This window comes from Holdemania filiformis (genome assembly GCF_003459085.1).
Taxonomy (GTDB): domain Bacteria; phylum Bacillota_I; class Bacilli_A; order Erysipelotrichales; family Erysipelotrichaceae; genus Holdemania; species Holdemania filiformis.
On sequence record NZ_QRUP01000001.1, the window covers coordinates 1 to 57671 of the forward strand.

Annotated in this window: 50 protein-coding genes (1 of these 50 running past the window's edge); 8 read left to right on the forward strand and 42 right to left on the reverse strand. The window is 45.5% G+C overall.

From position 1 onward, the window contains the following. The 20 genes from DWY25_RS00005 to gmk form a co-directional block, all read right to left on the reverse strand. Positions 1–4718 (reverse strand): leucine-rich repeat protein (locus DWY25_RS00005; protein WP_147336636.1); only part of this gene is annotated, 4718 nt, incomplete at its 3' end. Between the two features lie 46 nt (positions 4719–4764). Continuing rightward, positions 4765–5682 (reverse strand): glycosyltransferase, encoded by a 918-nt coding sequence (locus tag DWY25_RS00010; RefSeq protein WP_117892133.1) that lies wholly within the window; start codon positions 5680–5682, stop codon positions 4765–4767. Continuing rightward, positions 5670–7100, reverse strand: coding sequence for a lipopolysaccharide biosynthesis protein (locus tag DWY25_RS00015; RefSeq protein WP_181981616.1), 1431 nt, complete (start codon positions 7098–7100; stop codon positions 5670–5672). Before DWY25_RS00015 ends, DWY25_RS00010 begins: the two co-directional genes overlap by 13 nt. Next, positions 7072–8331 (reverse strand): O-antigen ligase family protein, encoded by a 1260-nt coding sequence (locus DWY25_RS00020; RefSeq protein WP_181981617.1) that lies wholly within the window; start codon positions 8329–8331, stop codon positions 7072–7074. The genes DWY25_RS00015 and DWY25_RS00020 overlap by 29 nt, the downstream gene beginning before the upstream one ends. Then, positions 8312–9439, reverse strand: a complete 1128-nt coding sequence (locus DWY25_RS00025) for a glycosyltransferase (RefSeq protein ID WP_117892139.1) — start codon at positions 9437–9439, stop codon at positions 8312–8314. Before DWY25_RS00025 ends, DWY25_RS00020 begins: the two co-directional genes overlap by 20 nt. 16 nt (positions 9440–9455) lie before the next feature. Next, the gene (locus tag DWY25_RS00030; RefSeq protein ID WP_117892141.1) at positions 9456–10277 is read right to left on the reverse strand and encodes a glycosyltransferase; all 822 of its coding nucleotides are present in this window, start codon (positions 10275–10277) and stop codon (positions 9456–9458) included. A 14-nt stretch (positions 10278–10291) separates the two neighbouring features. Further along, positions 10292–11524, reverse strand: coding sequence for a nucleotide sugar dehydrogenase (locus DWY25_RS00035; protein WP_117892143.1), 1233 nt, complete (start codon positions 11522–11524; stop codon positions 10292–10294). Positions 11525–11565: 41 nt separating this feature from the next. Continuing rightward, positions 11566–12633 carry an NAD-dependent epimerase/dehydratase family protein gene (locus tag DWY25_RS00040; protein ID WP_117892145.1) on the reverse strand — a complete coding sequence of 356 codons (1068 nt, stop codon included), beginning with the start codon at positions 12631–12633 and terminating at the stop codon, positions 11566–11568. Positions 12634–12650: 17 nt separating this feature from the next. Continuing rightward, on the reverse strand, positions 12651–13400 hold the full coding sequence (locus tag DWY25_RS00045; RefSeq protein WP_147336637.1) for a tyrosine-protein phosphatase: 750 nt from the start codon (positions 13398–13400) through the stop codon (positions 12651–12653). Continuing rightward, a complete protein-coding gene (locus tag DWY25_RS00050; protein WP_117892150.1) occupies positions 13397–14152 on the reverse strand; it encodes a CpsD/CapB family tyrosine-protein kinase in 756 nt (251 codons plus the stop codon). The genes DWY25_RS00045 and DWY25_RS00050 overlap by 4 nt, the downstream gene beginning before the upstream one ends. After that, positions 14152–14865: a YveK family protein gene (locus tag DWY25_RS00055; protein WP_117892152.1), complete on the reverse strand. Its 714-nt coding sequence runs from the start codon at positions 14863–14865 to the stop codon at positions 14152–14154. Before DWY25_RS00055 ends, DWY25_RS00050 begins: the two co-directional genes overlap by 1 nt. A 38-nt stretch (positions 14866–14903) precedes the next feature. After that, positions 14904–15962 (reverse strand): LCP family protein, encoded by a 1059-nt coding sequence (locus DWY25_RS00060; protein ID WP_117892154.1) that lies wholly within the window; start codon positions 15960–15962, stop codon positions 14904–14906. 112 nt (positions 15963–16074) lie between these two features. Then, positions 16075–16587, reverse strand: coding sequence for a transcription termination/antitermination NusG family protein (locus DWY25_RS00065; protein ID WP_117892156.1), 513 nt, complete (start codon positions 16585–16587; stop codon positions 16075–16077). Further along, entirely contained in the window at positions 16587–17273 is a 687-nt protein-coding gene (locus DWY25_RS00070) for a sugar transferase (RefSeq protein ID WP_117892158.1), read from the reverse strand. The genes DWY25_RS00065 and DWY25_RS00070 overlap by 1 nt, the downstream gene beginning before the upstream one ends. A 366-nt stretch (positions 17274–17639) precedes the next feature. Then, positions 17640–18362: a sugar isomerase domain-containing protein gene (locus DWY25_RS00075; RefSeq protein WP_117892160.1), complete on the reverse strand. Its 723-nt coding sequence runs from the start codon at positions 18360–18362 to the stop codon at positions 17640–17642. 24 nt (positions 18363–18386) lie between these two features. Next, positions 18387–19136, reverse strand: a complete 750-nt coding sequence (locus DWY25_RS00080) for a sugar isomerase domain-containing protein (protein ID WP_117892162.1) — start codon at positions 19134–19136, stop codon at positions 18387–18389. An 11-nt stretch (positions 19137–19147) separates the two neighbouring features. Then, entirely contained in the window at positions 19148–19891 is a 744-nt protein-coding gene (locus tag DWY25_RS00085; protein ID WP_117892164.1) for a sugar isomerase domain-containing protein, read from the reverse strand. A gap of 225 nt (positions 19892–20116) precedes the next feature. After that, a complete protein-coding gene (locus DWY25_RS17820; RefSeq protein ID WP_117892167.1) occupies positions 20117–20311 on the reverse strand; it encodes a hypothetical protein in 195 nt (64 codons plus the stop codon). Between the two features lie 89 nt (positions 20312–20400). Then, positions 20401–20991, reverse strand: a complete 591-nt coding sequence (locus DWY25_RS00095; protein WP_117892170.1) for a hypothetical protein — start codon at positions 20989–20991, stop codon at positions 20401–20403. Positions 20992–21578: 587 nt separating this feature from the next. After that, positions 21579–22142 (reverse strand): guanylate kinase, encoded by a 564-nt coding sequence (gene gmk / locus DWY25_RS00100; RefSeq protein WP_117892172.1) that lies wholly within the window; start codon positions 22140–22142, stop codon positions 21579–21581. Between the two features lie 137 nt (positions 22143–22279). Between gmk and DWY25_RS00105 the strand changes: the two genes are divergently transcribed. Then, positions 22280–23935, forward strand: coding sequence for an Rqc2 family fibronectin-binding protein (locus DWY25_RS00105; protein WP_117892174.1), 1656 nt, complete (start codon positions 22280–22282; stop codon positions 23933–23935). Further along, a complete protein-coding gene (locus DWY25_RS00110; protein ID WP_117892176.1) occupies positions 23932–24231 on the forward strand; it encodes a hypothetical protein in 300 nt (99 codons plus the stop codon). Before DWY25_RS00105 ends, DWY25_RS00110 begins: the two co-directional genes overlap by 4 nt. Positions 24232–24450: 219 nt before the next feature. Here DWY25_RS00110 and DWY25_RS00115 read toward each other — a convergent pair whose 3' ends face one another. The 12 genes from DWY25_RS00115 to DWY25_RS00170 all read right to left on the reverse strand — a co-directional run bounded on the left by DWY25_RS00115 (position 24451) and on the right by DWY25_RS00170 (position 37329). Continuing rightward, entirely contained in the window at positions 24451–26130 is a 1680-nt protein-coding gene (locus DWY25_RS00115; RefSeq protein WP_117892178.1) for an FAD-dependent oxidoreductase, read from the reverse strand. 93 nt (positions 26131–26223) lie between these two features. Further along, positions 26224–27108 carry a LysR family transcriptional regulator gene (locus DWY25_RS00120; RefSeq protein WP_181981618.1) on the reverse strand — a complete coding sequence of 295 codons (885 nt, stop codon included), beginning with the start codon at positions 27106–27108 and terminating at the stop codon, positions 26224–26226. A gap of 247 nt (positions 27109–27355) precedes the next feature. Further along, positions 27356–28036, reverse strand: coding sequence for a YjjG family noncanonical pyrimidine nucleotidase (locus DWY25_RS00125; RefSeq protein ID WP_117892182.1), 681 nt, complete (start codon positions 28034–28036; stop codon positions 27356–27358). Next, positions 28036–28770 carry a pseudouridine synthase gene (locus DWY25_RS00130; RefSeq protein WP_072683363.1) on the reverse strand — a complete coding sequence of 245 codons (735 nt, stop codon included), beginning with the start codon at positions 28768–28770 and terminating at the stop codon, positions 28036–28038. Before DWY25_RS00130 ends, DWY25_RS00125 begins: the two co-directional genes overlap by 1 nt. Positions 28771–28837: 67 nt before the next feature. Next, positions 28838–29350, reverse strand: a complete 513-nt coding sequence (locus DWY25_RS00135) for a nucleoside recognition domain-containing protein (protein ID WP_006060388.1) — start codon at positions 29348–29350, stop codon at positions 28838–28840. Next, positions 29340–29915, reverse strand: a complete 576-nt coding sequence (locus DWY25_RS00140; protein WP_006060387.1) for a nucleoside recognition domain-containing protein — start codon at positions 29913–29915, stop codon at positions 29340–29342. The genes DWY25_RS00135 and DWY25_RS00140 overlap by 11 nt, the downstream gene beginning before the upstream one ends. After that, complete coding sequence (locus DWY25_RS00145) at positions 29912–30919, reverse strand: D-alanyl-D-alanine carboxypeptidase family protein (RefSeq protein WP_117892184.1); 1008 nt, start codon at positions 30917–30919, stop codon at positions 29912–29914. The genes DWY25_RS00140 and DWY25_RS00145 overlap by 4 nt, the downstream gene beginning before the upstream one ends. A gap of 249 nt (positions 30920–31168) precedes the next feature. Further along, positions 31169–31645, reverse strand: coding sequence for an SAM-dependent methyltransferase (locus DWY25_RS00150; RefSeq protein ID WP_117892186.1), 477 nt, complete (start codon positions 31643–31645; stop codon positions 31169–31171). An 81-nt stretch (positions 31646–31726) separates the two neighbouring features. Further along, entirely contained in the window at positions 31727–32551 is an 825-nt protein-coding gene (locus DWY25_RS00155; RefSeq protein ID WP_117892188.1) for a MerR family transcriptional regulator, read from the reverse strand. A 3-nt stretch (positions 32552–32554) separates the two neighbouring features. Beyond that, positions 32555–33484 carry a DUF5131 family protein gene (locus tag DWY25_RS00160; RefSeq protein WP_117892190.1) on the reverse strand — a complete coding sequence of 310 codons (930 nt, stop codon included), beginning with the start codon at positions 33482–33484 and terminating at the stop codon, positions 32555–32557. Between the two features lie 428 nt (positions 33485–33912). Further along, the gene (locus tag DWY25_RS00165) at positions 33913–35244 is read right to left on the reverse strand and encodes an MATE family efflux transporter (protein ID WP_117892192.1); all 1332 of its coding nucleotides are present in this window, start codon (positions 35242–35244) and stop codon (positions 33913–33915) included. A gap of 162 nt (positions 35245–35406) precedes the next feature. After that, positions 35407–37329 carry an aconitate hydratase gene (locus tag DWY25_RS00170; RefSeq protein WP_117892194.1) on the reverse strand — a complete coding sequence of 641 codons (1923 nt, stop codon included), beginning with the start codon at positions 37327–37329 and terminating at the stop codon, positions 35407–35409. Positions 37330–37467: 138 nt separating this feature from the next. Here DWY25_RS00170 and DWY25_RS00175 point away from each other — a divergent pair, with 138 nt between their 5' ends. The 4 genes from DWY25_RS00175 (at position 37468) to DWY25_RS00190 (ending at position 41214) form a co-directional block, all read left to right on the forward strand. Next, entirely contained in the window at positions 37468–38811 is a 1344-nt protein-coding gene (locus DWY25_RS00175) for a citrate synthase (protein ID WP_117892196.1), read from the forward strand. A 129-nt stretch (positions 38812–38940) separates the two neighbouring features. After that, complete coding sequence (locus DWY25_RS00180) at positions 38941–39714, forward strand: sulfite exporter TauE/SafE family protein (protein ID WP_006060361.1); 774 nt, start codon at positions 38941–38943, stop codon at positions 39712–39714. Between the two features lie 196 nt (positions 39715–39910). Beyond that, the gene (locus tag DWY25_RS00185; protein ID WP_117892198.1) at positions 39911–40474 is read left to right on the forward strand and encodes a TetR/AcrR family transcriptional regulator; all 564 of its coding nucleotides are present in this window, start codon (positions 39911–39913) and stop codon (positions 40472–40474) included. After that, positions 40474–41214: a CPBP family intramembrane glutamic endopeptidase gene (locus DWY25_RS00190; protein WP_117892200.1), complete on the forward strand. Its 741-nt coding sequence runs from the start codon at positions 40474–40476 to the stop codon at positions 41212–41214. The genes DWY25_RS00185 and DWY25_RS00190 overlap by 1 nt, the downstream gene beginning before the upstream one ends. 147 nt (positions 41215–41361) lie before the next feature. Here DWY25_RS00190 and DWY25_RS00195 read toward each other — a convergent pair whose 3' ends face one another. From DWY25_RS00195 to DWY25_RS00210, 4 genes are read right to left on the reverse strand one after another with little or no spacing between them, the layout of a single operon-like run. Then, a complete protein-coding gene (locus DWY25_RS00195; RefSeq protein ID WP_117892202.1) occupies positions 41362–42690 on the reverse strand; it encodes a transporter permease in 1329 nt (442 codons plus the stop codon). A gap of 59 nt (positions 42691–42749) precedes the next feature. Next, entirely contained in the window at positions 42750–44084 is a 1335-nt protein-coding gene (locus DWY25_RS00200) for a hypothetical protein (RefSeq protein WP_117892204.1), read from the reverse strand. Beyond that, the gene (locus DWY25_RS00205; RefSeq protein ID WP_117892206.1) at positions 44065–44961 is read right to left on the reverse strand and encodes an ATP-binding cassette domain-containing protein; all 897 of its coding nucleotides are present in this window, start codon (positions 44959–44961) and stop codon (positions 44065–44067) included. The genes DWY25_RS00200 and DWY25_RS00205 overlap by 20 nt, the downstream gene beginning before the upstream one ends. Beyond that, positions 44948–45316: a GntR family transcriptional regulator gene (locus tag DWY25_RS00210; RefSeq protein ID WP_072683373.1), complete on the reverse strand. Its 369-nt coding sequence runs from the start codon at positions 45314–45316 to the stop codon at positions 44948–44950. Before DWY25_RS00210 ends, DWY25_RS00205 begins: the two co-directional genes overlap by 14 nt. Positions 45317–45470: 154 nt before the next feature. On the opposite strand from DWY25_RS00210, the gene DWY25_RS00215 reads away from it, so the two are divergent. After that, entirely contained in the window at positions 45471–46274 is an 804-nt protein-coding gene (locus DWY25_RS00215) for an amidohydrolase family protein (RefSeq protein WP_117892209.1), read from the forward strand. A gap of 117 nt (positions 46275–46391) precedes the next feature. On the opposite strand, the gene DWY25_RS00220 is transcribed toward DWY25_RS00215, so the two are convergent. After that, positions 46392–48281: an alkyl/aryl-sulfatase gene (locus tag DWY25_RS00220; protein ID WP_117892211.1), complete on the reverse strand. Its 1890-nt coding sequence runs from the start codon at positions 48279–48281 to the stop codon at positions 46392–46394. 158 nt (positions 48282–48439) lie between these two features. Between DWY25_RS00220 and DWY25_RS00225 the strand changes: the two genes are divergently transcribed. Then, positions 48440–48985, forward strand: a complete 546-nt coding sequence (locus DWY25_RS00225; protein ID WP_181981619.1) for a TetR/AcrR family transcriptional regulator — start codon at positions 48440–48442, stop codon at positions 48983–48985. 51 nt (positions 48986–49036) lie between these two features. On the opposite strand, the gene DWY25_RS00230 is transcribed toward DWY25_RS00225, so the two are convergent. The 5 genes from DWY25_RS00230 to dnaE form a co-directional block, all read right to left on the reverse strand. Then, positions 49037–51796: a glucosaminidase domain-containing protein gene (locus DWY25_RS00230; protein ID WP_181981620.1), complete on the reverse strand. Its 2760-nt coding sequence runs from the start codon at positions 51794–51796 to the stop codon at positions 49037–49039. Positions 51797–52194: 398 nt separating this feature from the next. Beyond that, positions 52195–52896, reverse strand: a complete 702-nt coding sequence (locus DWY25_RS00240) for a tRNA1(Val) (adenine(37)-N6)-methyltransferase (RefSeq protein ID WP_117892218.1) — start codon at positions 52894–52896, stop codon at positions 52195–52197. Further along, positions 52878–54347 (reverse strand): sensor histidine kinase, encoded by a 1470-nt coding sequence (locus tag DWY25_RS00245; RefSeq protein ID WP_117892221.1) that lies wholly within the window; start codon positions 54345–54347, stop codon positions 52878–52880. Before DWY25_RS00245 ends, DWY25_RS00240 begins: the two co-directional genes overlap by 19 nt. Then, a complete protein-coding gene (locus DWY25_RS00250; RefSeq protein WP_039865057.1) occupies positions 54337–54999 on the reverse strand; it encodes a response regulator transcription factor in 663 nt (220 codons plus the stop codon). The genes DWY25_RS00245 and DWY25_RS00250 overlap by 11 nt, the downstream gene beginning before the upstream one ends. A 37-nt stretch (positions 55000–55036) precedes the next feature. Then, on the reverse strand, positions 55037–57671 hold the 3' portion of the coding sequence (gene dnaE, locus DWY25_RS00255) for a DNA polymerase III subunit alpha (protein WP_117892223.1). It continues 449 nt past the right edge of the window; 2635 of the gene's 3084 nt are visible here — the last part of the coding sequence; its start codon lies beyond the right edge, outside the window; its stop codon occupies positions 55037–55039.

Below are 57671 nucleotides of genomic sequence, written 5' to 3' on the forward strand. Positions count from 1 at the left end.
TCATTAGAACCTGTAACGGTTAAGCTTGGAATTCCTATTCCTTTGCTTCCTGAGACTACTTCACTGAACTCTCCATTAACTTGAACGCCATCTGTTTTTGTGTACGCTCTTACTTTGTAATAGTACGTTGTTCCTTCCGTTACCTTCGTATCCGTATACGACGTTGATACGGTTGACGTCAGGTAAGTGAAGCCACTGTCTGATTTTGTGGATCGGTAAATCGTGTAGCCGGTTGTCCCTGTTACTCCATTCCACTTCAGTAATAAGCCTTCATTAGAACCTGTAACGGTTAAGCTTGGAATTCCTATTCCTTTGCTTCCTGAGACTACTTCACTGAACTCTCCATTAACTTGAACGCCATCTGTTTTTGTGTACGCTCTTACTTTGTAATAGTACGTTGTTCCTTCCGTTACCTTCGTATCCGTATACGACGTTGAAACGGTTGACGTCAGGTAAGTGAAGCCACTGTCTGATTTTGTGGATCGGTAGATCGTATAGCCGGTTGCCCCTGTTACTCCATTCCACTTCAGTAACATCCCCTCATTAGAACCTGTAACGGTTAAGCTTGGAATTCCTATTCCTTTGCTTCCTGAGACTACTTCACTGAACTCTCCATTAACTTGAACGCCATCTGTTTTTGTGTACGCTCTTACTTTGTAATAGTACGTTGTTCCTTCCGTTACCTTCGTATCTGTATACGACGTTGAAACGGTTGATGCCAGGTAAGTGAAGCCACTGTCTGATTTTGTGGATCGGTAGATCGTATAGCCAGTTGCCCCTACTACTTCATTCCAAGTTAGGTTTAGACCACTATTAACTATTTGTAATTTTAATTCAGGTATTTTTTTATCCGCGATTATCTGAGCTACCTTAAATCCCCATGCATTTCCCGAAGCATCACTAATCAATTGAATTTTAACTGTATTTCCTATTATTTCAATAGTTTTTCCAGCAAGTTGAGTTCCAGTATATATTCCAATTTCTTTTCCATTAGCATCATACAAGTATATGAAATCAAAATCTTCTTCTACAATAGTTTTCTCATCAAAAGTAACAAATAGTTTTTCTGCGTTCAAGATACTATAGACCCAATAATCTGTGCAATTATTTTCATAATTATGTGGAGATTCTAATTCCTTAATGCCTGAAATGATATGTGCAGTATTATTTACAGTAATATTTACTTTTTTCTCTATTTCACTGCCATCTTTTGTTTTAACTGTTATAATAGCATTTCCTTTTTTATGAGCTGTCACCATCCCCTCATTAGAAACACTAGCAATTTCTGGATTTAAAGAACTCCACTCAATTTCTTTATTAAATGCATTATTGGGATAAACAGTAGCAATCAATTGATAAGTCTCTAACGCATCTAAAACTAAAGATGTTTTATTTAGAGATATAGAAGTAACTGGTTGAATAACTTTAACTTTGCAAGTCGCGCTTACATTGCCTACTGTAACTTTAATTGTTGCATCACCTACATTTTTTGCAGTAATCTTTCCTATGTTATCTACAGTAACTACATTATTATCTGTAGACTTCCAAACTATCTCATCTGTAAAGTCAATTGGTGTGATTGTAGCATTTAATGTTAATGATTTTCCTTTGTATAAAGTTATCAAAGATTCATCGAAAATTATTGATTTTGCTGAAACTGGCTTATTAATAAATTTTATGTTATTTTCATTTGCAAATGTTTCTGCAAATGTACCGAAAACACCAAAGATAGTTAATCTTTCAGGATAACTAAACGCTGTATTAGATATCGAAGTTGTTGTACGAGGAATTTTAATTGATGTTAATTTTGTACAATTTCCAAAAGCATAATTATCTACTTTGATAACCCCATAAGGTAGTGAAATTTCAGTCAGATTAGGACATTCGTAGAGCAAATAAGAAGAAATTTCCGTTAATTTCGAACTTAATTTCACTTTATTAAGTTTTTCAGATTCTGCAAAAGCATAATTTCCTATTTCAGAAACACTATCTGGTATAATTAATTCCTCTAAAGAATCACAGTTCCTGAACGCTGAGTTCTCTATTTTAATGATTGAATTACCTAAAACTAATTTATTTATTAACACACAGTTCTCAAAAGCTCCTGAAGAAATATATTTAATAGAATTTGGAATATAGAGTTCTCGAATTCCACAATTAGAAAAAGTACGTGGATTTATAGAAATAAGAGCTTCGCTTATTGAAACTTTATTCAAATTTCTACAATTATAAAAAGCATAATTATCTATTTTCGTCACACTATTGGGTATTTTAATTTCTGCTAAATTAACACAATCGCGAAATGCTTCATATCCAATTGTTGTTAATCCATTACCCAAGTTCACTTCTTTCAATGACGGAGTATTAAGAAAAGCCTCTTTCCCTATTTCTGTCACATTGTCTGGAACACTTATACTTTCTAAGGCACTATGACTAAAAGCGCCCTCTTCAATTCTAATTATTGTTTCTGGTATTGTTATCCGCTTTAATCCTGTACAATTTGCAAATAGATATGGCGCAATAACCTGTGTTCCTTCCTCAAATGTTACTTTTGATAAAGAGCTGCATTTTGAAAATGGTCCTGTCGCATAATAACTTTCATTTGATTGATATACAAGTGTACCTTGACTGTCAGTCAGACTTTTTGGTATTTCTATATTCTCTAATGAAACACATTCTTCAAATGCATATTTTCCTAACGTAACTAATTCTTTTGATAAAACAACATTTGATAGATTCGTACATTTATTGAATGCATAATTGTCTATTCTTGTAATACTATTAGGAAGCATTATTGCATATAATTGTTTATTAGACTCAAATGCTCCATATCCTATAGAAGTTACTTTATTTCCATCTATTGTTTCAGGAATAACCAGCGCAGATACATTTCCTTCATAGCCAGTAATTGAAGCGTTAAGGTCTTCATCCAACTTATAAGTAAAAATTGTATATGGTTCTCCCGAAGCATTAATACCTGTACTACTTCCATATCTCATGCCACTACTTCCATATCTAGAATTTGAGCTAGTAAAGAAGCTTCCTGAATATCCTCCATTCTGACCATTTCGAGCACATTCATATACTTGTTTTCCATCTTCATAATGTAAAACTACTCTTACAGGGCTATTATTTACATCATAAATTGCATATTCATAACTATTATTATATTTTTTTATGATAAAATCAAGTGAAGCTGTGTAACCAACAGAAGCATACATCCATGCTGAAATATGTGTACAATTATTCGGAATTATCCCATCATTAAATGTATGTGAATTCAGATCAGCAGTCATCCCCACTTTAGCATATACATTCGCCTTTACAACAGGCATAGTAGTTAGCCCTAAGGTTGCCGTTATGCCAACTGATGCTTCTGCCTCTGCAGCAACTGAAAAATTATTTTTTGTAAAATTTTTAACCGATCTAAACCCCGAGTTTAAATCAAATTCAATACCTGTTTTAAAATTTTCACTATAACTTAATGTAATTTGTCCATTTAAAGCAAGATTAGCAAAAACCTCAATTTCTCCCATTCCTAATACAGGAAGACTCCCTAGTTTTACCTTGCTAGGAATCCCTAACTCAGAAAGAGCATCAAAGCTCCCATTTACAGAGACGGTTGCTGTTCCATTTAAAATGGCTGAAGCTTCCATTTTAAATGTATTAATCTTCCAATCAACACTTAAATTTGATACAGTTCCCTTAATATAAATTTTTGTACCATCTGAAACTATAATATCATGGTCTAATTTTATTGCTGTGAAATTAATAGTCCCACCCGTTCTTGGGCTAGAATAAAATTCACCATCTTCATAGTTTGACTCGGGTGATCCGCCTGAAATATAAGTAATTGTTGTGTTTTCAGCAGGAATTACATCTCTTAAGTCAGGTTCCAATTTTCCTTGAGCATCCACCGAAACAAGAATCGAGTTTATATCAATTTCAGATGTTTTAATATTTGTTACAGTACCGCGGTTATCGATATTCTCAGCAACAAACGCTAAAGGTAATCCATTACTATAAACTACAAAAACATCACCTTTATTAATTGTTTTTGATAAATTCTTAAATGAGATTATAGAATTTTCAATATTATATTCAGTTATTGAAGGTACAACTATAACATTTTCTTGATACACGAAAGAGTTATTATAGCCAGTATCAATAATCGCTTCTGATAATACTCTTTTAGCGTCCTCTTTCATTAATTCAACTTCATATATATCTAATTTTTGCTGAGGTAAGGCATTGTTATCGCTTAGCTTTATCCAACCTCTGTTAATTGCAATTTGTATGTCATTAGGATATTCACTTAAATCATAGTCGTTAAAAGTATAACTATTCTCAGTATAACTAAAGCCCAAACAAAAATTTAAAGTGTGTGCCGCAAAATCTCGTGTTGCTGGTTCATTAGGATGAAATTCCTTACCAGTTTCTAATTCGATTAATCCATTTTCAACAGCGACCATAATTTCATGATAATAAATATGATCAGGTGTTAAGTCCGGAAAATAATTATCTGGTAAAAGATCATCACTTACATTCATCTCGAATAATTCTACTAATTCATAAATCCATTCACCGCGTGTTATGCTATTTCCAGTTTCATTTAACTTGTTGGATTCACCATTAATTGTTAAATAAAATAATGAATTGCTACATAAACAAATTAAGCTAATTAACAAACAACTTAAAGTTTTTTTTAAAGTTTTCATATTTATCCTCTATTATTTTTCCCCAAATTATTTACCCAATTTCTTATTAAATTTCTGTAAAAAAATATTGTATTTGTTCTTTAACTAAGATTCTTATCATCGGATTTAGCATTAATTTTAAAATACAAAGTATATTATTAATACTAATTTTGTCTCTCAGTTTATTTCGCACTGTAATATAATTATCGATCGAGCTTTTATCAGACTCTTGAACGTAATCAATTCTTTTTTTTAACTCAACGTTAGAAAAACTATCGTTGCCTTCATCATTATTCTCTCTGACTTTATATAACTCCTTTGCGTAATGATCACAAACAAATTGTTTAGCACGGTTTTTTGAAGAAATTGAATCTGAATATCGTCTAAAATACATTAGGTATTCATTGCTTATTAATATCAACTTCTTTTTTGTCAACATCCTTAACCATAAATCATAGTCCTGACAAACAGGAAATTCTCGATACAAGCCAACTTCTATAACTGCTTCTTTTTTCATCATAACCCCAGGATGCAGAATAACATTTTTAATAGGCAATTTTTTATTAATGTTATTTTTTCGTATCGGCTTCATTTTCCCTATGATGTTACCATGATCATCAATAAATATAGCTCTACAACTTACAACATCTGCGTCTGTATTCTTTAATAGCTTTATTTGTTTTTCAAAGCGATCTTTTTTTGCTATGTCATCAGCATCCATTCTAGCAATATAAATTCCTTTAGCATGATCTAGAGCGATATTCAAACTTTTCGCAAGTCCCAAATTCTTTTTGTTTTTTAACAAAATTAGTCTACTATCATGAAAATTCATAATTAATTTTTCGACATCATTTCTTTCTGGACAATCTAAAATGATAATAAATTCAAAATTAATTTCGCTTTGTTCCAAAATAGAGACAATCGCTAGCCTAATATAATCAAGATTTTCTTTATATACGCTCATTATTACACTTAATTCCGGCATAGTTTTCCTCCAAAATGCTTAAAAACATTTAAAATAATTCTCTGGTTTATGAAAACAAAAAGAGTTAACGAGAAAATAAAGACAATTATATTTATTATAGGATGATTTATATAAACAAATAGTATAACTAAAAACATTATAATAAACAAAACATACACACGTCGATTAATTTTTAATTTTATTTGCGATTTTAGATCTATATACCGACATACAAAAGCAAATAAATAAGAAAGTAACGTCGATAAAGTAGCCGCATATAAACCAATTGAAGAAACTAATAATAAGTGAATAATTATATTAGTAATTGCAGATAACAAAGTAGTGACTGCATTTCTTACAGTTTCTTTAAACGCATTATAGATACTCCCAAGAAAATGAGCTAAAGAGGAAAGTATTAGTGCAACGATAAGGATTGGACATTGATAGTATGCAGCATAATAATTTTTATCAAAAATATAGTTAAAAATAATAAAGTTACAGCTAATTAATAAAATCCCAATGGATATTAATAATATAGCTATTTGATTCAATGTTTTATTATAATATCTATCTCGATCCTTATCATAAACTGATTCAGAGGCACTCTCTTGCCAAGACAGATTAAAAACGCTGAATATCATTTGACAAATCGAAGGTATTTTATGAGCTACGGCTAAAATACCATTGCTGAATGATCCTAAAACTATTGTTACTATTGTTCTATCAGATGCATCCATAATCCACCACGCCAGAGAAGTTGGAATTAAGGGAACCGAATACATTAAAATAGAATGAATGCGTCTAAATTTAAAATACTTTAAATTAAGCATTCGAACAATACGAAATCTTATAGAAATTAATAGAGATACTGAAGTAAATGAAATTATATAAGATAGCATTAAACCTGATATACCTAATTTTAAATAATATACGAAGAAAATTGAATTTATAGTCATAATGATGACATTTAATATATTACAAAATGCATACCACTTTAGTTCTTTTATTCCTCTAAGATAAAACATTAATAAGTTAAAAAATACCTCAGATATTAAATAGAAAAGAATATAACCATACAAACTCGAATAACTTATCAAGAGTTTTTTGAGGAATATTTTCCAAAAAGCAAGAAAAAAGATCACTCCAGAACAGCATAGAATCAATACATTAGAGAAAATCTCTCTTTTTTCATGAGTCGTTTTAGCATCAACTAATTGTCTAAACAAAGCTTCTCCTGAATTCAAAGGGATTACAGGGACTAACAAAGTAATATAAGTTACTAATAAATCATAAATTCCATATCCTTCCGGCGTTAACCAACGTGTGTAAAGAGGAAGCATTATAAACAGAAGTCCTTTTGAAAACAAAGAACCTATACTTAATATAGCAGTATTCTTGAACAATTTTTGGCTACGGTTCATATGTAATTCCTCTTTCATTCTCAACCCTGCTATTTTGATTTTTTCCATAGGCATACAGTGCGATTAAGTTATAAGTAAGAATAAATTGTTCGCGACTATACGAAACTGTCCAAATATCTAAAAAAAGTTCTAAAATTAAAAAGGATAAAAAACCAACAGCTACTTTCTCACCTTTTTTTAACTTAACAATCAATTTATACATTACTAGAAAGTACCAAATATAATAAACTAGAAGTGATAAAATTCCTTGATTAACACCTATTTCTAAATAATTATTATGACTATACAATTGCATATTATTATATAATTCATTCATCTCTATATAACAATTAGCCCCTATACCTAAAATCGGATGCTGTGTAAATAAATTCCATCCTAAATTCATCATTTGATTTCTTTTATATGTTGATATATCGATATCTTCTTTCTGGACATACGAAAAAAGTGATTCTATTCTTCTACCAATAGTTTGATATAAAGAAGAAACGTTAAAAGTTATCAATAATCCTATGATGGATAAAATCAATACATAAGTAGTATATTTAATTAATTTTTTTAATTGCTTTCTATATTCTATAAAGTATAAAAATGCTGTGTAAATAAAAATACCTGCAAATAATTTCCTTGTACCATTAGCGAATGTTGCGATTAAAAGTATACTAATAAATAATAGCGTAGATAAACGTTCATTCTTGTTCATTTCTTTATGCTGAAGCACAAGTTTATATAGCAAAATACAATCACAGATTAAAAGATGATATGAATAAAATATATAAGTTCCATAACTTTCATTAAAAAGCAGTTCGCCAAATCTCTGGTTTGGCCGATATTTTCCAAATTCGAAGATAAAAGCATAAATTGTAACGACAATTGTTGCTAATAAATAAGTTCTAGTAATAAAACTTATCGTTTTAGAAATATTTTTACCTGTATAGTAATATGTTAAATGAATGACAGCAAATGAAAATAAAAATATTCTTAAAATTAAAGTGAAAAGCGATTTACTCCTATCTAAATTTATAGAGTATGTAAATGAGAAGATTAAAAGCATAATAAAAACAATCATCATTTTTTCTAAACTTGTTAGTTTGTCTTTATTCAGGATAAATACTAAACTTGCAATTACAACAGAAATTAAATTAAAGATGTAATAAACATTTCTTGTAAAAATCGGCATCATAGGTAAAGATATAATTGAAAATATACAAATTAACCTTATTATTGGGTTATTAGTTATTTGAATTTTCATACTTATACCTTTCATATCTTTCCATATAAAATAGTTGCATTTTTTTTGCTACTTGCTTAATATCAAAACTATTCCTCAACTCACTTAGATCAATTTTTTCTCTATTATAAGATTGATCAAAATTACTAATAGCGGAAATCCATTTTTCCACACCTTCAGTTAATGATATTTTCTCAATACGGCTAGTTACACTAACTGCATCTGGTACATTGTATTTGCTTGTCAAACAAAAAAGGCCACTACTCTGCGCTTCAATTAATACTATCCCTAAACCTTCGAAAAGCGAGGGAAAGACAAAGAGATCCATAGCTTGATATAACTGTTCAATATTTTTAGTGGGAGGAATTATTAATGTATCTTTGATATTATCCTCATTAATTCTCTCCTCAATTTTACCTCTAAGCGGTCCATCTCCAATCATAACTAAAGCAAATTGGGAATTTTTTTGTTTTAATCGCTTATAAATATCCAAGAGAAAATCATGATTCTTTGATTGAACAAATCTCCCAACGTGACCAATTATAATTTTGTTTTCTAACTCCCACTCTTTTCGTATTTTCTGTCTTATGTTCTGATTATAAAGGAACCGATCTACATCTATTCCATTATTAATAATCCGGAATTTCTTACGCTTGAATAAAAATTCTCCTGCTTCCTTAGAACATGCAAAATAATGAGTTGCAAAATACGGAGACAACTTAATTAGAAACCCTTTAAATCTTCCCTTCAATGTTTTTTCACACTGATTGTTATGACTATGGAGTATTCTAGTATTTACATGTTTAAACTTAGCAACCATCAAATGTATCCAAGCTAAACTTGGCATATGAGAATGAATTATTTGATATTCAGGATGGGAAGTAAATAAATTATTTAAATAAAAAATATATTTAACTATATTACCGCTTTCTCTAACATTACTTCTATATATCTTTCCTCCAAGACTAATAATTTCTTTATCATAGTTATATTCTCCAGTATAATGTACTAAAAAATCAAACTGAACTTTACTTCTATCAATATTCCTATAAATATTCATTATCATCGTTTCTAATCCACCGAATTGCATATTAGGAACTATATGTAATACTCTTATCGGATTCTCCATTAAGTCTCTCTCCCTACTAACTTTTTCTTAAGAATTTCATATAAAAAAAAGCTCTTATACTATTAGGCATCATGCATATTATGCAATTCCCCAAAGTACTTATGATATAGTCTGGCAAATCGTAAAAACCTGATCGATAAAATTTTGTCTTTAATCGTATAATTAACTTCAGTTGTTGCCAGCCACCTCTGCGTTTATAAAACTCTTCAGAGATTCTCATATAAGTAAGATATTCCTGGATATTGTACATTTTCGCTCCACTTAAGAGCATTCGTACAATAAGCTCATAGTCTTGAGCATGTTTGAAATCATCATAGTTACCAGCTTTTAACACCATACTTTTTCTATACATCAAAGCAGGATGACGAATTGGACACCTTTTCTTTGCAAATTTGACTATATCCTTATGATTTTCTGGCAAGTTCACTTTTGATACTATGTTTTCAATATTTCCTGTGAACTCAAATACATTGCTGCCTACTAAATCCAAATCAGGCTGAGTCGCAAATCTATTAAGTTGTTTTTTACATCGATCAGCATTGGCATAATCATCAGCGTCCATTCGAGCAATTAATTCGTTAGTGCAGATTGTAATTCCTTTTTGGAGTGCAAGTCCTAAGCCTACATTTTTATCAAACTGATAAAATTTGAATATTCCTGGATTATTCTCCGCCATAGTTTCTAATATTCTGTTTAATTCTTCATTTAGTTTACCATCTTTTATTACAACAATCTCTGCTGGTTTAACATCTTGATTTATGATACTATCTAAGCTTACTTTTAACCATTCTGGATTATCTTTATTATAAACAGACATTAGTACGCTATAATTTTCCATAATAAAATCCTCATTTAATCTCTGCTGAAAATATCTCTTGTATAGACTTTTTCCTTTACTGACTCAAGTTCAGTATTATACCGATTAGCGATGATCGCTAGACTCTGTTTCTTAAATTCTTCCAGATCATTTACAATTTCTGAGCCAAAGAACCGATCTCCATTTTTCAATGTCGGCTCATAAATAATGACTTTAGCCCCTTTCGCCTTGATCCGCTTCATAACTCCTTGGATTGAACTTTGTCGGAAATTATCACTGTTGGATTTCATTGTTAATCGATAAACGCCAACAACGATTTCTTTTTCCTTTTCTTTATCCCATTGAGCACTGCTTTCATAATATCCTGCCAGCTTCAGAACCCGATCCGCAATAAAGTCTTTTCGTGTCCGATTACTTTCCACTATTGCCTCAATCAGATTTTCTGGTACATCCTGATAGTTCGCAAGCAATTGTTTTGTATCCTTTGGCAAGCAATATCCGCCATAACCAAACGACGGATTATTATAATGAGTCCCTATCCGTGGATCCAAGCAGACCCCATCAATGATCTGTTTTGGATTCAATTCTTTCATCTCAGCATAAGTATCCAACTCATTAAAAAATGACACCCGGAGTGCCAAATAGGTGTTCGCAAATAATTTTACAGCCTCTGCCTCTGTGAAGCCCATAAATAAGGTATCAATATTCTCCTTAATTGCCCCTTCTTGTAATAAACAGGCAAAGGTATGTGCTGCTTTAGTCAGTCTATCATCATTCAAATCTGTTCCAACAATAATCCGGCTTGGATATAAATTATCATACAAAGCTTTGGATTCACGTAGGAATTCAGGACTGAATAGAATATTCTTGCTTCCTTTTATCTCTCGGATATGTTTTGTGTAACCCACAGGAACGGTTGATTTGATGATCATAATGGCTTCTGGGTTTACTTCCATTACTAAATCAATTACAGATTCTACGGCTGAAGTATCAAAGAAATTCTTTTGGCTATCATAGTTTGTTGGCGCTGCTATAACAACATAGTCTGCATCCTTATACGCTTCTTCGGCATTCAAAGTCGCCATTAAGTTTAATTCTTTTTCTCTAAGATACTTTTCAATGTATTCATCTTGAATCGGCGACTTTCTTTGATTAATTAATTCGACTTTCTCTGGCAGAATATCCACTGCCCATACTTCATGATGCTGAGCTAATAATGTAGCAATGGATAATCCCACATACCCTGTTCCGGCAACTGCGATTTTCATTTTCTTCTCCTCGATTCCATAAAAAAAAGAAGTTCTGCTTCTCACTTTAGATAATACTCTTTATACCATTCCGCAAACTTTCTTAAGCCTTCTCTTAAGCTTGTACTTGGCTTAAACCCAAAATCTCGTTCCAGTGCGCTTGTGTCCGCATAAGTTACCGGGACATCACCTGGCTGCATAGGCACTAATTTCTTATGACTTTCAAAATCATAATCTATAGGCAACACTCCCGCTCTAACAAGTTCCTCCTGTAGGATCGTAACGAAATCTAAAAGGTTCTCTGGATGATTATTTCCTATGTTATAAATTGCATATGGTGGAAGCGGAAGACCATCTTCTCCAGCCTGCTTTTGCGGTGGTTTCTGCATTACTTTAATAATCCCTTCCACAATATCATCGATATACGTGAAATCCCGCTTACAATTACCATAATTAAAGATTTCAATCGTTTCCCCTTTGATCAGCTTATTTGTGAATCCGAAATAAGCCATGTCTGGACGGCCGGCTGGACCATAAACAGTAAAAAAGCGGAGCCCTGTAGAAGCGATGTTATATAACTTACTGTAAGCATGAGCCATGAGTTCATTGGACTTTTTGGTGGCTGCATATAAAGAAACTGGATTATCCACTTTATCCTCAGTAGAATAAGGAACTTTTTTATTAGAACCGTATACTGAAGATGAGGAAGCATACACTAAATGTTCAACCCCTTTTTGACCATTGTCATAAGAATGACGGCAAGCTTCCAGAATGTTATAAAAGCCAATGAGGTTGGATTCTATGTAGGCATCTGGATTCGTGATAGAATAGCGTACACCTGCTTGGGCTGCAAGGTTTATGACAATATCCGGAGTATATTTTTTAAAAATCAAATTAATAAGTTCTTTATTGGCTAAATCACCTTTAATAAACTTTAAATTAGAATAATATAAGAGCAAATTTAGTCTAGCTTCTTTTAAAGACGGGGAATAATAATCATTGAGATTGTCTATTCCAATAATCTCAATATTATCTAAAGTATCAAGGAGTTTTCTCGCTAAATTTGATCCAATAAAACCTGCAATACCTGTAATAAAAAAAATTCTTTTTTTTGAACTATTTCTCTCCATTATTCTCTTTCCCCTCTTTATTTCCAAAACATAAACCGTGTTTTTTTTTCTTTGATCTTTTTAAATTCTGATATAATTTCCCCATTATTAAGAATCGTTTTTGGATTTTCGTATATTAATTTATATGCCTTCTTTTCTCCAAACTCTTTAGTTAATTTTCGGAAAGCATTTTGCAATTTTAAGGGACGGCTTGGGTTATGGGCGTCGCTCGCAATAAAGCTGACAAAATCATAATTGATTAATTGTCTAAGGATCTTATCCGTGTGTTTTTGAAACAAACTGCTTTGATTGGATTGAAGATAATAACCTTCATCTAACCACTTCAAGCAGTACTGAATATTTTTTTGTACATATTTATAGCGTTCTGGATGAGCAATTATAATTTTATATTTTAAAGATAATTCATATAATATTTCATCATATTCTTCTTCATAGTTTACAAATGGAAATTCTACCAAAATATAATCTGTTTCTGATAAGGATAGTACCTCATTACGCTCTAATAACTCAGGCAAGTCAGGATGAATATACAATTCATTTCCTAAATTTAATTTTATTGATCCTTGATAAGTATTTTTTAGAATATTGAATTTTTCAATAAGTTCTGGTGCTTTAATCCGAAATTCCCCATTTTTCATGAAATGAGGAGTTAGGATTATTTCCGTTATTCCATCTTTTTCAGCATCGTTTAAAAGAGAAAGTGTTTCTGTCATACTTTTACTTCCATCATCAACGTTTGGAAGTAAATGACTATGAATATCAATCATTTTTTCTTATCACTTTTTTTCGTCATGGATGATAATAAGGAATTCTTTTTTTTCTTAGATACTATTTTTTTCTGGTTATCACTATAACGATATCCGTAACTGTTATAATACTTTCTCTGAACCGGCATCATCGTCATGACAATTCCGATGACATTTACTTGAGTTTGTTCTAATTGATCCTTAACTCGCAGCAATTCTTTGCGGTCATTGCGATTGGAAGCACAGATGAGAATGGTTCCATCACAGTATGATGCAGCAACTATTCCATCCGTTACTAATCCGACAGGTGGACAATCTAATAAAATTAAATCATAATCTTTCTTTTTCTCTTCTAGAAATTCCTTTAGTGCATTGGATTGTATGAACTCTGAAGCAAAAGGGATCTTGGTGCCTGCTGTAATAACATCAATCTTTTCATAAGGTTGTAATACAACATCCTCAAAATCAGCTTGATGTCCAATAATATCGGAAATTCCCTTCTTATTCTTCAATTTTAATTTTTTATGAATTGTGGGCATTCGCAAATCTAAATCAATAACCAATACTCTTTTTTGAAGCTGAGCATAGACCATCGCAAGGTTCAGAACACATGTACTTTTTCCTTCTTGCGCCGTAGTTGAAATGATGTTAATTATTTTCATTTCTTTATCAAAGTTTCGCATTATGATATTCGTTCTCAATGTTCGATAAGCTTCTGAAGCAGGTGCATCTGGATCAGTTAAAGTAATTAATTCATCCCCTACTCTTAGCATTATTCTGTACCTCCTGTTCCATGAGACATATCCGGAATCAATCCAATGATTGGATAATTAAAAATTTTCTTCAATTCTTCTTCAGTTCTAATATTTCTGTCATTCAATAAAAAATAAATTACAAAGCAGCCATCAATAATACAGCCAAGCAAGAATCCGATTAGAATATTCTTGAAATTTGATGGACTTGATTTTTGTTCAGGTACTTTCGCGGAGTTTAATACCGTAACATTCTCGATGTTCATAATTGTAGCAATTTTCTTTTGAAACACCAAAACAATTTCGTTTGCAATTTCAGCAGAGAGTTTAGGTTCTTGAGTCTCTACAGAAATTTTTATGACTTCTGTATCTTTTATAGAACTAATGTTTACCATTTTTAAATAAGATGAATGGTCTATATTTTTAACATCAAGCTCTAAATTCTTAATTACTTCATCGCTCACTGCCTCACTCTTCAATATCTCGCTATAAGTATTCACAAGTTTTTGTGATGTTTGTATATCGTTATAACTAATTTGTTGACTATCTGGATTAGATTTTTGGACAATAATCAGCTTCGCTTCAGCAGTATATTTCTTTGGTATTAAAAACATAGTAATTAAGGCGGCAATAATTGATGCTATTAGAATAATAATAACGAATAAATTAAAATGTTTTTTGATAATATCAATTACTCGCGACAGATCAATTTCAATTTCTTCTTTTTCATTCATATTTCTTTTCTCCCCTAACTTTTCTTATTTAAAAGAACCTATTCAGTTTTCCCAAATTTTTCGTAGATTGATTTTTCAATTTTAATCATTTTTGAACTAGGCTGATATCCCTCGTCTTCATAAATGAACTGGTGAATATCTTTTACTAGCTTTTGATAATTTTTCATTACATATAAAGGATTAAATCCATTGTACTCTACAGTTTTCAAAATAGAATCCATTCCTTCTTTTGGTATCTGGTTCTGATCTATATGTCTCAAATCAAAAGTAATCAAGCTCATAATATAATTTTTTATTTGTTCATTTGTAAGATTAGTTTCTACATATTGAAGTATCTCATTCACTATATTTAATAACTTCATGGGATTTTCATTTCGCAGTTCACTAATTATAGCCATAATTACATTATTTTGCCGTTGCATCCGATAATAATCATCATCAATCATCCGAATTCGACAATACATCAAAGCTTGATGCCCATTTAAGTGGTATGTACCCGCATCCCCTTGTACCTCTAAATTTTTATCTTTTTGATTAATTTCTTGCGCAGTTAAATATAGATCTATCCCACCTACAAGATCAACTAATTTTTCAAGAGCTGTGAAGCTGAATCCAACATATTGTGTAATATCCATATCAAAATTCAAATTGATCGTCTGAATCGCTAATTCTGGGCCTCCGCGCCAATGGGCATGATTTAATTTATCATAATCATTGTAGGGTTCAGGAAGATAGACTAGAGTATCTCGCTGCAATGAAGTAATTTTGATTTTCTTCGCGTTAAAATCTAAAGAGATAATCTTTGTCGCATCGGACCGCTGCATTTCAGTGTCAGTCCACTCGTTCCAATCCTGATTGTCGGAACCGAATAAAGCAATATTTACAATTTTGTGGTCCTGCACTTGGTCTTTAACTTCCTGATTTACCAAAGCTTCTTCATCTGTCAGTTTCTTTGAACGGTTTGTTTTGTTTAATAAAGAATCTACATACAAATTCCCGCCGATGCCAATCACAGCAATTAAACCTATTAACGTACCCACCACAATCAACAAAATCTTTGTTTTGTTTCTTTTCTGTTTTTTCTTCAATTTTGTCACATCCTTGTCGATTAATAAAAAAAGGTAGGCTTCGCCACCTCAAGCTTCCGATGAGTTTGTTATTTATGTTCCTTAAACTCACTTGAAGTGCCTAGACAACTATCAGGTTAGTTTAATTCTTTTCTGTTACTTCTAATCCTAAAATTATAGGTATAGACTGGCCACAGCATTGCATTGGAAGTGTCGCTAACCTCTGATGCCGTTTAATCTTTTGAATCTCTTTTTCATGTCCTTTCAATGGACCTTGATTGACTGTAAGAATGTAATTCTGAATTACACCTTTGGAAAATGAGATAATATACTCGTCATTCATTAAGTTCTCTAATTTGTTTTGCTCCAGCGCACTTAGATGAAAGTAACTATTAGATTCTTTACAGATACTCTCAGCACTTTGTTCATAGAGAGATATCCATGAATTTATTGCCTCTGTAAATTGTATTGCCGATAACTCGCTGCTCACCATCACAGTTCCTGGAAATAATAATTTTTGAGTTAAGAACATAAGATCATTCTTTTTAAAATACATTTCTTTCTTAGGAATAAATGCTCTGAAACCAGATTGATTGAGCAAATTTTTAAAGATTTCTTCGTGATAACGTTCTACCTCAAGAAAATACCAAGTCATCAAATCGCCCCTTTCCTCAACAAGACAATTTGAATGGTTTTCAACAAAATTTTAAAATCCCATATAATATTCCAATTTCTGGTATATTCCACATCTAATAAACAGCGATCCACAAAACTTAAATCACTTCGGCCACGCACTTGCCACAAACCGCCTAATCCAGGTTTCATTTGAATAATCTGTTCATAATATTCACCCATGTCTTCTTTTTCCCGTGGCAGATAAGGGCGAGGACCAATTAAAGTCATTTCACCTTTCAATACATTAATGAACTGAGGAAATTCATCCAATGAGGTTCTCCGCAGAAATTCACCAGCTTTCGTAATACGCGGGTCATTCTTTAATTTCTTATTGGTCTCATATTCTTTTTTAATTTCAGAATTTTCTTCCATCAATTGTTCTAATTTTTCCTCAGCATCGGGAACCATTGAGCGAAATTTAATCATTTCAAATAATGTGCCATTTTTCCCAATGCGCTTCTGTCTGAAAAATATAGGATCAAAATCCCCTTCCTGATGATTTTTATGACGAACATAGAAATAAAGAGGAACTAGCAGCAGGCATCCAGCAAAACCAGCTAGAATATCAATAATACGTTTGATGATATAACTAATTCCTTTTACCTGAATTGATAGTGACGGTTTTGTATATGTTTCTGTTTGAGCAATCCCCTGACTCTTACTCATAAATTCCACCTGCTTCCCTCATAAAAAAAGAACTGTCGCTCTCGCCCACGCGAAGTTGTCAACAAGTCTGTAATTAAAAGTAGACTTTTATTGACATACTAATTAAGGAACTATATAATGAGTTACAGACCAAGAAAGCGTTGTTTTTACAACTTTTTCCAGTTTTATTTAGAAGTCACAAAAAGTCTGCTTTTTTTTACATAATTAACATCTGAAATGTCATCAACAACACGTTTTATGTCCTGAATGGTTATGTATTTTTCCATTGATAACCTATTAAAATATAAAAAAAACTCTGAGTTTCCTCAGAGATCACTGAAACTAACCAAAAAGAAAGGAACTCCGCGGAGTTCCTTAACTTATTGCTTAGAAATGTTTTACGCGGTCTTCGTACTTCGCGTAGATCGCATCGTTGTTGAAACCGTCGACGTTCTGACTCTGGAAAACAGGCAGTTCGCAGCCTTCTGCCGCCAGGATCTTTAACGCTTCGTTTACGATTGTATCCAGAACGAAGATGCTGGAAATCGTGCTGCCCGGGCCCGTCGCTACGCCGCCGACATTCATCAGCGCGTCGCCGTCAGGTACGCAGTTGTCCAGAATGCAGTCAACGCATTCGAACAGACGCTTGCCGCTTGGATGACGGCTGGTCGTGTTCTGTGACTGATGCAGGTTTGTCAGCGCGATCGTGTAGACGCCTTCCTTCTGGCAGCGCATGGCCATTTCAACCGGAACCGCGTTACGACCGGAGTTAGAAATGATGATCATGATGTCGTCCTTGTCAATCTTGTACTGATCGAAGATAACGTCTGCCAGGCCGGAAACCTTTTCCATTGCACCGCTGCGGCGAGCGCCAAAGTTCGTCAGTGCATCCGGATCCAGAATGGCGTTGACGTTGCCCAGTCCGCCGGCACGGCAGAACAGCTCGATGCCGATCATGTGCGAATGACCTGTGCCAAAGACATGGATGATGTGATTGTTCTTGATGTTGTCGGCGAACTTGAGAGCCAATTCCTGAATTTTTTCCTTGTTGGCGTCATCCACTTTGTGCAGCAGTTCTTCGACCTTGTTCATGTATTCAAAATTGTACATTTTTAGTACCTCCCTTTTCCTTTATTAAATACGACCTGCGTATTTCTGCCTTAATTCTGCGTTATGCTTGCGGTTTTCTTCGCTGTCTTCGCTCAGCAGCAGCGGCAGCTCCACGCCTCTCTCGCTTAACAGACGGCAGGTTTCAGTCGTGATCGACTGGGCGATAAACGCACCGGTGATTGAGGAAATCGAACAGATCTTTTCGATTTTACCCGTTTCAATCAACGCGTCGCCCTGCGGCCCGCAGTTGTCGATGACCACGTCGCCCATCTCGTAAAGCTTCTTGCCGCTTGGATGACGACTGGCTTCCGCGCTGGTATGCTGCCAGCTGGTCACGACGATGACCTTATGACCTTCCTGCTTTGCCTTGATCGCAAAGTCGATGACAACGCCGTTAATCCCGGAGTTGGATATAATGATAAAGCTGTCCTGCGGGCGAATGTCGTATAAATCGTACAGCCGGTCCGCAATATCCGCACGACGTTCAAAAATGTTGTCCGGATCCTTGAATTCCGCTAACGAAACCTTACCATGCAGAACGAAATCGCTGGTGACGATCGTATGGAACGGCACTAACGATCCCGGCCGGCCGGCTAATTCCATCCCGAAGCCCACGGAATGACCAGAACCGAAGACATGCACGACGCCGCCTTGAGCGATCGTTTCAGCGCAAACCTCGGAAGCCTTGCGGATGTTGTCCATTTCCTTGCCTTCCAGAACATCGACAACCTTCATCATTTCTTCATAGAATAAATCCATATTAATTTCTCTCATGAGCGCACCTCCTAGGAATTCCAGCGTCCCAGATACACGTCTGAGATTTCGCGGTTATGGACATCGGCACCCTTGACATTGGCGCTCAGCAGAACCGGGCAGTCATGCCCCAGTCCAGTCAGATAACGATACGTTTCAGCACACAGCATCTGCGCGATCACGTTGCCGGTGACCGTCGACACCTGGTTGATCTTCTGGCCGTTTTCCAGCGTGACCACCATATCCGGGCTCGGCGCGCAGTTATCCAGAATCAGATCAGCATAATCTGTCAGCTTTTTGCCGGACGAATGACGTGAAACCGAAGCTTCCGCTTCCGCTTTCGAAGTCACCACGATCAGCTTGCGGCCCTTTTCCTTGATTTTCTTGGCGAATTCAACAATCACGCCGTTGTTCGCCGGATTGGAAATCAGGATGAACATGTCATGATCGTCAATGTTATACATGTTCCATAATTTATCCGCTAAATCCGTGCGGTCGTTGAAATCAGGCTGGTTCGCTTCTTCCGGAGAAACGACGCCGCGCAGCAGCAAATCCTCCATTTTGATCTGGTGGAACGGCATCAATCCGCCGGCACGATACCCCAGTTCCATGGAAAACGCCAATCCGTGTCCTAAACCGAACAGCTGGACAAGACCGTTTTCCAGCATGCAGTCGCCCATCATTTTCGCCGCTTCGTAAACCGCCTCTCTCTGAGTGTTTTTAACCTCTTCCAGAGCGTGCTTAGCGGCTGAGAAAAACTCTTTTGCTTCAGCCATACTGAAACCTCCCTTTCACGCAGAATCACTCCCGCGAATGACCCTTTACGCTGACTTTATGATAGCTATTTTCGCTTTCAGTGTCAACCGCTTTCACGATGTTTTTGGATAATTTAATCAAATTGTCAGATTACTTATAGAATAAATAATTTGCATGGACCGGCGGTCAAAATAAAAGAAGAACCTTGATTCCGATTCTTCTTGCACCGCTGATGAAAGAAACGCTTATTCTTCCAACAATCGCTTTATTTTATCTGCTTTTTCGATCAGATTCATCAATTGGCTTCTTAGCAATTCAAGCTCCTGATCGCTTATTTTGACCAGGATCTTCATGTCAATGCTGCTGACCAACGTTGTTGCTTTCTCCGCTAACTGAAGTGGCCGTGCCTTCGTTTTAGCTCGTTTTATCTGATTCAGCATCTTCTCCAAAGACAAGATTTGAAATATAACATAATTTCATCTTTTCTCGTTCTTTTTCATTTATACTTTGCAGCAACCTCGGAATTCCGCTATTCATTTTTTATAGAGTAATAAAATTCACAAGCAGGATAATTTTGATAATTTGAGAAATCTTCGGAATCTCCTAAGTAGTACAATGTATTTTCTTCAATCACAAAATAACCTGAGAACGCTTCCCCTTCAGTAACAAAGTCATTGTAGGATTCAGGACCATCATATCCATAACTCTTAGGGCTAGCATATTTCACAGAGAATTTATAAATATGATCACCTAATGACTGATATTTTCCATCCAGCCATTCAGAATATTCTGTTTCTATACGACTTGTAATGTGAATTCTCGCGTAATCATTGTTTAAAGGAAACAAGTTAAAAACGAGGCTGTCTCTTAAAAAAGCAGATTCTCCTTCCGGCAAATTAAAGCGATTATCAATTTCTTTTTCTTTCCACTGATGACACACATAAGCAAAAACTGTGTCCGGATAATCTAAAAAAGATGGTTCCTTTTGATCCACGCTCGGGATGGGGGTACTGCTAATTGTTGGCTCTGGGTCAGAGGAAGAAGACGCTAATTCTTCTCGATTGACTGAACATCCGACTAACAACAAAATTAATAAGAATAAAAATAGATTTTTTTTCATTTTTCCCTTTCCGCCCCTAGTCGAGCCTTTCTTTATATTTGATTCGCCGCTGAATCGTGCCGGCATGCAAAGCCCGCGCTGCAGCTGCAGTCTGTTGTACCGCTGCCAAAGCAGAGGTTATATCAGATAATCCATCATTTAACATTTGGATTTGCTTGTCTTTAGTGTTTAACGACTCCTTAAACGTGGAAATCGGTTCTGTCATGTGCAAAGTAAATCAGAAACATCAACATGTTTGATTTTCGATTTGTTTCTGTGCCGCAGTTTTAGAACCTCCGCTTTCATCCCCACGCGATTTGATCCATTTCATAAATCTATTCGTACAGAAACAAGCATCTAAGGAACATCATGGCGCATTCCCTGATAGTCAATTCCAGTAATTGCGTCACTGTCTCAATTCCCGCTTTTTTCAAGTCATAAAATGAACAATCTGACAGAGGTAGAAATTACATATTTATATCTAATTGGAATGGATACATCAAAATCACTCACCCGCAATTGTATCGCTTACAATAGTATTTTAACATTCCTTCCTCAGCGCGGCAATCCACGAAAAAAGTGCGAATTTCAATACTCCGCACTCTCCTCTATTCCATATGTCGTTTTATAATTAAAGAAATGATCGACGCCGCCAGCTTCGGATCTTCGTTGCAGACGATGAACTTGTACTGATCGACCAGTTCCATCTCCCGGTTCGCCTTGCTCAAGCGTTGCTGCACGATCTCCTCCGGCTCGGTTCCCCGCCCGCGGATCCGCTTTTCCAACTCTTCCATGCTCGGCGGGATAATGAAAATCGTCAGCGCATCCGGACATTTCTCCATGACCTGCTGGCAGCCCTGCACTTCGATTTCCAGCAGCACGTTCTTCCCCTCGGCACGCAGCTTTTCGACGTTTTTCAGCGGCGTGCCATAATAATTTCCGACAAATTCCGCATATTCCAGCAGTTCGCCGTCGCGGATCGCCTGTTCAAAGGCCGGCCGGTCGACAAAGTTATAATTTACGCCTTCAACTTCCCCCGGACGCATTTTGCGGGTCGTCATGGAAACCGAATACGCCAGGTTTAATTCCGGATCATTCACGAACTCCTTCAGAATCGTCCCCTTTCCGACTCCGCTCGGTCCGCTCAGCACGATCAGCAACCCCTTTTTCATGCTTCCTTCCTCCTTTTGTCCTGGTTTAATAATACAAAGCTTCCCGGCGATTGTCAACGAATTCCACGGCCGGTCCGGTTTGGGGTTTTATCAGAATCATGGTATAATAGGAACACATTTTGGAAAGGTTGATCACCATGGCTTTAGACGGACTCCTGCTGCACGCACTGTGCCGGCAGTTTCAGGAAATACTTCCCTGCAAAATCAATAAAATCCATCAGATCTCCAATACGGAGCTGTTGTTTCACCTGCGCACCCAGCGCGAGAAAAAGAATTTACTGATTTCCTGTCATTCACAATACAACCGCATCAATCTCACCGACCGCAGTTATCCGACCCCGGAGGAGCCGTCGCATTTCGTCATGCTTCTGCGCAAGCATCTGGAGGGTGGCTTAATTTTGTCCGTCCAACAAGGCGGACTGGATCGCTGGCTGGTGATGGAGGTTTCGCTGCGTAATGAAATCGGCGATAAGGTCTTCCGCAAGCTCTACGTTGAATTGATGGGCAAATATGCCAACGTCATCCTCGTCGATGAAGACAACCGGATTCTCGACGCGCTCAAGCGGATTCCGCCGTTTGAAAACACCAAGCGCACGATCCAGCCGGGCGCGCAGTTCACGCTGCCGGAACAAGCGGTGAAGCAAGATCCGTTCACAGCGCAGACCGTCGATCCGCAACAGCCGCTGCACCAGCAGTTTGACGGCTTCTCTCCGCTGCTTGGACGGGAGGTCGAAGCACGGATGCGCCGGGGCGAAACCTTCCCGGAGATCATGGCTCAGATCGAAAGCAGCGACACGCTGTTTATCACCAACACGCCCAAGGAAACGCAGTTTCATCTGATTCCGCTGACCCAGTATGAACAGCCGGCCAAGGCATACCCGCTGATGGAGGGCATGGACGTCCTGTATTATCATAAGGAAGAAAAAGACCGCATCCGGCAGATGACCGGCGATCTGTTCAAGTTTGTCCGCAAGCAGCTCAAGCATTACCGCCAGAAGCTGCCGAAGCTGCTCGACGCGATGCAGGAAGCGCTGGATTGTGAAAAGTGGCGGGAATACGGCGATCTGTTATATGCGTATGGGCAAAATATTCCCAAGGGCACGCCGGCGGCAACCTTGACCACCTTCGATCAGAGCAGGCAGGTCACAATCGATCTGGATGTCCGCTTCGACGGACGCGGCAATGCAAAGAAGTGTTTTCAGAAATACAACAAAGGAAAAAAGGGTCAGGAGCATCTGTTGGAACAAATCGACCTGTGCGAGAAAGAGATCGAATATTTCGAGGGCCTTGAGCAGCAGCTGGAGCTGGCCAACTTTGAAGACGCCCGCGAAATCCACGAGGAGCTGGCGGCGTTAGGCTACATGAAGCCGATCCAGTCAAAAATCCGCCGCAACCGCAAAAAGGCGAAGGCCCTGCCGGCGATCACGGCGATCCGCCTGGCGAACGGCGTCACGTTATATTTCGGTAAGAATAACCTTCAGAACGAGGCGCTGACGTTCAAGCTGGCGCGCAAAAACGACCTGTGGTTCCACGCTAAGGATTTCCACGGCTCGCATGTCGTCCTGGATTGCGAACAGCCTGACGAAGAAACGCTGCGGCTGGCCGCAATGGTCGCTGCCTATTACTCCAAAGGCCGCTATTCCAGCAGCGTCCCGGTCAACTATTGCCCGATCCGCAATCTCAAGCGGGTCCCCGGCGCAAAACCGGGCTTCGTCTCGCTGACCAGTTACAAAACGATCTATATCGATCCGGAAGAAGCCGTGATCGACGATCTGTTGAAAGAAAACGCATGAAAACGACGCGCTACTGCTTAACCCTGCCCTATCTGGAGATCGTTAAGAAATTGAAATATGAGCTGCGCTGGGGCTGCATCCGCGGCACGCTGTTAAGTCAGGCTGAGGTCAGTCCCCAGGTGACGGTGCTGCTTTTACAGGTTGAAAATCAACCGGAAAATACCGTGCTGATCGTCGATCATCTGCGTTCTGAAACGGAGCTGCGGATCATCGAACCGGAGAATCAGGGATGGGATCAGATCCTGGGCAAGCTGTTTCTGTCCTTCCGGCTCCCGCCTAAAAAGGACATACTGTAGCTTGACTGGGGGATTTCAATGTTCTGCCGGGATCTCGCTGATCAAAAAGAAGACTTCTCAGAGGTTTCGCTCTCTGCCAAAGTCTTCTTTTTTTGTTCTGTTTATGCAATCTGTCTTTAATTAAGCTTTCAGATCCCTGGTCCTTCTTTCAGAATCGGGATTCTTCATTTTCAGGAGTTTCCCGCTCTCAACGCTGCTTCTCGGCAAACCGAAAATCGATTACTTTCCCGCCAAATGTTTCGCCGCTACATAGGCCATGACGCAGCCCTGCGAAATGCAGGCACCCCCAGCCCAATAGCCGGCTACACCGGTCGAACAGGTGCCTGCGGCATATAAGCCTTCGATTACATTGTTATCCTGATCCAGCACCTGCGCGTTGCCGTCCGTCAATAAACCGCCGCGCGTTCCGCAGGTTCCCGGCACATACCGGCAGCAGTAGAACGGCGCCTTTTCAATTTTACCCAGGGTTGCCGTTAAGGTCGTAAACTGGGAGAAATCCGCTTCCGGCAGCGCTACATAAGTATTCGACTGCAGCGTTCGCAGCGCGTTTTCACTTTCGCCGCGATGCCATTGCGGATCAACGCCCGCGTCCACATACCCGTTAAACGCTTCAACTTGTTTTAACAGGCCTTCCTTGTCAATGCCCATTCCTTCAGCCAGTGCTTCCAGCGTATCATAGCGTGTGATATAATCCGGCAGCGCGTCAACCGTCGCTCCGCCTGGCAATTTAAACTGCGACGTATAATCCGCATCGCAAATGAAATAACCCGGAATATTCGCAAAGTTCAGCGTTCCGGTGTCATAGGCGCTGAAAGCCCGGCTGAACACATCATATTCACGGCTTTCATCCGCAAAGCGTTCTCCCTTGGCATTGACGCAGATGGCATGCGGAAATTTCAGATAGCACGCCCAATCCGCCAGCGCGGAGGTCGCCATAATTCCGTAATTGCGGTCGTCGCCTTTGTTCCACACCGGATTGTCATAAATAAACGGCACGCCCAGATAGCGGTCCATCAGTGCCAGCTGTGCCCCCAGACGAGCCCCCATCTTCTGGCCGTCGCCAGTGTTATTAGGACTGGAACAGGAACGATACAGCGGAAAGGACAGATGATTCCGGCGCATTGCTTCATTATAATCAAAACCGCCGGTGCCTAAAATCACACCCTTGTTCGCTTTGATCCGCAGCGTTTTTTCGCCTTGCCGGGCCACCAAGCCGATCACTTTGTGGTTCTCATCGGCGATCAGCTCCTCGGCCGCAGTTCCCATCATCAGCTGAATTTGATCATGCGTTTCAACATATTCGCGATATTGCTTCCATTGCGCGCCGGCCATCATCATCTGATTGTCCGCGTCCAGCGGGAATGCAGAGCCGCGGCCGACGACGATGCTGTCAGGGTAGCGGTCATAATAATCATTATGCGCGCCGGAATGAATAAAACGCGACCAGCCCAGCGTCTGCTTCGTCCAGTCGCAGTATTCCTGGGCGTGATCGACAAATGATTCCATGACCGTCAGGCTCATCCGGTCCTCGCCGACTGCCTGCATGTAGGACAGACATTTCTCACGGCTGTCGCCGTTATTCTCTTCCTTAAAATCATTCAGGAATCCTGGCAGTGCATACCCGCCTCCCGAGGTAATTGAAGTGCCGCCGAAGATGTTTTCATCCTTCTCCAACACGGTAATCGACGCAACCCCCATTTCACAGGCCGCGATCGCGGCGGTAATCACCGTTCCTGTCCCGACGACGATGACATCTGTTTCCTGGTCCCAGGTCAGTTCTTTGTCTTGCGGGGAAGAAGCGGGCGCCGTGCTGCATCCGCCGATAAGCGATAAGCCGGCTAATCCAACAGCGCCGGCCGCAGCGCCTTTGATAAAATCTCTGCGTGAATATTCTTTCATTTCTTTCTCTCCTTTTTGATAATATTTTATCAAGCGAAACAAAAAAGAAACAGAAGCAAAAACAATCAGCTTCCGTCATCCAAATTTATCAGTTCATAAATTTTGTTTCAGGTAGCGGATCAGTTCCCGGGCCACCTCGTCGTATTGCCGTTTCCGCATCGTCGCGGAAGATGTCCGCAAAAAATAAGGGAAGGTAAAACCATCGGAAAAAGGAATCAGACGGATATCCCGCATCTGGTTCAGCAGCGTATTCTGGCCATGACAGGCCATGACCCCCTGGTTTGTCGCTAACAACGAGTATAGATAGATGGGATCTTCCGTACAGATCTGGCGCTGCTCAACCTCAAACGGCATCCATTTCTGACCCGTATACTCCAGCTTGCCATAGCCCAGCGTTGTCGTCAGAATCGTCTGAGTATGAAAATCCTGCGCGGTGACGACGGTCCTCTGCGCTAAAGGATTGGCTTTGTGTACGGCAAGCATCAGCGGATATTCCGCGACCTGCTCGCTCGTAAAGTTCAGATTGGCCTCGCTCGGCATTGTCGTCAAACAGAAATGCAGCTGTCCCTGTTCCAGCATCGCATTGCTTTGCTTCCCGCTCAGAAACAGAATTTCCGCCTGAACTTCGGGATGTTCCTGAATCCACTTTTCAAGTATGGCGACTTCCCGCTGATCCGCCCAGTTGACGATCCCCAATTTGATCGGCAGCCGGTACTGACTTGAAAACTCCCGCATTTCCTTTTCAATTTGTTTAAATTCGTCAAACTGCCGGGCAATCCGGTCGTAAAACAGCCGGCCTTCGCTCGTCAGTTCAACACCGTTCTTTCCCCTTTCTAAAAGACTGAAGCCCAGTTCATTTTCCAGCTGGGTCAGCGCGGCGCTGATCGTCTGCCGGGTGATGAACAACGCTTGCGACGCCTTGACGATACTGCCGTATTCAACGGCGCTGACAAAGTATTTCAACTGTTGGATTTCCATGTTTCCATCCTCCATCTGTTAGTTTTTTTATCATTATACGTAAAATTATCAGGCACATCGAATATCCGCCGGCTTCAACACGCCTCTTTCTTTCCGCTTATGATTCAGCTTAATGCCTTAAAAACTTTACCTAATTTCTTGAACCGGGTCAAGTCCGGATTAATAAAGTCCTATTTTCACATAAAAACAACGAACTTCTGCCGGCTTGAGCCAGACACAAAGTCCGTTGTTAACTCTCTTTTTATCGTTATAAGATTTCCAACAGCTGATCCAGAGCGTCAATCTGCCAAGTCGGCTGTTGTTTTAACGTCAGCGGCAGGTGCTTCGGATTGAACCAACAAGTATCCAGTCCCGCCGCCTGACCGCCGGCGATATCCGAGCTTAACGAGTCGCCGATCACCAGAATCTGCCGCGGATCCTTTTCCGCGATGGTCTGCAGCACGGGCGCAAAGAATTCCGCCTGCGGCTTCTGGACGCCCAGCTCATCGGAAATGAACAGATGCGTAAAATACTTCGCCATGTCCGCGCCCGCTAACCGCTGCCGCTGGGTCGGACCGTCGCCGTTGGTGACGACGTCCATTTCCACTTTTCCCTGCAGCGCTTCCATGATTTCACGCGCGCCCGCAAGCAGATCGTAGCCCTGCATCAGCAGTTTGCGGTAAGCCCGGGAGGCCGCCAGACCATCAGCGGCAATGCCCAGTTCGTCAAACGTCCGCTGAAAGCGGGTATCCTCGATCACCTGCTTGCCGATCAGCCCCTGCTCGTAATCCGACCACAGCTGATGATTGATCCGCAGATAACACGCCACATTTTCTTCGCTGGCGTCTACGCCGAATTCCTCCAAAACCCGCCGCAGCGACCGCTCCTGATTTTTTTCAAAATCATACAGCGTGCCGTCCAGATCCCACAATAATGTACTGTACCGCATTATTTCAGCCGTCCCTCATTCGCCAGCCGGCGCAGCTGCTTAACCTCAAACGGTTTCATCAGCCGATATTCGCCAGGATTCAAGCCGCGGACCGTGATCGGACCCAACGAGCGCCGGTGCAGCCGGCGGACCTCGTAGCCGAAGACTTCCAGCATCCGCTTGATCTGACGGTTGCGGCCTTCCTGAATCGTCAATTCAAACATCGTCTGTTCATGCGCGAAATCCTTGTTCGTCACCCACAGCTTCGCCGGCAGCGTCTTGATTCCATCGTCCAGCACGACGCCCTGTTCCAGCTGTTTGATTTCTTCCGTTTTCAAAATCCCGTTGATCGTCACCTCGTACACCTTAGCGATGTGATAGCGGGGATGAATAATTTCATTCGCGAATTCTCCGTCGTTCGTCATGATCAGCACGCCGGTCGTGTCGTAGTCCAGCCGGCCGACCGGGAACACCCGCTGCGGCACATCCGTCATCAAATCCACAACCGTCCGCCGGTCATGCTCGTCATTGAGCGTACACAGCACCTTCTTCGGTTTGTTCATGACATAATAGACTTTATCTTCACGCGCGATCGCTTTGCCGTCGACTTCGATCAAAGCCCCTTTGCGCGGTTTTACACCCAGCTCCGTTACGACCTGTCCGTCGACCTTGACGCGTCCCTGCAGAATCCATTCTTCCGCCTTGCGCCGGGAGGTCAGACCGCTGGCCGCAATAATTTTTTGTAATCGATCCATCGTTTATCTCCATCCTTTGCCTTCTTATTTTACCAGACAAGACCGGGAAAGAACAGAGAAATCGGCGTTAAACAAGGAATTGCAGCGTCAGCCAGATACCCACGCCAATGCCGATCACGTCCGCGAACAAACCGATCGGCAGCGAATTTTTGATTTTCTTCACTCCCACCGAGGAGAAATAGAGCGTAATGACATAGAGCGTCGTATCCGTCGAGCCCTGAATGACGCTTGCCATTTTTCCAGCCAGCGAATCCGGTCCCAGCGTTTTCAAGATATCGACGAGAATTGCCAGCGACGCGCTGCCGGAGATCGGGCGGAAGAAGGCCAGCGCGAAGATATCCGAAGGAATCGCAGGAAACACTTTGCCCAGCTGCTGCGCCATCACGGTAAACAGCCCGCTTTCCCGCAGCAGCGACACCGCGAACATCATCGCCAGTAAGCTTGGAAACAGCGTGACAAACAACGACAGGCCCTCTTTTGCACCACTGACAAACGCATCATAGGCATTGAACTTCCGCAGCAAGGCGAACGCGAAGATTAAAAGGATTAAGATCGGCAGGATATACAGGCTACTTTCCACGATAATTCACCCACCGATCCAGCGCCAGGCCGCCGATCGACGCGCAGCTGGTCGCAATGATTGCCAGCGGCATGAAATCGGTCGGATTCAGCGCACCGAACTGCGCACGCAGTGAAACGATCGTTGTTGACAAGATGGTCACCCCGGCGGTGTTCAGGACTAAAAACGTAACCATTGCGCGGCTGGCGGTTTTCTTATCCGGATTGTGCCGCTGCATGCACTCCATCGCCTTAAGGCCGCTGGGTGTCGCCGCCGAGCCTAATCCAAACACATTAATCGTAATGTTGGCGGCAATGTAGCCCAGCGCTTCCGGATCGTCGCGCAGATCCGGAAACAGAAACCGCAGCAAAGGAGACAACAGCTTTTGCAGCATATTCAGCAGACCAACCTCCCGCGCGATATTGAGAATTCCACTCCAGAAACAGGTCGCCGCCACCAACGGCAGCGCCAGCTCGAGCGTCTCGCGCCCAACATTGACAATTACCTGATTCACAGAACTGACGGATCCGGTCAACAGACCATACGCCAGCGAAGCCAGAATCAACAGGATCCAGATCAGATTCATACGCACCACCTCCAGAAACAGAACTTCCGCGGCGGCTTAACAGCCGGGAGTGTCTTGACCACCGTGTGTGAAGGATCGGTCCAGCACAGCGTCAGCTCATTTTTACTTTTATCGAGCGTCATCGTGTACTGTCCCTGTCCCGCTTCTTCCTTTTTAACGACCACTTCAAACGGCTTGTCCAGCTGGGCGATATAGCCCTCCTGTTCAATTGGACCGGCCGGCTGCAGCGTGATCAGCTCGCACATTTCCATCGCTTTCCGATACTTTTGTTCGTGAAACGTCCAGCGGTCCGGCACGGCCAGCGTCACGACGATGTATTCCAGCTCGCCATTCTGCGCGGCGGTGACCAGCGTTTCTCCGGCCTTGTTGGTGAAACCGGTCTTGCCGCCGGTACAGAATTCAAAATTGCTCAGCAGCTTGTTGGAATTTTTCCAGCGCGAGCCCCATTCACTTGTGTAGAACTGCGTCGCAACGATCTCCCGAAACTGCGGCAGCGTCATCGCGTACTGCATCAGAAGCGCCATATCATAGGCCGTGGAATAATTGCCTTCCTCCTCAACGTCCATGCCGTTGGGATTATGAAACTCCGTATCCTTCATCCCCAGCGCCGCCGCTTTTTCATTCATCATCTGAATGAATTTTTCAACCGATCCGCCCCCGACCCGGTGGGCGATCGCAACCGCCGCATCGTTGCCGCTCTTTAACATCATGCCGTAAAGCAGCGAGCGCATCGAAACCTGCTGCCCTTTCTGAATCCAGATCATACTGCCTGTCACATTCGTCACTTCGTCGCCGATAATCCACTGGTCGATGTAATCCCCGTTTTCCAGCGCGACCACCGCGGTCATGATTTTTGAGATCGAGGCGATCGAGCGAACTTCGTGTTCATTTTCAGCTTCCAGGACATTGCCGTCGTTGCCGCTGATCACAATATACGAACCGTCCGCGTGCAGCGGCGTCCAGAACAACATCAGCGTCAGAAAAAATACCGCAATCTTTTTCATACAGCGCCTCCTGTTTGACAGTGTATGTTCCAGCCCGCCGATCAAGAATCAGGTCTTTTTCACCGGGGTTGAAATTGTTCGATGGCGGTTCTTTTCTAAATTCGGATTGGACTTATTAAAGATTCAGCGCTCAATCCATTTCAGCCAGCTTAGCGACGGATTCTCCCCACCGTTTTTTTCTGATCAAAAAAACTGCCGGTCAGGCAGTTTCTTGCTTAGACGGCCATGCTTTTCTGTCCGCGATCTTGCTTAAAAATTAAATTCATCTTCCCAGTTAAACTCGCCGGATTGTTCCAGGCTCATCGGCCAGTGCCGGCACCAGTCCGGCACCCGTGGCGCTTCCAGGCGGTCAAAGCTTGGCGTGTACGGTTTGAGATCCAGGATCGGCGTGTTGTCATGGGCATCGATATAGGCGATCCGCACGATGCCTTCCGTTTTGTCGAGGTCCAGAATTTCTACGGCGGTCAAACCGATCGGATTGGGCCGGATCGGTGAACGGGTCGCGAAGATCCCCATCCGTTCCGGCGCGTTTTTGTACGGTTGTTCTGTCTGGAGCACCGTTCTGTACGGAGCGCTGTCAAAATCGCTGAACCACCACAGCACCTGCAGGTGGCTGAAGCCGTCCAACCCCTCCAGCGCGGGAATGAAGCGTTTGTCCAGGCAGAGGAAAAAGCCTTCCTCACTGCAGCGGATGATGCCGATCGTGTTTACTTCATAGGTTGTCATTGTTCTACCTTCCTTTCGTGTAATTTCACGATAAACCCTGACACGCTGTGAGAGTCAAGCGAAAAAAATTCCTCCTGTTTGTTAACCAAGAGGAACTTCAGCTTCTTTGCGGACCGGGATCTGGATCTCGGTCAGATATTGCCGCGGATCCGTTTCATTCCAGGGACCGCGGTGTACGATTTGACGATCGGGACCATCGAGATGGGTTCCGTTTTCTTCCAGCCAACAAACAAACGCCCGATAGGCTCCGGCGATCTCTGAAAACGGCCCGCAGACAAACGTGCTGGCCATCGCCGCCCGGCCTTCAACGTCGCGGAAGCGAAAATCCCCCTGATTCTTTCCGCTTTGCTTCACCGGAAGGCACAGTTCAACGTCAACGTTCTTCTCCTGATACGCTTCATCATGAAAGATTGAAAATGCCTGGCCGACTGCCGTCAACCGTTCGGTTTGGACAAAGGCTGCCATTGCCTGCCACAGCGCGCCTTCGGCATAATAATCGGGGATGACGCGGCGTAAGGACAAAACATGACAAGCGGGTACAGCTTTGATCACAATCTGAACCGGATCCGCAAAATGGCCCTGATTTTGCCGCTGTTTCAGACTTTCCAGCCGTTTGAGCTTGATCTGTTCCGCCGCGATGATCTGCCGGATTTCCTTTTGTTTTGCTTCAATCAGTGCTGGTAAAAGACTCTGCGAACCCATCATCGCGCTGATCTCGCTGATCGTAAAGCCGCAGTCGCGCAGCGTCAGGATCTGGTTTAACCGTGTCAGCTGATCTGAGGAATAAAGCCGGTAGCCCGTCTGCGGATCGATTGCCGCAGGCTTTAACAAGCCTGTTTCATCATAGTAGCGAAGCATGCGGATCGAGATCTGCGTCAGTTTGGAAAATTCGCCGATTTTTAACATCCGTCAGTCCTTCTTTCCGGCAGACGGATCAAGCCGCGATGAGTGTCCTGACGTTGCCTGCTTTTTCTCACAGCGTCCGCAGCGCGTACAGCCGTTGCAGGTCAGCTGTCCGCCGCAGCGCTGGCAATGCGGTCCAAAATAAGGCTGATACAGCCGTTCAGGTGGGATCGGACCATACTCGTCTTCCAGATGAAAGATCTGCGGCCGGCCGCGGAAGCTGAGCCCGGATTTCCACGCCATTTCACTTTGCAGACGCTTGGACGGCAAAGGATACGTTTTTCCGTCTTTGACAAAAACCGAACCGGTTTCAATGAAATTAAAAGTCACTCCGGCCCGGCGGCATTGCGCCCCCAGATCCTGAACCCAGCGATAATCGCAGGGCCGCGCGCCATCGTAGTTTTCCCCGCCGCAGATCACCTGTTCAATCTGGCCGCTGGCTAACCACGGCGACAAGTCGACAGGACCGATCAAGGGTGCGCACATCACCCCTTTATGTTGAAATGGCAGCTTCAACAGCCAGTCCATCCGCGATTCCGCTCGTTTTTGATTCTCCACGGTCACATTAAAGAAGATATTTTCCCAACTCGTTCCCCAATCCGCCGGAAGACACGCCGCCACACGCTCAGGACGTTTTGTCAGCAGGAAAAAGATGACGTCTGAACGTTTTTTCATGATCTGCCAGGCTTCATCCCGCCACGGATCCGCCTCGGCCAGGAAAAAATCAGAGTTCATGCATACGCGCACCCGCTCGCCGCTCTGGATCTTATAATATCCGCGCCGGTCTTTTTTTACGGGCATGTTGAACCCCCCTGCAACCCGCCGGATCTGTGCTCCGTCCTGGCCCCGCTGGTGATCCAGAAAATACATATAACAATGCTCGCAGCCTTCGCTGATCTTCGTACAGCCATGCCATGGATTCCAGATATCATGCATCGGGATCTCCCCCTTCTTTTTACCGTTTTCTTCATTGTAGCGAAACGTTGAATTATTTTCAAGCTTTTTTTCAGAATGATTCAGAAGGAAAAAACGGTCCGCAGAAAAAGAAAAGAATTCTGCGCCAGATCAGAATTCTTCTATTTCACCTTGATATTGATGAACCCGTTCGATCAAGCCACCTCGCGCGCCCATCGTAAACGCCAGATTGCTGCTGCGGATTGCGATCAGCCGGGATTGCATTGTGGCATAACGATCCCTCCTTCATAAAGGAAACCTATTCTATGCCCCGGTTGCCTGGTTGTGAAGAACGACGGGTCTTCATCGGCTTGTTCCGGTTTCTTCAACCTACTTCTATACTGCGCTTTATAACGCAAGCCCTCCTGTTACAGCTTTGTGTTCCAACTTTAATGCTTGGGTAACCGGCTTCAGCCTTCGATCAGCCGACGGCGGGTCCAGCGGTCGCCGCGGAAGCGAACCGCAAAGAAAGCGGAGCGCACAAACCAGTCGCAGATCATCGCCAGCCAGACGCCGACGACGCCCAGCTCGAAAACCAGCCCGAACACATAGCTCAGACCGATCCGGCAGATCCACATCGACGCGATCGAAACGCTCATTGTAAACCGGGCATCGTTGGCTGCCCGCAGCGCATTGGGCAGCGTGAAGGAAACCGGCCAGATCACCATCACGAAGAAGCCATGGATAAACAACAGTTTAAACGCGATATCCAGCGTTTCCGGCGACAGGTTATACAGCTTCAGTAAGACATTCGCTCCCAGCAGAATGCAGACGTTCAAAGCGATCGAAGCCATATATGCCCATTTCATCAGCTTCTTCGTATAATATCGTGCTTCCTCGATCTTCCCGGCGCCGACGCACTGGCCGACCACCGTGACCAAGCCCAGACCGATGGCCGCAGCGGGAATGACTTCCATCGACGCGAAGTTGTTGGCGACGGCATTGGCCGCGATCGAAGCGGTGCCGAACATCGCAACTAAGCTCTGCACCAGAATCTTGCCGATCTGGAACATGCCGTTTTCTAATCCGTTCGGGATGCCGATCTGTAAGATCCGTTTGATCATCGTCCAGTCAAAGCCCAGATGGAAATACGAATCCAGCCGAATCTGATCCTGCCGGTGCCGGAGCATCACGACGATCAGCACCGCGCAGACGATCCGCGAAATCAGCGTCGGGATCGCCGCGCCTTCCACGCCCATGCCTAAACCATAAATCAGGATCGCATTGCCGACGATATTGAGTGAATTCATGATCAGCGACGTCACCATCGAAATCCGGGAATTGCCCATCGCCCGGTATAACGCCGCACAGGAATTATACAGCGCGATAAACGGATAGGACATCGACGTGATAAACAGGTAAGTCTGCGCGCTGGCAAGCACCTCCGGATCCACCTTGCCGAAGATCAGCGCGATCAGCTGCCGGCCAAAAATCAGAAACATCACCATGATCACCGCGGAAATCGCCGTCGTGCACAGGATCAGCTGTTTCGCCGAGAAGCACGCCTGTTCTTCTTCCCGCCGGCCGAGATACTGCGCCGCGACGACCGCGCCCCCGGTGGCCAGCGCCGCAAAGATATTGATGATCAGAATGCTGATCGAATCGACCAGCGAAACGCCCGAAACCGCGGCTTCGGAAACGCTGCTGACCATCATGATGTCCGCCATGCCGACCAACACCGCCAGGATCTGTTCAATCACCAGCGGAATAATCAGCTGTTTTAACTTTTGATTGGTAAACATTGTCTTCCCCCATTTCCCTGAACTTGTCTGATTATACGCTTTCTTATCGGGAAGTTCAATTTTGTTTTTCTGTTAATAAGCGCGGTCCCTCGATAAAACCACCAGTATGCGCTGTAAAGTGGCGATAAACATCAAGAAAGCTGACATAAGTCAGCTTTCAGGTTATGCTTCAGTTTTCTGGTTTTTGCTTTTAATCAGGTTCAGCAGACCGCCGGCCCGCAGAATTTCCAGCTCCCGCGCAGTGCAATGATGCTGGACCGTGAAGGAGAAGCCCTTCGCGTCCGTGATCGTCAGCGGCTGGCCTTCCGCCAGCTTACCGCAGTCCAGCGCCAGCGTATCGAGCATCGCTATTCGCTCGTAGTCATCCGGCTGCTCAAAGACCAGCGGCACAATTCCGGCGTTGATCAAATTCTGACGGTGAATCCGGGCATAGCTCTTGGCGATTACCGCCTGGATTTTCAGATACATCGGCGCCAGCGCGGCATGTTCGCGCGAGCTGCCCTGCCCGTAGTTCTCCCCGGCGATAATCCACCCGCCCCCATACTGCAGGCAGCGGTCGTGGAATTGCGGATCGATCTGACTGTAACAGAACTCGCTGATCTTTTCAATGTTGCTGCGGTACGGCAAAATCTTGGCTCCGGCCGGCATGATGTGATCAGTTGTGATGTTGTCCCCGACCTTGATCATGACCTGCGCTTCAATCGTTTCCGCTAACGGGGCCTTGGCCGGGTATGGCTTGATGTTCGGGCCGCGTTTTATTTCTACCGCCGGATCGCAGCTGGGCTGGATCAGCATTGTGTCATCGATCAGATAAGCGTCCGGCATCTCCGGCTTGGCATAGTCGATCGTTTCCGCGCTGCACAGAACCCCGGCGATCGCGCTGGCAGCCGCGGTCGCTGGGGAAACAAGATAAATCCCCGCGCTCATCGTGCCGCTGCGGCCATAGAAGTTGCGGTTGAACGTGCGCAGCGAAACGCCGTTCGACTGCGGACTCTGTCCCATTCCAATACACGGTCCGCACGTCGCTTCCAGCACCCGCGCGCCCGCCGCGATCAGATCATCCAGCGCTCCGCAACGGCTGAGCATCCGCAGCACCTGCTTGGAGCCGAAGGAAATCACCAGTGAAACTTCCGGATGAACGGTCTTGCCTTTGAGAATCCGGGCCACCTCCAGCAAATCGGTAAACGAGGAATTCGTACAGGAACCGATCGCGACCTGATCGACCTTCAACCCTGCCAGCTCCTCGACCGGCTTGACTAAATCCGGGGAATGCGGACAAGCGACCAGCGGTTTCAGCGCGGCGCAGTCAATTTCGATCACTTCATCATACACAGCGTCCGCATCGGGCTTCAGTTCAAGAAAGTCAGCGGCACGGCCCTGCTTGGTTAAAAACTCACGGGTATTCTCATCGCTGGGAAACAGCGACGTCGTCGCGCCCAGCTCCGCGCCCATGTTGCAGATCGTACTGCGCTCCGGTACGCTTAAATCAAGAAGCCCTTCGCCGGTATATTCCAGAATCTTGCCGACGCCGCCTTTGACGCTCATCAGCGACAGAACCTTCAGGATGATATCCTTCGCCCCGACGCCATGCGGCAGCCGGTGGATCAGCCGCACGTTGACGATCTTCGGCATCGTTAAGGAAAACGGCATGCCCGCCATCGCGCAGGCCACGTCCAGTCCGCCCGCACCGATCGCGATCATCCCCATCGCCCCGGCGGTCGGCGTATGGGAATCCGAACCCAGCAGCGTCTTGCCTGGTTTGTCAAACCGCTCCAACTGCACCTGATGGCAGATCCCGTTGCCCGGCCGGGAGAACAGAATGCCGTAACGATCCGCGACCGTGCGCAGATATTGATGATCGTCGGCATTTTCAAAGCCGTTCTGCAGCGTATTGTGATCGACATAGCTCACTGAGCATTCCGTCTTGACCCGCTCGCATCCCATCGCCTCAAATTGTAAATAAGCCATCGTCCCCGTCGCATCCTGCGTCAGCGTCTGATCAATCTTGATTTCGATCGGCATGCCCGCCTTCAGCTCACCCGCCACGCAATGCGCCGCTAAAATTTTTTCCGCCAGTGTCTTCATCCAACCCCTTCTTTCATAGACTTTATTATATCAGCTCGTTTCCGCTTTCGAAAGTCTTTACACAGAAAAGTAAATTGTTTTCTTTTTTGTGTCATTTCTTTCATTTTTGTAGTAAACTAGAACCATTGAGGTGAAATCATGAACAGTCAGCTGCAGAAGATCTTCCAGGAATCGATCCCGGAAAATAAAATCGACAATGAATTATACACAAAATATGATGTAAAGAAAGGTCTTCGCAATGAAGACGGCACCGGTGTCTTGATCGGTCTGACCCGGATCGCGGACGTCGTCGGCTACAAGCTGGTCGACGGGAAAAAGGTGGACGATCGCGGTGAGCTGTACTACCGGGGAATTCCGATCACCCAGCTGTGCCGGAATCTCGATCAAGATCAGATCTGCGGTTATGAGGAAACATGCTTTCTGATTTTATTCGGCCATCTGCCAAGCCGGTCGGAGCTGGATCTGTTTACCGCTGAACTGCGCGGGCGCTACACGCTGCCGGAGGGCTTTCTGGCGACCAACATCCTGCGTTATCCAAGCATGAACGTGATGAACCAGATCCAGAAGGCCTTGTTGATGTTGTATGGAGAGGATCCTTTGGCTGACGATATCTCGGTTGCCAACACGCTGGACCAGGGGTTGTCGATCCTGGCGAAAATGCCGGCGATCCTGTGCTACTCGATGGCTGCGAAAGCGCATTTCTTTGAGAACAAGAGCCTGATCGTCCATCCGGTGAAGCCTGAGCTGTCGATCGCGGAGAACATCCTGTCCTTATTAAGACCCGATCAACAGTTCACCCCGCAGGAAGCAAAGATTCTGGATCTGATGATGGTGCTGCACGCCGATCATGGCTCCGGCAACAATTCCACATTTACCAATATCGTCGTCGCTTCCACCGGTACGGATATCTATTCCGCGATGGCGGCTTCCGTAGGCTCGCTGAAGGGTCCGCGCCATGGCGGAGCGAACATCTCCGCCCGGCGGATGATGGACGCGATGCTGAATCAGCTGGGGCTGGACGCCAGCGACGCACAGATCACCCGGATTTTAGAACAGATCATGGATAAACAGTTCTTCGACGGCAAAGGTTTGATCTATGGCATGGGCCATGCCGTCTATACCCTTTCCGACCCGCGCAGCGAAATCTTAAAAGCGCAGATTGAAATTCTGGCGCAGGAGAAAAACCTTTCCCGCTTATATCAGTTCTACCGCCGCACTGAAGAATTGGCAAAGCAGGTCATCTTGCGCCGCAAAGGAATTCATGTCAGCAGCAACATCGACTTTTACAGCGGGCTGGTCTATTCCATGCTGGACATCCCGGAAGATTGTTACTCGCCCTTGTTTGCCGCCAGCCGGATGGTTGGCTGGCTTGCCCACAACATTGAAAACAAGCTGTATTGCGACAAGATCGTGCGCCCCGCCGGCAAATACGTCGGCGACTTAGCTGATTATATCCCGCTTGCGCAACGTCAAAACCGCTGAACTTCAGCGGTTTTTTTGACAAATTATCGCCTTTGTCAACAATCACAGACATTTTCTCTTGACATTCCTTCTCCGTTCTTTATAATTTATAAATAGTTTACAAATAAACCATTTAAAGGAGCTGAATCTATGAATTTGACTATTTTGATTGTCACGATGATTGCGGGATTAGGCGCGGGCATTGCGACCGGACTGGCAGGCTTGTCGGCGGCCGCGGTTATCACGCCAATGCTGGTGACCTTGCTGGGCTTCAACGCTTATGAAGCCGTCGGGATCTCGCTGGCCTCCGACGTGCTGGCCTCGGCTGTTTCGGCCTTCACTTATTACAAACACAAGAATCTGGACATCCGCAACGGTTTGATCATGATGATCTCGACGGTGATCTTTACGATGGTCGGCAGCTGGCTGGGCTCGCTGGTGCCGCAGACGACGCTGGGCAGCTTCTCCGTCTGGATCACGATGATCCTCGGCATCCGCTTTATCGTCAAGCCGGTCATGAGCGCCAGCTCCAAAAATCAGACCCGCACCGCGAAACAGAAAGCGCTGTTATCGCTGGCCTGCGGCGTCCTGATCGGTCTGATCTGCGGCTTTATCGGTGCCGGCGGCGGCATGATGATGCTGCTGGTCTTAGTCAGTGTGCTGGGCTACGATTTAAAAACGGCGGTCGGCACCAGCGTGTTCATCATGACGTTCACCGCCTTAACCGGCGCTCTCAGTCATTTTGCGATCAGCGGCACGATCCAGTGGTTCCCGTTGATCAGCAGCGTCTTCTTCACCTATCTGGGCGCGATGATCGCCGCGCGCTTCGCCAACAAGGCGGAACCGAAAAAGCTCAATCAGGTCACTGGCGTCGTCCTGTTTATTCTGGGCGTATTCATGTTGGCGATCAAATATCTTGGCTGATATTAAATTTAGAAACTTCGTTTCCCATACGAAGTTTTTTTATTGGTTAAATGCGTTAAGGGCTACGTCAGGAGTCAGCCATCCAACATAGGATGAGCAAAGAGATTCAGCTTTGTTTGGAGTCGATTGACAAGCTTCGCTTTTTAAATTATAATTTTCGTTATATAACATAAGTTATAACAAGAAGATCTTGCCCATGCCGCCAAAGCCAAAAATTACGCGATCCATGATTATTGACGCAGCCTTTGAAATCATCAGAAACACCGGCATCGAAACTGTGAACGCCCGTACTGTATCAAATAAATTAAATTGTTCCACGCAGCCGGTTATGTACCATTTCAAAACCATAGAAGAATTGAAAAGTGCTGTGTATGACAAAGCCGATGCCTATCATTCCGCTTATCTCATGAATATTCACAGCGATAATCCAATGAAAGACATTGGTTTGAATTATATTCAATTTGCGGTAAAGGAAAAAAATCTGTTTCGTTTTCTGTTTCAATCCAATGAATTTTCAGGTAAAAACATGACTGAGCTGATTAACGCAGAGGAACTCCAGCCGATTCTTTCGATATTGTGCGAAGAATCGGCGGTTAATCCCGAACAGGCAAAGATTATTTTTCGCTCCTTATTTTTATTGGCGCATGGATATGCCAGTATGTTTGCGAATAACGAAATGGCGTATGACGAGCAAATTGTTTTGTCTGATTTGAGTTTGATCTATGCAGGCGCCATTAACACATTGAAAGGAGAAAATTAATGTACCCATTCTATAAGAAAAATGAATTGAATTTTTCTCTGATATTGATCATGGCTTACGTGGTTTCCCTCAGCTTAGCCGATAGCCTTTCCGCTTCGCTGGGTATCCTAAAGATCATTACTGCACCCATTTGCATCCTCTTCACTGTGTTTCTTTTATATTTTATTAAAAAGCTGAATCTTTGGGAGTATTACGGATTATGTTCTTTTCAAGGAAAATTGAGCGACTATCTGTATTTTATTCCTCTGATTTTCATCCTAAGCGTTAATTTATGGAATGGAATTGCCTGGAATACTTCTATGCTAGAAACTGTTCTCTTTACTATAAGTATGCTTGGTGTCGGATTTATTGAGGAAATTATCTTTCGTGGTTTTCTATTTAAAGCCCTGTGCAAGGATAATATAAAACTGGCGATTTTTATTTCAAGTATCACGTTCGGTATGGGGCATATTATCAACTTACTGAATGGCAAAACGTTGATCTCTACACTATTGCAAATATGTTATGCAACCGCCATTGGCTTCTTGTTTACGATATTATTTTATAAAGGCAAAAGTCTTTGGCCTTGCATCATTACCCATGGAATCGTTAATTCTTTAAGTATTTTTTCCGTAAATCATTCTTCGTTCATAAAAAGCGTAATCACCACTGCGCTATTATCGATAATTGCCCTTGCGTATGCACTATGGATAATAAAGAAAACTGAAAAGTTTGATGACGAAAACAGAGATAGGCTGTGATTATTTCATGACAAGAGAAAGTAGAAAAACAGAGAGTATTCCTTTGAGAAGGGATGAACTCTCTGTTTTATTTGTAAACGCGTTTGTCAGTTCAGTGATCTGAATCTTCTCATACTATAAAATTAGAACTTTTATATATTTTTACAATCAACGAGATTGACAGCCTTCCGGCAGATCCTGCTGATAAAACAGCTGGACAACTTTATCATCGGACAAGGATTCCAATGAAATCGTCTTATGATACGCCATATTCCCCGCAAGCGCATAGACGTCCAGCGACTTCGCAGTTTCGTTAATGTCCAGGGTTTGCGTATTGAAGTCATGATTCCGATAAAATTCGTCCAGTTCTAATCTCATGCCATTACGAATTTCGTCTAAAACAGCTGAATCGCGAACAGATTCAACGTCTGCCCGGCAGACGGGATTCACCCCTTCTCCACGCTGTTCGTCATACTGCAGGTAGATCATATCCACTTCGCTGATTTTCTCGATTTGCTGAACTTGAACTTGATAACAGAGCGTGTGAATTCCCCGATTGATTCCCCAGGCGGTTAATCCCAACACGAGAAAACCAAGGATTTGCTTCAGCGATACCTTCTTACTCTGCCGGCACAGCATCATCCCGCCGAAATAAATAACGATGAGCAACAACACTTTAAACGGCTGGCTTCGATATCCTGATCTGTCGCTCGTGCAGTTCAGCATCAATAAAAAGGAATACGTCAATAAGAAAACCGGCAGAACCCGCTTCGATTGAAAGTTTCTTCCGACATCTTCGTTTCGCTGCCGCAGACTGATCCGCAGGGTCAGCCACAGCACCGCAATGCTGATGAGAAAGACGACGCTGAATTCAATCCAATACAAGTTTATCCGGACAATCCCGGCAGTTAAAAGCGAATCAAAATCTTCTGACATTCTGTTAAAAGCATATTGCCATGGCGAGAAGAATTCGGGCATGAATGAACGATTGTCAAACAAAAGATGCCGGCTCAGAATCTCCGTTCCATCGTTAACGATAGCGATCGGCAGCATGATTGCTCCGGCTAGTGCGATCATGCCCTCAACGGCAGAGCGACAACAGCTCAGAATGAAGAGATTCACCGAAGTCATCAGAAGCAGACTGCCGCACTCATTCAGCAACAGTACCGTCATGGCGACAAACGAAAGGTTTTCCCTGACGGCAGCAACGAACAGGATGAGGCATGCTGGAACCAGAACCAAAAACAGGATAACGCCAAAGCGCACAAGGATCAACGTTTCCCGCCGGATCGGCAGCGCTCCGTAAGTGTAAGCCGCTTTTCGTCTAAACTGCCAGAACTGAAACACAAATGGAATGATCAGCGATATCACGGTAAGAACCATCGGCAAGGATTCGATGTTGATGAAATCAAACGCAAACAACAACTCAAACCCTGAAATCATCAGAAAAAGCGGCAGCGATTGCTTCATCAGATATCTAAAATATTTTTTCGTCATTTTCCCATCCCCTTTCTATACAGAAGCATTCTTCATTCCGCTTAACGAGCTTCCGCTGATCATCGCGGCTGGCAGCCTTCCGGCAGATCCTGCTGATAAAACAGCTGGACGACTTTGCTGCCCGACATTAAATCCACCGGGATATTCTTATAATAAGTTAAATTTTTATAATCATGAAAACGCACCTGCATTGCCCGCGAAGCATCGTCGTTCCAGTCATCATATTCATAATAGCTGGCATCTCGATAAATTCCTTCCAGCGAAGTTTTCATCCACCCCCGCAATTCGTTCAGCACTAACGGATCCTTTACCTGATCGACTTCGACCTTGCATAGCAAATTTTCGGGGATCATCCTCTTGTCGTTATATAAATAATATTCCATGGATACTTCGTTCATTTTTTGAATTTCTCGTTTCTCAAGACGGTAACAGAGCGGACGAATCCCCAGGTTCATCCCCCACGCGATCAATCCCATCGCCAGAAAACCAACAACCTCTTTACGCAACGGTCTTAAGCTTTGCCGGTAAAGCATCAGCCCGCCGAAATAAACAAGAATCATCAGAAGCGCCATTAAAATCCAGCTGCGGTTGCGCGGCAAACCCTGCGTGCAGTTCAGCATCAGCAGAAACGCATAAGCCGAGGATAAAACCGGCAGCACCCCTGCTGAGCGGAAGCCTTTCCCGGCCTCCTCATTGCGGAATTTCCGGCTTAACCGCAGAGTCAGCGTCAGGGCCGCCGCACCAATCAGAAAGACAAATCCTAATTCCATTCCATCCCAGCGCTCTCCCGTAAAAACGCCGGTTAAAAACGCCTGAAAATCGCCGCTCATCTTACTGAATCCATAGGTCCAGGGTGATAGAAAGTCCAGCCACTGAGGGCTGTTAAACCCAAACAGAAGATGCTGACGAAGGATATCAGACAGATTATTAAGGATCGTCACCGGTAACAAGAGATATCCGGCTAACGCGATGATCCCTTCCGCCGCTGAATGGCAGACACTCAGAATCAACAAATTCAGCGAAGTCATCAGAAACAGATGGCAGATCCAGTTCAACATCAGCGAGATCATCGAGGTAAAAGAAATGCTCTCGCGAACGACCACCGCGAACAGAAGAAGAATCGCCGGAACCAGCACCAGAAACAAAACAACGCCGATCCGGACAATGACAAATTTCTTTCGATCCATCGGCAGCGCCCCATAGGTGTACGCCGTTTTTCGCCGGAACTGCCAGAACTGAAACAGAAACGGAATTGCCAGCGATATGATGGCCAAATAGGCCGGAAGATTATCCGGATTGATAAAACCGAGCGAGAACAACAGTCCAAAAATCAAAATCAACGCAAACAGCGGCAGCGATTGCTTCATCAAATATTCAAAATACTTCTCCGTCATTCTCCTCAACCCCTTTCCAACTCGAATCTGTCATCAGGCTGAAATAATCCTCCAGACTGAGCGGCTGAACGTCGGCCAGCGCCGGGGACAGCCCGGCAATCACACTGCGGATCGCCTGTTCCTCTCCGCGCACAACGGCGTTCCAGCACTTTCCGATCTGCTCCATCTGAACGATTTCCAACGTCTTCAAATCCGGCTTGCGCTCCTGGAGAAACACCAGCTGCACGCGAAACAGATGATTCTCCAGCAGATCCTGCTGAGCGACGATCGTCTGATCCTTCATCAAGAAACAATGATCGCAAATTCCCTTGATCTCTTTTAAACTGTGTGAGACCAGCAGCACGCCCATCGATTCATCGCTGATCTTATCCGTCAGACACCGCATGAGATACCGCCGGACGTTCCAATCCAGACCGTCGAACACTTCGTCGATCATCAATAACCGCAGATCCAGACTCAGCGCGATGGAAAACAACGCCTGGCGTTTCTGACCTTTCGACAGGCTGCTGATCCGCAGCTTTTCCGCCAGCTGAAAATGCTTTAAATGCTGCGCGAACTCCTCCTCATCGAGCTGATAAAACATACTGTAAAATTCCTTCATCTGACGAATCGTGAAAAACTGACCTTCGTCAAAGTCCTCGCTGATCAAAAACAGCGCTTTCCGGTTCAGCGGTTCATGAATCAGATCTTTACCATCCAGTTCAATCCGTCCCGCTTCCGGCACCAGCACGCCCGCGATGCAGTTGAGCAGCGTCGTTTTCCCGGCACCGTTGGGTCCCGCCAGACCGCAGATCTGACCGGCCTGCACGCTCAGGCTGCAATCCTTGACGATTTCCTTCGCTTGAATCGACTTTGTTATCTTGTCAACAATCAACATTATTTTCCCCTTCCTTCCTTATGATTTCGATCAGCTCGTCCGTGCTGATCTTCAGTGTGCGGCATAACTTCAGCAGCTGCCGGACTTCCGTTTCCACACCGCAAACTTTTCCATTCGCAGGCCGGCCGCGGACAAACACCCCTTTTTTCGGCAGCGTATACAGCACACCTTCCGCTTCCAGTTCCTGATAGGCTTTCTGCACCGTGTTGGGATTGATATTTAATTGCTGGGCCAGCGAGCGCACCGAAATCAACTTCTCATCCGGCTGCAGCACGCCGGCTTCCACGAACCGGACGATCTGACGTTTAATCTGTTCGTAAATCGGTTCGTTGCTTTGCGTATTGATCAGAAACAAGCTCCCGCCTCCAATCTGTATCATCTGTACTATCTGTATTAACTGTATTACTATAAGTGAAAAATGTCAATCCTGAATTGACGCTTTTCTCCCTCCCTCCTCTTTTCTTTTTTCATCAGCCTTGTATAATCTAAACAGAAGGAGAAATCGGATTATGAAAATATTTGCCAATCATGCGCATGTGTTCCGCCGGGATCAGCGGGCAGACGGAACGGTCAGCGCTTTGCTTGAAGTCATGGATAAAACAGGAATTGAGAAATGCGTCTGTTTCGCGCCGTTTTACGAATGGGGTCTGGACTATAACCCAAACCTGTGGATGGCGGAAGAGCTAAAAGCCCATCCCGAGCTGACGGGCTTCGGCGTCGTGGACATCCACGGGCAGGATCTGGCCGGACAGGTCAGAGAAATCCGCGAACTGGGATTGAAAGGCATCAAGCTGCATCCGGCCTTCCAGAAATTTGCGATCGACGGACCGGAAGCGTTCCAGGTTTATGCGGCCGCGCAAGAAGCGGGATTATTCCTGTCGTTTCATACCGGCGTGCACTGGCATCGGATCAAGGATTATCAGCCGCTGCTGTTTGACGAAGTCGCCTGGAATTTTCCGGACTTGAAATTCTCGATGGAACACGTCGGCGGGTATTGCTTCTTTAACGAAGCGCTGGCCGTCATCCTGAACAACCGCGCGGAAGAAACCGGCAAATGCAACGTCTATGCCGGATTAACGAGCGTGTTTGACAACGACCGCAACCGCTTCTGGTATTTGGGCCAGGAGAAGGTGCGGACGCTGCTGCACATGACCAGCGATGAGCTGTGTCTGTTCGGATTGGATTTTCCTTACAACAACGCTGAAAAAATCACGGAAGCGATCGAAGAAATCCTGCGTCTGCCGATTGATGAAGACGCAAAGCAGCGGATCCTGGGCGGCAATCTGGCGCGGGTTCTGGGTGTTGATCTCTAACCTTGATTCTGGAATGTTAAAAATCTTGGAAAGCGAACAAAAAAAACTTGGTTGGCAGGCGGCCTTCGCTGTTTGAAAGGCCTCCTGTCCTCGCCAAGTTTTCTTTTCATTTCCGCGCTACGGTTCGATGATCGCGAAGCGTTTGTCAAAATCGGTGATGGTCTCCGTCAGCTCCGCGATACAATGGGGATCGCCGTCGATCTGAATCAGCTTTGCCTGCAGATCCTCATTGCGGCTCAGCATGGCCGCCAGCCCCATACGCGGCATCGTCAGCGTCGCCCGGGCATCTTTCTCGTGAAGCTCCGGATAAACTAACAGAGCGCCGTGAATCAGATGCACGCAAAACTTTTCCTGGGTGTCCGTGATTGCCAAGTTCAGCTTGATATCCTTGTCCTCCGCCTGTTCGCCGTCGATCAGAATACCCAGATAGTCCAGCATCATGCGGCTGTCCATACAGCGGGCCAGATCCCCGGAGTTTTTCGCCTGACGGCCTGTTTTTACCCCGTGGCGGAGTTCGTCCACGCCGTTGAGATAACAGTTGCGCCAGGGTCCGGATTCAGCCTGATAGCCCAGTTGTTCCAACGCATCCGCGCAAAGATAGCGGGCTTTCTGATGGTCAGGATGGACAAAGACAACGGCGTTGGCCAGCTGCGCCGCCCATTGATATTCACCCTTTTCCAGTGCTTTTTCCGCTTGTTCCAACACAGCCTCAAGGCCGCCGGCCAGCTCGATCAGCTTCTGCCCCTGCTCGGATGGGGGCAGCGGATTCAGATTGACCGGATTGCCGTCATACCAGCCCAGATAGCGCTGATAGACCGCTTTGGCATTGTGCGACAGCGTACCGTAATAAGGCCGGGTCGTCCACACCTTTTCTAACGACTTCGGCAGCCGGATCGTATGGGAAATTTCATTCGGCGTCAGGCCTTTATTCATATACAGCAGCGTCTGATCGTTGATGAACTTGTACACCGCCGCGGTTTCCTCCAGAATTTCGTTGACTTCCTGATTCCCCCAGTGCGGCCAGTTATGCGCCTGAAACAGCACTTCGGCCTCGCTGCCGAACAGCGCCCTGGCCTGCGTGATCGCAAACGCCCATGCATTGCCGTTACGGATCTGCGTGCCGCGCAGCGTATATAAATTATGCATCGTCGCATTGCACAGTTCAGCCATCCATAAGGCCTTGAACTGCGGCAGATACCAACACATTTCCGCCGGCGATTCTGTTTCCGGCGTCATCTGGAAAATAAATTCCACGCCGTCGATGATCCGTCTTTCCCCCGTCTTCCGGATTTCATCCGTAGGCCGGATAAACGTCACCGTCCCGCGCGACTGCCCCATCCCGATCCCCATCGCGATCGCGCCGGTTTCGCCAAAATCCAGCGCCGTTCCATACTGGTAACAGGCCCGCCGCTGCATCGCGTTCATCGCATAGACATTCTCGCTTGCGGCGTAATCGGTATAATGCTCGGGCACAATGATCGGAACCGAACCGTTTTGAACCGCTTCTTCACTGACAATGCCCTTGATTCCGCCGAAATGATCAAGATGCGGATGTGAAATCACAACGGCGGAAACCGGCCGCGTTCCAAGCACGGCATTGACTAAGGCCAGCGCCGCAGCTGAGCATTCGCAGCTGATCAGCGGATCGCAGACGATCCAGCCGGTTTCCCCGGCGATGACGGTCAGATTGGACATATCGTAGCCACGGACCTGATAAATTCCGTCGGCAACCTTGAACAAACCGGTCTGATGATTCAGCCAGGCGTTGCGGTACAGGCTTGGGTTGATCATTTCCACTTCCTGTTCCTGATCCAGACAGGCGATTCTCTGACTCCAGATCACTTCGCCTTCCGCGTTTTTGATTTCCAGGTTTTCTACTTTTTTCAGACAGTTGCGCAGTGCGCATTCTTTCTCATGCGGATCATCAAAATCCAGCAGCGTCTTCATCGCTTGATGAATCTGGCAGGTCGCCGCGCTTGCGGGTTTTGACAAATCGTTGTATTCCATAACTTATCCCTCCGTGCTTGATGATAAGAAACGGACTGCAGCTTGTCCATGGGCACTCTCCTGTTCTGTTTGATTTTTGGGCAGATTCTCAATTTGCCCAAAAGAATTTGGACAGCGGAACCGGGGTTTGTTACAATAATGAAAAAGGAGTGAGACCGATGGCGACTTCCGAACTGACCCGGCAGGCGCTCTTCAACGCCGTAGAAAACTTGATGCGCAAGAAATCGCTGGACGATCTGCAAATCGGACAGATCAGCGATGCGGCCGGCGTCAGCCGCAATACGCTTTATTATCATTTTTCCGATAAGTACGAAATTCTGGACGCCCTGTTAAAAAGCCGGCTGATCCCCGTTGTCGAACCGCTATTGACGCGGGAGAGTTGGGCGCGGTCTCTGGAAGCGGCGGCCGCCCAGCTGCGGCAGGATCCGGCGTTTACGATGCATGCCCTGCACACTTACGGGCGGGTCAATTTAGGCACGGTCCTGCGCGAGATTTACGAAGGCTTCCTGCGGCAGCAGCTGCAGCTCAGCCATCCGGATTTAAGCGCTAAGGAACAGGGGCTGATCGTGCGTTTTTATACGCATGCGATTGTCGGCTTGCTTCAGGATTGGATCAATCTGGGGATGAAGCAGGACGTCGGCGAAGCGATTGCCGTAATCACCCGGGCGATTCATGAAAACATCTTTCAATCCCGCAAAAAATAAAAATCCGCAGCGAATGAACTTCTGAAATTCATCCGGCACGGATTTTTTTAATTATCGGCGGCTGGCGCGCTGGCGTTTCGCTCTTCTCGCCAGGGCCCGGCGGCGTTTTTTATCCGCCCGCCGTTGTAAAACAAGGACGGTGATAAACAGGACTAACAGCGCGATCACGGCTGCCAGCGCCTTGATCATCAGCTGCGGCCAGTCTAAACCGTTCTGGTCGATCGTCATGACCTCAACCGGCGCCGCGTCTTCATATTGGTTTACGGTCTGACGGCTGACGAGCACAAACTGACCTAAGGCTTCCGTCGAGAAGGTCAGCGTTGAAGCACTCTGCGTCGTCGGCATCTGGATGACATCGCCCGCCTCCAACCGCCACACCGTTACCTTCTTTGAGCTGTCCCAGCCCTCCGGCAGACTCATCGTCACGCACAGAGGCGTGCGCAGCGTCAGCTTTTTGTCATAGTTCTTCTGTCCCGACACGCTGAACCATTGTTCAATCTCCGCGCCGTTGCCGCTGGCGATCGTCTTCACCTGGGCCTGGACCTCCGCCTCCGGTGCGGTTTCTTTTAACGTCAGCTTGTAGGTGTCCGGGATACCTTTTTTCTGTCCCGGGTTTTTCTGCGGCAGCGCCAGACTCAGTCCGGAAACCGCGAACTGGCTGTCCTTGGATTTCAGGATCAGCGAGCGCTGTCCGTCCAGCAGCGGTTTCAGCAGCGCATCCAGCGAACGGATCTGGGCGATCGTCCAGGCCGAAACCTCCGTCGTGTCCAGCCGCTGCTTCAGCTGGATCAAATCAGTCTTCTGCTGCTCCGTGACCGCCGCCGGATCAATCGCGTCGATCAACGCCTGAAGATCCTCTTTGAGCGCATCCTGGGCTTGGGTCAGCGGCTCGGACACCTTAATATCGTAACTGGTCGTCGCTGTGCCGACGCTCACCGTGACTGTCTGCGGCCCGTCGGCGTTCATATCAAATCCGCTCACCATGGAGCTGGTCAGCGGCTTCTCTTCCTGCGTTCCATCGGCATACTGTACCAGGACTGATCCCTCTTTGAGATCGATACGCGAACCGCTCGCAAATTGTTGCTTCGGCAGCGAAATCATCGAAATGGATTGGATTTCCTTATATTCAGCCGTATAAACGCCGTTGTTTTCCTGCCAGCCGACAAAGACGCCGCCTTCCCGGGTCGGTTCCGGCGCATACGGCTCGCTGTTTTCCAACAGATCGATTTCGATCCGGCTGCCGCCCTGCGGGAATGTTCCTTCACCCGCGTCAAAGACCGCGGATTTCAGCTGCAGCGTATTCAATCGGTCCGCGTTTAAAATCAGCTGAAAACTGGATGATGGCAGATAACCGATGCAGTCTTCAAAGCGATAGGTAAAATCTTCCGCCACCGCAGCTTCGCTCTGCACCTTATACCATGTGCCTTCTCCATTCTCAAGCTTTTCCAATAACACCAGCGCCAGCGGCGCTGTCTTCCCTGTCGTATAGAGTACTTCTGCGGAAGCGGCGGGTTCGCTCAGAATTTTAAGACTGGTGTTTTCCGTATGAATACCCAGCGTCAGCTGGTTCAGATCTTTCAATCCCATCGCTTCGTCCAGCTGCATATAATAGGAAGCTGCTTTCTCACCCCAATACGGATCAGAAGCATAGCTGACGTTCATCCCGCTGGCCTTGTCGCCGAAGAATCCGCCGTGATACTGGAACTTCTTCGGATTGAGATAACTGGCGGAAACATAGGTTTTGGCATGCGATAAAATGGAGCTGCTTAACTTGAAATAGCGCTTGGCGTTGGCCTCGACGTCGCTGTCATACGCCGCGTGGCCGAACAGATTGTTGCGCGTAAAGCTCAGAGAACTGCGGCCGCTGGCCGATTCGTTCATCGACAGCGCCAGCATCATTAACGCATTGGACCCATACAGCGACTGCGCCTGCAGGAATGCGCCTTCCTCACCATAATACAGCGACTGGTTCAGCGTATCGTGAACGGAATTGCGGTCGCGGTCCTGATAGGAAACGATCGACTGATCGATCCCCAGCGTCTTCTGGAAATAATCCGTCAGTTCCGCTTCCGTGTAAAAGGACAAGGACCGATGGGATAAATATTGATAATAAAAATAAAAGGGTTCGGCGGGATTGACTGACGACGCGGTGCTTCCCTTGCGATAATCCTGCAGCATCACCGCCGGATCTTCATAGAAGTAGTGACCGTCATAGCTGTAAAGCTGGGCAGCACTGCTCAAATATGCCGGAACCGGCCCCAGATCGATCATCGTCGCATAGCGCGAAGACGACTGACTTTGACGGATCTGATGATACAGCCGGCCGTCGCGGATCGTATAGCTGCTTAAATTGCCAGCCTGATCCAGCGGAACCAGCGTCACCTCTGCCAGCTTCACCCGGCCGCGCACGCCGGAAATTTTGAAATCCACCTGCATGCGTGTGAAATCGGTATCCAGCGCCGCACCGTCGGCGCCGTAGCATCCGTTGAGATAGCCGTCATTGCCCGTGTCGGCATCCTTGTATTCCGTGTTGACCTTGCAGCCTTCCGAGGCGAAGAAGACGATCCCCTGATCCAAAGCGATCAGCTTCCCATCCTGCCGCACGCCCAGATTGGCGACGCTGGCGTCATCCCGGTGCTTGGCATAATAATCCGCCGCGCTTTTCACAGTACTGAACGTCTGCAGGACAGTTTCCTGTCCATCGCGGTAATCAACAACTTCGATCACCGTCGTTTCCGCTTTGACCGGCGTTACCGGCAGCAACAGGCAGCACAAAAGAAACACCGCCCATTTTTTTCCTTGTTTTCTCATTTTTGACCTCCTGAAAGCTAGGGGGAACTCGCTTAGATTCATTGTAAAAGTTTTAGCGTCTGAAATCAACTCCGACCGCGCTGCCATTTCTTTCAATTTCAGGTCGGAATGAACGAATTGTTGTTTCTTTAGCCGCCTCCTGCTAACTACAAAGCGAAAAAGAAAGCGCAGGTTCTGCGCGCTGACCTGCAGGAATGCGCTGCCTCCCCTCAGTTTCAACCAGACTCCTTTCAAGCTTTTGGTCTGAAATCATTTCAGAGATCATTTTTTTCTCCATTCTCATTTTTAATATTTTTCTTTTTCGGTCTTCCAGGATAGGAGCGACATTTACGCCACACCGGGACGCGATCTTTTCCAGAAACAAAAAACGCCGGCTTTTTTCAGCTGACGTCTTCACTTTATTCCTGATCGGATTCCGGCCGCCACAACGGTTCGCGGAAACGTACCGGGCCGAGCTTTCCCTTGCGCAGCTCGGCGATCACCGCCGTGGCCTGACGGGTGCGGCGGTCAAACACCAGCGTCGCTTCGCGCAGCGTTAACGGCGAATTCTGCAGTGCCGCGATGATCTGCGCCAGCCGGTCGGCGCGGTGAACCAGATAGAACCGGCCCTTGTCTTTTAACAATCGGCCGCCCGCCGCAAACAGCGTTTCCAGCGTGCAGCCCGCTTCATGCCGGGCTGTCGCTAAAAAAGGATTGGGGTTGACGGAAGCCGGATCCGGCGTCGCGAAATACGGCGGGTTGCAAACGATCACATCAAACGGCAGATGACGGAACTCCGCCAGATCCGCGCAGATCAGTTCCGCTTCCAGACCGTTGATCCGCATGTTTTCCGCCGCCAAGGCCAGCGCTTGGGGAAGCAGGTCGACGCCGGTTAAGGAGCCCGGCGAAAAACGCGAGGCGTACAGCAGCAGCGCGCCGTTGTTGCAGCCCAGATCGAGCACGCTCTCGCCTTTTCTGACAACCATCTGCTCGCCCAAAAGCACGGTATCCGTGTTCATGCAGAACATGTCCTTGCGCTGCCACAGCGGCAGCTTCAGCTTCGGCAGATAATCCTGGCGCAGGTTCTGCCGCGCCTCTTCAGTTAAATTTTGATTTTCCATTCTGCCGAGCGCCGGATCCTAAACCAGAACCGGGAGCCCTTACCCTCCTCGCTTTCTACCGCGTACTCCGCGTGATGACTGTCCAGGATCGCCTTGACGATCGCCAGGCCCAGTCCGGTGCTGCCGCCGGTTGCCCGCTGATATTTTTTATCAATCTTGTAATACCGGTCCCAGATGTACGGCAGATCTTCTTTCTTGATTCCTTCGCCCTCGTCTTCCACCTCAACCTGAATCCAGTCGTTTTTTTCAAACGCGCGGATCGTGATCTTCTTTCCATCCGGCGTATGCTTGAAAGCATTGGACAGGAAATTATAGATAACCTGGCTGATTTTGACCTCATCGGCCGTCATCATCAAATTCCGCGGACATTCGATCACCAGCTGATAATGATGCTCGTCGATCATGACCTGGCACAGCGTGACGATGTTCTGGATTTTCTGGCTTAAGTTAAACGTACCGAGCTTCAGCTGATAGCTCCCCGACTGCATCTTCGAGAGCTCCGCCATGTCGGTCACCAGATGATCGAGATAATCAACCTCGCGCACGATGACGTCCAGATGCTCGTCGCGCTTGGCCGGGATATCGCCGGAGATATCGTGGATCATTTCGGCATATGCCTTGATCATCGTCAGCGGCGTCTTGATGTCATGCGAGACGTTGGCGATCAGATCCCGCCGCAGCTCGTCAACCTTGCTCAGCTTGTGCGTGGCATCGTTCAGCGTATCCGCCAGCTGGTCGATCTCGCTGAAATAGCTGCCTTCAAAATGAATATCGTAATGCCCCTTGGCCAGCTCGTTGGCGGAGTGCTTCATCTGCACGATCGGCCGCGACAGCTTTGTCGATATAAACAGAGAAATCACAATCGATAAAATCAGCGCGAAAAAAGCCAGAAAGAAAAACTGATCCTGAAAAATCGTCAGCGTGGAATCCAGCGGTTCCAGCGGACTGTTGACAAACAGGTAAAAATTCGCCAGATTGGCCTGCACCATTTTCCCATACAGAATCATTTCCTGATCACTGCGCTGATTCGCCAGCACTTCCGAGAGTTCCCCGTCGCTTAACAGCAGCAGCTCGCGCATCGCTTTTCCGTTGGTCAGGGGCTGCAGCTGCGTCGAACCGACGGTAATCGTCTGGTTGAAAATACACGAATCCCCCAGCGAATCGGAATTGTAGACCACGTTGCCGCTGTCGTTGTAAACGACAGCGCAGACATTGTTGTTAATCGCAAACTGCGAAGCTTTCTTGATCGTCGCCTCGTCCAGCCATTGATTGTCAATGACATACTCCTGAATCGTCGCCGCCACCTCTTTGATCGCCGAAATCTTATTGCTTCGATAATACGGCTTGATCAAAAGCAGCTGCGCCCCACCGACCAAAGCTAAAAGTCCGGCCGCAAACAACATGAAATACAGCCAGATATTAAACTTTATACCATGAAAATCAAGCTTCAAACTTATACCCCATTCCGCGGACGGTAACGATGAACTTGCGGTAGTCTTTTAAATTATGCCGCAGCATCTTAATGTGCGTATCGACCGTCCGGTCATCGCCGAAATAGTCGTAATCCCAGACTTCTTCCAGCAGCTTCATCCGCGATAAGGCGATATTCTTATTTTTAACCATGTATAACAACAGATCGATTTCCTTCGGCGTCAGATTCGCTTTCTCCCCGTCTACCGTGACGGAGCGGCCCTCGATATTGATCTGCAGCCCTTCAAAGCGCAGGACTTCGGTATCCTTGGTTTTGAAGCGTTCCAGAATGACCTTGACGCGGGCCATCAGCTCCTTTGGTGAGAAAGGCTTGACGACGTAATCGTCCACGCCCAGCTCAAAGCCGAACAGCTTGTCGTATTCTTCCTGACGGGCCGAAAGCATGATGATTGGAATCGGCTTAATCTTTTTAATCTGCTTGCATGCGGAAAAGCCGTCGAGCTTCGGCATCATGATATCGAGGATCACGCAGTCGAAATCTTCCTTCTCCACTAATTCCAGCGCCTCCAGTCCGTCGCTGGCTTCCGCGACTTCATAGCCGTTGATCAGCGCGTATTCCCGGACGACCTCGCGGATCATCTGTTCGTCGTCAACAATGAGTATTCTGGCCATGTGCATCATCCTTCCTTATGGTCAACAGTGTATCGTTTTATTGTGAATTCTGCGTGAAATCCGTGTTCAGCGGCTGCAGCCGGTTGACAAGACAGGAATCTTCCTTGTCCATCTTGCCCTGGAAGTACACGTACTGGCCTTTGTTCAAAAAGGCCGTGCTGCGGGCGTAAATGCTCGGCATGACGACTAAGTCGATCTGCGCGGTTTCATCCACGCCGACCGCAAACGCCATCAGATCGCCTTTTTTTGTACGATGCTGGCGCACCCGCTGCAGGTAAACGAAGCCTTCGATAAAACCGCCCTTCGCCATTAACCGGACTAACGGTTCGGTCTGGATCTGAAATTTCTTTTTGACCTGCAGAATCGGATGCGAGCAGAGATAAAAGCCCAGCGCTTCCCGCTCGCGTTCGCTGCGTTCGATCGGATCTTCCTTCGCCATCACCATGACCGGCTTGGATACCAGACCTAAGTCAATCCGCACCTGACCGCCGACTTCAATCCGCACTAAATCGCCGTAGCTGATCGCTTCTTCCAGCGACAGACGCAGACTCTGACGGTTGGCGTGGAACTCGTCCAGCGCCCCCGCGTCGATCAGCGCTTCGATCATCTTCCGGTTAAGCCTGCGCGTCAGCATCCGCGTGACAAAATCGTAGTAATCCTGAAACGGCCCGTTTTCCTGCCGCTCCGCCAACAGCTGCATGCAGGCGGCCGAGCCGATATTCTTAATGCCGAGCAGCGGATAGCGGATCGCTTCGCCCTCGATTAAATAACGCACGTCGCTGGCATTGACCGACGGGCCCAGAATTTGAACCTGATGCCGGCGGCATTCGTCGATATATTCGGCCGTCTTGCCTTCCGCGCCGATCACGCTGTTAAGCAGCGAAGTATAGAATTCCAACGGGAAATTAGCCTTCAGATAGCTCAGCTGATAGGCAAGCAGGCCATACGCTACGGAATGGGATTTATTGAAGCCGTAATTGGCGAACTTCAGAATCAATTCATAAACCTCATTCGCCAGCTTTTCTTCATAGCCCTGCTGAATACAGCCGCCGATGAATTCCTTCTGCAGCGACTGCAGCTCCTTGAGCTTTTTCTTGGACATCGCCCGCCGCAGCACATCCGCGCGGGCAAGCGAGAAACCCGCCATCTTCTGCGCCGTCTGCATGATCTGTTCCTGATAGATCATCACGCCGTAGGTACTTTCCAGGATCGGCTTGAGATCCGGATGCAAATAATGCACGGCTGACGGATCTGTTCGGCAGCGCAGATATTCCGGGATATTTTCCATCGGTCCGGGGCGGAACAGCGCGATTGTCGCGACGATGTCGTCGAAACACGCCGGCTGCATCTTGCGGATGAGATTCTTCATGCCTTCCGATTCCAGCTGGAAAATACCGACGGTGTCAACCTTCCTTAACAGCGCGTAGGTTTTCGCGTCGTCCAGCGGGATTTTCATAATATTCAAGGGTTGACGCTGATGGACGCGCTGAACGATATCGTCGATAATCGTCAGGTTGCGCAGTCCCAGAAAGTCCATCTTGATCAGTCCCAGTTCCTCCAGATGCTCCATCGTGTACTGCGTGGAAAGCAGGTCGTTTTCAATCCGGATTGTCGGACAGATCTGATCCAGCTCGGCGCGGGAAAAGACAATCCCGGCCGCATGGGTGGAAACGTGCCGCGGCAGGCCCTCGATCCGCAAGGCGGTTTCATACAGCTCCTGATACCGCCGGTCGGCATAGACCATCTGGTGAAACCGCGGATTCTGCTGAATCGCCGTCTGCAGCGTCATCTTAATCCCAAACGGCACAGCTTTGCAAAGCATGTCGACTTCTCTCAGCGGAATCTCCATAACCCGGCCGACATCGCGCAGCACCTGCTTGGCGCCCAGCGTTCCGAACGTCGCGATATGCGCGACATGCTTCTCGCCATACTTTTCAGCGACATACTGAATCACTTCGTCGCGCCGGTTATCCGGAAAGTCGGTATCAATATCCGGCATTGAAATTCGCTCCGGATTCAAAAATCGTTCAAAAAGCAATCCGTATTCCAGCGGATCCACATGCGTGATTCCCAGCACATACGCGACTAACGAGCCCGCCGCGCTGCCCCGGCCCGGTCCGACATAAATTCCCGCCTTGCGGGCAAACCGGATAAAATCCCAGACAATTAAAAAATAATCCTCAAAGTGCATCGTCAGAATGACGTCCAGCTCATATTTTAACCGCCGCAGATACGCCGGATCCTCAGGCTGTCCCTGCCGCCGCTTCTTCAAGCCGGCCAGACACAGCTGGGTTAAATACTGTTTCGAGGAAACGCCCTGCGGGCAGGGAAACGCCGGCAGCGTCGTCTTCGCCTGCGTCATCGTCACATTGCAGATTGAAGCAATGTGATCGCTCGCCTGCAGATCCTCGGCGTCGTACAGCTGTTCCATTTCCGCCGGGGTGCGCAGATAGCGGCCGTTGACCGACGGCAGCGTTTTATCGTTGATCGTCTTGGACAGCCGGATCCCGTTGACGATCTTAAACAACCGGGCATCCTCCGCTTGGCCATAATAAATCTTTGACAACGCGACAGTCGGAATTTCCTGCGCTGCGCAAACCTGCTTTAATAAAATATTCTTCAATTTCCAGAACGAGGCGTCGTTAAACGAGACCGCCATATAAAACAACGGC

Coding starts and splice junctions, on each gene's coding strand:
- DWY25_RS00010 (WP_117892133.1), bottom strand. CDS start 5,682: ATGCCGGAATTAAGTGTAATAATGAGCGTATATAAAGAAAATCTTGAT.
- DWY25_RS00015 (WP_181981616.1), bottom strand. CDS start 7,100: ATGAAAGAGGAATTACATATGAACCGTAGCCAAAAATTGTTCAAGAAT.
- DWY25_RS00020 (WP_181981617.1), bottom strand. CDS start 8,331: ATGAAAATTCAAATAACTAATAACCCAATAATAAGGTTAATTTGTATA.
- DWY25_RS00025 (WP_117892139.1), bottom strand. CDS start 9,439: ATGGAGAATCCGATAAGAGTATTACATATAGTTCCTAATATGCAATTC.
- DWY25_RS00030 (WP_117892141.1), bottom strand. CDS start 10,277: ATGGAAAATTATAGCGTACTAATGTCTGTTTATAATAAAGATAATCCA.
- DWY25_RS00035 (WP_117892143.1), bottom strand. CDS start 11,524: ATGAAAATCGCAGTTGCCGGAACAGGGTATGTGGGATTATCCATTGCT.
- DWY25_RS00040 (WP_117892145.1), bottom strand. CDS start 12,633: ATGGAGAGAAATAGTTCAAAAAAAAGAATTTTTTTTATTACAGGTATT.
- DWY25_RS00045 (WP_147336637.1), bottom strand. CDS start 13,400: ATGATTGATATTCATAGTCATTTACTTCCAAACGTTGATGATGGAAGT.
- DWY25_RS00050 (WP_117892150.1), bottom strand. CDS start 14,152: ATGCTAAGAGTAGGGGATGAATTAATTACTTTAACTGATCCAGATGCA.
- DWY25_RS00055 (WP_117892152.1), bottom strand. CDS start 14,865: ATGAATGAAAAAGAAGAAATTGAAATTGATCTGTCGCGAGTAATTGAT.
- DWY25_RS00065 (WP_117892156.1), bottom strand. CDS start 16,587: ATGACTTGGTATTTTCTTGAGGTAGAACGTTATCACGAAGAAATCTTT.
- DWY25_RS00070 (WP_117892158.1), bottom strand. CDS start 17,273: ATGAGTAAGAGTCAGGGGATTGCTCAAACAGAAACATATACAAAACCG.
- DWY25_RS00075 (WP_117892160.1), bottom strand. CDS start 18,362: ATGTACAATTTTGAATACATGAACAAGGTCGAAGAACTGCTGCACAAA.
- DWY25_RS00080 (WP_117892162.1), bottom strand. CDS start 19,136: ATGAGAGAAATTAATATGGATTTATTCTATGAAGAAATGATGAAGGTT.
- DWY25_RS00085 (WP_117892164.1), bottom strand. CDS start 19,891: ATGGCTGAAGCAAAAGAGTTTTTCTCAGCCGCTAAGCACGCTCTGGAA.
- DWY25_RS17820 (WP_117892167.1), bottom strand. CDS start 20,311: ATGCTGAATCAGATAAAACGAGCTAAAACGAAGGCACGGCCACTTCAG.
- DWY25_RS00095 (WP_117892170.1), bottom strand. CDS start 20,991: ATGAAAAAAAATCTATTTTTATTCTTATTAATTTTGTTGTTAGTCGGA.
- gmk (WP_117892172.1), bottom strand. CDS start 22,142: ATGAAAAAGGGGTTGCTGATCGTGCTGAGCGGACCGAGCGGAGTCGGA.
- DWY25_RS00105 (WP_117892174.1), top strand. CDS start 22,280: ATGGCTTTAGACGGACTCCTGCTGCACGCACTGTGCCGGCAGTTTCAG.
- DWY25_RS00110 (WP_117892176.1), top strand. CDS start 23,932: ATGAAAACGACGCGCTACTGCTTAACCCTGCCCTATCTGGAGATCGTT.
- DWY25_RS00115 (WP_117892178.1), bottom strand. CDS start 26,130: ATGAAAGAATATTCACGCAGAGATTTTATCAAAGGCGCTGCGGCCGGC.
- DWY25_RS00120 (WP_181981618.1), bottom strand. CDS start 27,108: ATGGAAATCCAACAGTTGAAATACTTTGTCAGCGCCGTTGAATACGGC.
- DWY25_RS00125 (WP_117892182.1), bottom strand. CDS start 28,036: ATGCGGTACAGTACATTATTGTGGGATCTGGACGGCACGCTGTATGAT.
- DWY25_RS00130 (WP_072683363.1), bottom strand. CDS start 28,770: ATGGATCGATTACAAAAAATTATTGCGGCCAGCGGTCTGACCTCCCGG.
- DWY25_RS00140 (WP_006060387.1), bottom strand. CDS start 29,915: ATGAATCTGATCTGGATCCTGTTGATTCTGGCTTCGCTGGCGTATGGT.
- DWY25_RS00145 (WP_117892184.1), bottom strand. CDS start 30,919: ATGAAAAAGATTGCGGTATTTTTTCTGACGCTGATGTTGTTCTGGACG.
- DWY25_RS00150 (WP_117892186.1), bottom strand. CDS start 31,645: ATGACAACCTATGAAGTAAACACGATCGGCATCATCCGCTGCAGTGAG.
- DWY25_RS00155 (WP_117892188.1), bottom strand. CDS start 32,551: ATGTTAAAAATCGGCGAATTTTCCAAACTGACGCAGATCTCGATCCGC.
- DWY25_RS00160 (WP_117892190.1), bottom strand. CDS start 33,484: ATGCATGATATCTGGAATCCATGGCATGGCTGTACGAAGATCAGCGAA.
- DWY25_RS00165 (WP_117892192.1), bottom strand. CDS start 35,244: ATGTTTACCAATCAAAAGTTAAAACAGCTGATTATTCCGCTGGTGATT.
- DWY25_RS00170 (WP_117892194.1), bottom strand. CDS start 37,329: ATGAAGACACTGGCGGAAAAAATTTTAGCGGCGCATTGCGTGGCGGGT.
- DWY25_RS00175 (WP_117892196.1), top strand. CDS start 37,468: ATGAACAGTCAGCTGCAGAAGATCTTCCAGGAATCGATCCCGGAAAAT.
- DWY25_RS00180 (WP_006060361.1), top strand. CDS start 38,941: ATGAATTTGACTATTTTGATTGTCACGATGATTGCGGGATTAGGCGCG.
- DWY25_RS00185 (WP_117892198.1), top strand. CDS start 39,911: ATGCCGCCAAAGCCAAAAATTACGCGATCCATGATTATTGACGCAGCC.
- DWY25_RS00190 (WP_117892200.1), top strand. CDS start 40,474: ATGTACCCATTCTATAAGAAAAATGAATTGAATTTTTCTCTGATATTG.
- DWY25_RS00195 (WP_117892202.1), bottom strand. CDS start 42,690: ATGACGAAAAAATATTTTAGATATCTGATGAAGCAATCGCTGCCGCTT.
- DWY25_RS00200 (WP_117892204.1), bottom strand. CDS start 44,084: ATGACGGAGAAGTATTTTGAATATTTGATGAAGCAATCGCTGCCGCTG.
- DWY25_RS00205 (WP_117892206.1), bottom strand. CDS start 44,961: ATGTTGATTGTTGACAAGATAACAAAGTCGATTCAAGCGAAGGAAATC.
- DWY25_RS00215 (WP_117892209.1), top strand. CDS start 45,471: ATGAAAATATTTGCCAATCATGCGCATGTGTTCCGCCGGGATCAGCGG.
- DWY25_RS00220 (WP_117892211.1), bottom strand. CDS start 48,281: ATGGAATACAACGATTTGTCAAAACCCGCAAGCGCGGCGACCTGCCAG.
- DWY25_RS00225 (WP_181981619.1), top strand. CDS start 48,440: ATGGCGACTTCCGAACTGACCCGGCAGGCGCTCTTCAACGCCGTAGAA.
- DWY25_RS00230 (WP_181981620.1), bottom strand. CDS start 51,796: ATGAGAAAACAAGGAAAAAAATGGGCGGTGTTTCTTTTGTGCTGCCTG.
- DWY25_RS00240 (WP_117892218.1), bottom strand. CDS start 52,896: ATGGAAAATCAAAATTTAACTGAAGAGGCGCGGCAGAACCTGCGCCAG.
- DWY25_RS00250 (WP_039865057.1), bottom strand. CDS start 54,999: ATGGCCAGAATACTCATTGTTGACGACGAACAGATGATCCGCGAGGTC.